General features: G+C 63.8%; 57 protein-coding genes and 1 pseudogene (1 of these 58 only partly in view). 31 read left to right on the forward strand and 27 right to left on the reverse strand.

Going from position 1 to position 54,510, the window contains the following annotated elements; all coding sequences use genetic code 11:
• Window positions 1-101 precede the first annotated feature (101 nt).
• The 4 genes and pseudogenes from FXV83_RS28035 to FXV83_RS45200 all read right to left on the reverse strand — a co-directional run.
• Window positions 102-890, reverse strand: coding sequence for a helix-turn-helix transcriptional regulator (locus tag FXV83_RS28035; RefSeq protein WP_148742820.1), 789 nt, complete (start codon window positions 888-890; stop codon window positions 102-104).
• 118 nt (window positions 891-1,008) lie between these two features.
• Window positions 1,009-1,368 (reverse strand): DUF2200 domain-containing protein, encoded by a 360-nt coding sequence (locus FXV83_RS28040; protein ID WP_148742821.1) that lies wholly within the window; start codon window positions 1,366-1,368, stop codon window positions 1,009-1,011.
• A gap of 131 nt (window positions 1,369-1,499) precedes the next feature.
• Window positions 1,500-2,492 (reverse strand): ABC transporter substrate-binding protein, encoded by a 993-nt coding sequence (locus FXV83_RS28045; protein ID WP_148742822.1) that lies wholly within the window; start codon window positions 2,490-2,492, stop codon window positions 1,500-1,502.
• Between the two features lie 209 nt (window positions 2,493-2,701).
• A pseudogene (locus FXV83_RS45200) lies at window positions 2,702-2,863 on the reverse strand (TetR/AcrR family transcriptional regulator); the annotation flags it as partial.
• Between the two features lie 172 nt (window positions 2,864-3,035).
• Here FXV83_RS45200 and FXV83_RS28055 point away from each other — a divergent pair.
• Together FXV83_RS28055 and FXV83_RS28060 are read left to right on the forward strand one after the other, a co-directional pair.
• A complete protein-coding gene (locus FXV83_RS28055; protein ID WP_235940237.1) occupies window positions 3,036-4,811 on the forward strand; it encodes an adenylate/guanylate cyclase domain-containing protein in 1,776 nt (591 codons plus the stop codon).
• An 88-nt stretch (window positions 4,812-4,899) separates the two neighbouring features.
• Entirely contained in the window at window positions 4,900-6,117 is a 1,218-nt protein-coding gene (locus tag FXV83_RS28060) for an NAD(P)/FAD-dependent oxidoreductase (RefSeq protein WP_148742823.1), read from the forward strand.
• A 149-nt stretch (window positions 6,118-6,266) separates the two neighbouring features.
• Here the strand turns inward: FXV83_RS28060 and FXV83_RS28065 are convergent, their stop codons facing one another.
• The 3 genes from FXV83_RS28065 to FXV83_RS28075 form a co-directional block, all read right to left on the reverse strand.
• Complete coding sequence (locus tag FXV83_RS28065) at window positions 6,267-6,758, reverse strand: septal ring lytic transglycosylase RlpA family protein (protein WP_148742824.1); 492 nt, start codon at window positions 6,756-6,758, stop codon at window positions 6,267-6,269.
• Window positions 6,759-7,087: 329 nt separating this feature from the next.
• Complete coding sequence (locus FXV83_RS28070; RefSeq protein ID WP_148742825.1) at window positions 7,088-8,335, reverse strand: acyltransferase family protein; 1,248 nt, start codon at window positions 8,333-8,335, stop codon at window positions 7,088-7,090.
• 88 nt (window positions 8,336-8,423) lie between these two features.
• On the reverse strand, window positions 8,424-9,551 hold the full coding sequence (locus FXV83_RS28075; protein ID WP_148742826.1) for an AraC family transcriptional regulator: 1,128 nt from the start codon (window positions 9,549-9,551) through the stop codon (window positions 8,424-8,426).
• A gap of 238 nt (window positions 9,552-9,789) precedes the next feature.
• Here FXV83_RS28075 and napE point away from each other — a divergent pair, with 238 nt between their 5' ends.
• From napE to FXV83_RS28105, 6 genes are all read left to right on the forward strand, one after another.
• The gene (napE, locus tag FXV83_RS28080; RefSeq protein WP_148742827.1) at window positions 9,790-9,972 is read left to right on the forward strand and encodes a periplasmic nitrate reductase, NapE protein; all 183 of its coding nucleotides are present in this window, start codon (window positions 9,790-9,792) and stop codon (window positions 9,970-9,972) included.
• Window positions 9,973-9,998: 26 nt separating this feature from the next.
• Window positions 9,999-10,328, forward strand: a complete 330-nt coding sequence (locus tag FXV83_RS28085; protein WP_148742828.1) for a chaperone NapD — start codon at window positions 9,999-10,001, stop codon at window positions 10,326-10,328.
• A 16-nt stretch (window positions 10,329-10,344) separates the two neighbouring features.
• Window positions 10,345-12,858 (forward strand): nitrate reductase catalytic subunit NapA, encoded by a 2,514-nt coding sequence (gene napA, locus FXV83_RS28090; protein ID WP_148742829.1) that lies wholly within the window; start codon window positions 10,345-10,347, stop codon window positions 12,856-12,858.
• Window positions 12,855-13,325 carry a nitrate reductase cytochrome c-type subunit gene (locus tag FXV83_RS28095; protein ID WP_187436213.1) on the forward strand — a complete coding sequence of 157 codons (471 nt, stop codon included), beginning with the start codon at window positions 12,855-12,857 and terminating at the stop codon, window positions 13,323-13,325. Before napA ends, FXV83_RS28095 begins: the two co-directional genes overlap by 4 nt.
• Window positions 13,322-13,975 carry a NapC/NirT family cytochrome c gene (locus tag FXV83_RS28100; protein WP_148742831.1) on the forward strand — a complete coding sequence of 218 codons (654 nt, stop codon included), beginning with the start codon at window positions 13,322-13,324 and terminating at the stop codon, window positions 13,973-13,975. Before FXV83_RS28095 ends, FXV83_RS28100 begins: the two co-directional genes overlap by 4 nt.
• 304 nt (window positions 13,976-14,279) lie before the next feature.
• On the forward strand, window positions 14,280-15,395 hold the full coding sequence (locus FXV83_RS28105; RefSeq protein WP_148742832.1) for an ATP-dependent DNA helicase: 1,116 nt from the start codon (window positions 14,280-14,282) through the stop codon (window positions 15,393-15,395).
• A 259-nt stretch (window positions 15,396-15,654) separates the two neighbouring features.
• Here the strand turns inward: FXV83_RS28105 and FXV83_RS28110 are convergent, their stop codons facing one another.
• The gene (locus FXV83_RS28110) at window positions 15,655-17,343 is read right to left on the reverse strand and encodes a caspase family protein (RefSeq protein WP_148742833.1); all 1,689 of its coding nucleotides are present in this window, start codon (window positions 17,341-17,343) and stop codon (window positions 15,655-15,657) included.
• A gap of 249 nt (window positions 17,344-17,592) precedes the next feature.
• Between FXV83_RS28110 and msrA the strand changes: the two genes are divergently transcribed.
• The 4 genes from msrA (at window position 17,593) to FXV83_RS28130 (ending at window position 19,524) form a co-directional block, all read left to right on the forward strand.
• Complete coding sequence (gene msrA / locus FXV83_RS28115) at window positions 17,593-18,297, forward strand: peptide-methionine (S)-S-oxide reductase MsrA (protein WP_148742834.1); 705 nt, start codon at window positions 17,593-17,595, stop codon at window positions 18,295-18,297.
• 29 nt (window positions 18,298-18,326) lie between these two features.
• Window positions 18,327-18,746: a peptide-methionine (R)-S-oxide reductase MsrB gene (gene msrB / locus FXV83_RS28120; RefSeq protein WP_148742835.1), complete on the forward strand. Its 420-nt coding sequence runs from the start codon at window positions 18,327-18,329 to the stop codon at window positions 18,744-18,746.
• A gap of 109 nt (window positions 18,747-18,855) precedes the next feature.
• Complete coding sequence (locus FXV83_RS28125; RefSeq protein ID WP_187436214.1) at window positions 18,856-19,020, forward strand: DUF3309 family protein; 165 nt, start codon at window positions 18,856-18,858, stop codon at window positions 19,018-19,020.
• Window positions 19,021-19,233: 213 nt separating this feature from the next.
• Window positions 19,234-19,524 (forward strand): hypothetical protein, encoded by a 291-nt coding sequence (locus FXV83_RS28130; protein ID WP_148742837.1) that lies wholly within the window; start codon window positions 19,234-19,236, stop codon window positions 19,522-19,524.
• A gap of 85 nt (window positions 19,525-19,609) precedes the next feature.
• On the opposite strand, the gene FXV83_RS28135 is transcribed toward FXV83_RS28130, so the two are convergent.
• Window positions 19,610-20,152, reverse strand: a complete 543-nt coding sequence (locus FXV83_RS28135) for a DUF4112 domain-containing protein (RefSeq protein WP_148742838.1) — start codon at window positions 20,150-20,152, stop codon at window positions 19,610-19,612.
• Window positions 20,153-20,213: 61 nt separating this feature from the next.
• Window positions 20,214-20,639 (reverse strand): DUF5413 family protein, encoded by a 426-nt coding sequence (locus FXV83_RS28140; RefSeq protein WP_148742839.1) that lies wholly within the window; start codon window positions 20,637-20,639, stop codon window positions 20,214-20,216.
• A 151-nt stretch (window positions 20,640-20,790) separates the two neighbouring features.
• Here FXV83_RS28140 and FXV83_RS28145 point away from each other — a divergent pair, with 151 nt between their 5' ends.
• From FXV83_RS28145 to FXV83_RS28155, 3 genes are all read left to right on the forward strand, one after another.
• Window positions 20,791-21,036 (forward strand): hypothetical protein, encoded by a 246-nt coding sequence (locus tag FXV83_RS28145; RefSeq protein WP_187436215.1) that lies wholly within the window; start codon window positions 20,791-20,793, stop codon window positions 21,034-21,036.
• Between the two features lie 46 nt (window positions 21,037-21,082).
• Window positions 21,083-21,304, forward strand: coding sequence for a hypothetical protein (locus FXV83_RS28150; protein ID WP_148742841.1), 222 nt, complete (start codon window positions 21,083-21,085; stop codon window positions 21,302-21,304).
• A 256-nt stretch (window positions 21,305-21,560) separates the two neighbouring features.
• Window positions 21,561-21,827 carry a hypothetical protein gene (locus FXV83_RS28155; RefSeq protein WP_235940239.1) on the forward strand — a complete coding sequence of 89 codons (267 nt, stop codon included), beginning with the start codon at window positions 21,561-21,563 and terminating at the stop codon, window positions 21,825-21,827.
• A 144-nt stretch (window positions 21,828-21,971) separates the two neighbouring features.
• Here the strand turns inward: FXV83_RS28155 and FXV83_RS28160 are convergent, their stop codons facing one another.
• Both FXV83_RS28160 and FXV83_RS28165 read right to left on the reverse strand, forming a co-directional pair.
• Entirely contained in the window at window positions 21,972-23,579 is a 1,608-nt protein-coding gene (locus FXV83_RS28160; protein ID WP_148742842.1) for a hypothetical protein, read from the reverse strand.
• A gap of 37 nt (window positions 23,580-23,616) precedes the next feature.
• Entirely contained in the window at window positions 23,617-24,909 is a 1,293-nt protein-coding gene (locus FXV83_RS28165; protein WP_148742843.1) for an adenylosuccinate synthase, read from the reverse strand.
• 369 nt (window positions 24,910-25,278) lie between these two features.
• Here FXV83_RS28165 and FXV83_RS28170 point away from each other — a divergent pair, with 369 nt between their 5' ends.
• Window positions 25,279-26,211, forward strand: a complete 933-nt coding sequence (locus FXV83_RS28170; RefSeq protein WP_148742844.1) for a DMT family transporter — start codon at window positions 25,279-25,281, stop codon at window positions 26,209-26,211.
• A gap of 119 nt (window positions 26,212-26,330) precedes the next feature.
• Here the strand turns inward: FXV83_RS28170 and FXV83_RS28175 are convergent, their stop codons facing one another.
• Together FXV83_RS28175 and FXV83_RS28180 are read right to left on the reverse strand one after the other, a co-directional pair.
• Window positions 26,331-26,735, reverse strand: coding sequence for a VOC family protein (locus FXV83_RS28175; RefSeq protein WP_148742974.1), 405 nt, complete (start codon window positions 26,733-26,735; stop codon window positions 26,331-26,333).
• Window positions 26,736-26,857: 122 nt separating this feature from the next.
• On the reverse strand, window positions 26,858-27,262 hold the full coding sequence (locus tag FXV83_RS28180) for a hypothetical protein (RefSeq protein ID WP_148742845.1): 405 nt from the start codon (window positions 27,260-27,262) through the stop codon (window positions 26,858-26,860).
• 73 nt (window positions 27,263-27,335) lie between these two features.
• Here FXV83_RS28180 and FXV83_RS28185 point away from each other — a divergent pair, with 73 nt between their 5' ends.
• Entirely contained in the window at window positions 27,336-27,968 is a 633-nt protein-coding gene (locus tag FXV83_RS28185) for a TetR/AcrR family transcriptional regulator (protein ID WP_148742846.1), read from the forward strand.
• A gap of 188 nt (window positions 27,969-28,156) precedes the next feature.
• On the opposite strand, the gene FXV83_RS28190 is transcribed toward FXV83_RS28185, so the two are convergent.
• On the reverse strand, window positions 28,157-28,546 hold the full coding sequence (locus FXV83_RS28190) for a DUF1330 domain-containing protein (RefSeq protein ID WP_148742975.1): 390 nt from the start codon (window positions 28,544-28,546) through the stop codon (window positions 28,157-28,159).
• A gap of 105 nt (window positions 28,547-28,651) precedes the next feature.
• Between FXV83_RS28190 and FXV83_RS28195 the strand changes: the two genes are divergently transcribed.
• Window positions 28,652-29,587, forward strand: coding sequence for a DMT family transporter (locus tag FXV83_RS28195; RefSeq protein ID WP_187436216.1), 936 nt, complete (start codon window positions 28,652-28,654; stop codon window positions 29,585-29,587).
• Window positions 29,588-29,684: 97 nt separating this feature from the next.
• Window positions 29,685-30,662, forward strand: coding sequence for a Bug family tripartite tricarboxylate transporter substrate binding protein (locus tag FXV83_RS28200; protein WP_148742848.1), 978 nt, complete (start codon window positions 29,685-29,687; stop codon window positions 30,660-30,662).
• A gap of 129 nt (window positions 30,663-30,791) precedes the next feature.
• Here FXV83_RS28200 and FXV83_RS28210 read toward each other — a convergent pair whose 3' ends face one another.
• Entirely contained in the window at window positions 30,792-32,477 is a 1,686-nt protein-coding gene (locus FXV83_RS28210) for a methyl-accepting chemotaxis protein (protein WP_148742849.1), read from the reverse strand.
• A 263-nt stretch (window positions 32,478-32,740) separates the two neighbouring features.
• Between FXV83_RS28210 and FXV83_RS28215 the strand changes: the two genes are divergently transcribed.
• From FXV83_RS28215 to FXV83_RS28235, 5 genes are all read left to right on the forward strand, one after another.
• Window positions 32,741-33,784 (forward strand): C-terminal binding protein, encoded by a 1,044-nt coding sequence (locus tag FXV83_RS28215; RefSeq protein ID WP_148742850.1) that lies wholly within the window; start codon window positions 32,741-32,743, stop codon window positions 33,782-33,784.
• A gap of 85 nt (window positions 33,785-33,869) precedes the next feature.
• Window positions 33,870-35,213 (forward strand): ABC transporter substrate-binding protein, encoded by a 1,344-nt coding sequence (locus FXV83_RS28220; protein WP_148742851.1) that lies wholly within the window; start codon window positions 33,870-33,872, stop codon window positions 35,211-35,213.
• A gap of 170 nt (window positions 35,214-35,383) precedes the next feature.
• Window positions 35,384-36,340: a carbohydrate ABC transporter permease gene (locus FXV83_RS28225; protein WP_148742852.1), complete on the forward strand. Its 957-nt coding sequence runs from the start codon at window positions 35,384-35,386 to the stop codon at window positions 36,338-36,340.
• Window positions 36,333-37,229 (forward strand): carbohydrate ABC transporter permease, encoded by an 897-nt coding sequence (locus FXV83_RS28230; protein ID WP_148742853.1) that lies wholly within the window; start codon window positions 36,333-36,335, stop codon window positions 37,227-37,229. The genes FXV83_RS28225 and FXV83_RS28230 overlap by 8 nt, the downstream gene beginning before the upstream one ends.
• Before the next feature lie 83 nt (window positions 37,230-37,312).
• Window positions 37,313-38,668 (forward strand): esterase-like activity of phytase family protein, encoded by a 1,356-nt coding sequence (locus FXV83_RS28235; RefSeq protein WP_148742854.1) that lies wholly within the window; start codon window positions 37,313-37,315, stop codon window positions 38,666-38,668.
• Window positions 38,669-38,904: 236 nt separating this feature from the next.
• On the opposite strand, the gene FXV83_RS28240 is transcribed toward FXV83_RS28235, so the two are convergent.
• The 7 genes from FXV83_RS28240 to FXV83_RS43110 form a co-directional block, all read right to left on the reverse strand.
• Window positions 38,905-39,735, reverse strand: coding sequence for an energy transducer TonB (locus tag FXV83_RS28240; protein ID WP_148742855.1), 831 nt, complete (start codon window positions 39,733-39,735; stop codon window positions 38,905-38,907).
• Entirely contained in the window at window positions 39,735-40,181 is a 447-nt protein-coding gene (exbD, locus tag FXV83_RS28245; RefSeq protein ID WP_148742856.1) for a TonB system transport protein ExbD, read from the reverse strand. The genes FXV83_RS28240 and exbD overlap by 1 nt, the downstream gene beginning before the upstream one ends.
• Window positions 40,182-40,184: 3 nt before the next feature.
• On the reverse strand, window positions 40,185-40,964 hold the full coding sequence (gene exbB / locus FXV83_RS28250; protein WP_148742857.1) for a tonB-system energizer ExbB: 780 nt from the start codon (window positions 40,962-40,964) through the stop codon (window positions 40,185-40,187).
• Window positions 40,965-40,990: 26 nt separating this feature from the next.
• Window positions 40,991-41,506, reverse strand: a complete 516-nt coding sequence (gene hutX, locus FXV83_RS28255; RefSeq protein WP_148742858.1) for a heme utilization cystosolic carrier protein HutX — start codon at window positions 41,504-41,506, stop codon at window positions 40,991-40,993.
• Window positions 41,507-41,537: 31 nt separating this feature from the next.
• Window positions 41,538-41,870 carry a heme-degrading protein HmuQ gene (gene hmuQ, locus FXV83_RS28260; protein WP_148742859.1) on the reverse strand — a complete coding sequence of 111 codons (333 nt, stop codon included), beginning with the start codon at window positions 41,868-41,870 and terminating at the stop codon, window positions 41,538-41,540.
• Window positions 41,871-42,005: 135 nt separating this feature from the next.
• Window positions 42,006-44,399 carry a TonB-dependent hemoglobin/transferrin/lactoferrin family receptor gene (locus FXV83_RS28265; RefSeq protein ID WP_148742860.1) on the reverse strand — a complete coding sequence of 798 codons (2,394 nt, stop codon included), beginning with the start codon at window positions 44,397-44,399 and terminating at the stop codon, window positions 42,006-42,008.
• 152 nt (window positions 44,400-44,551) lie between these two features.
• On the reverse strand, window positions 44,552-44,734 hold the full coding sequence (locus FXV83_RS43110; RefSeq protein ID WP_187436217.1) for a hypothetical protein: 183 nt from the start codon (window positions 44,732-44,734) through the stop codon (window positions 44,552-44,554).
• On the opposite strand from FXV83_RS43110, the gene FXV83_RS44325 reads away from it, so the two are divergent.
• Genes FXV83_RS44325 through FXV83_RS28285 form a run of 4 tightly spaced genes read left to right on the forward strand, consistent with a single transcriptional unit; the run spans window position 44,652 to window position 47,712 of the window.
• Complete coding sequence (locus FXV83_RS44325; protein WP_148742976.1) at window positions 44,652-44,858, forward strand: hemin uptake protein HemP; 207 nt, start codon at window positions 44,652-44,654, stop codon at window positions 44,856-44,858. The two genes, FXV83_RS43110 and FXV83_RS44325, sit on opposite strands and share 83 nt — an antisense overlap.
• Window positions 44,859-44,864: 6 nt before the next feature.
• The gene (locus tag FXV83_RS28275) at window positions 44,865-45,818 is read left to right on the forward strand and encodes a heme/hemin ABC transporter substrate-binding protein (protein ID WP_148742861.1); all 954 of its coding nucleotides are present in this window, start codon (window positions 44,865-44,867) and stop codon (window positions 45,816-45,818) included.
• A complete protein-coding gene (locus FXV83_RS28280) occupies window positions 45,815-46,912 on the forward strand; it encodes a FecCD family ABC transporter permease (RefSeq protein ID WP_148742862.1) in 1,098 nt (365 codons plus the stop codon). The genes FXV83_RS28275 and FXV83_RS28280 overlap by 4 nt, the downstream gene beginning before the upstream one ends.
• Window positions 46,909-47,712 (forward strand): heme ABC transporter ATP-binding protein, encoded by an 804-nt coding sequence (locus FXV83_RS28285; RefSeq protein ID WP_148742863.1) that lies wholly within the window; start codon window positions 46,909-46,911, stop codon window positions 47,710-47,712. Before FXV83_RS28280 ends, FXV83_RS28285 begins: the two co-directional genes overlap by 4 nt.
• 211 nt (window positions 47,713-47,923) lie before the next feature.
• Here the strand turns inward: FXV83_RS28285 and FXV83_RS28295 are convergent, their stop codons facing one another.
• On the reverse strand, window positions 47,924-49,603 hold the full coding sequence (locus FXV83_RS28295; RefSeq protein ID WP_148742866.1) for a mucoidy inhibitor MuiA family protein: 1,680 nt from the start codon (window positions 49,601-49,603) through the stop codon (window positions 47,924-47,926).
• 161 nt (window positions 49,604-49,764) lie between these two features.
• Window positions 49,765-50,976, reverse strand: coding sequence for an NnrS family protein (locus tag FXV83_RS28300; protein ID WP_148742868.1), 1,212 nt, complete (start codon window positions 50,974-50,976; stop codon window positions 49,765-49,767).
• Window positions 50,977-51,109: 133 nt separating this feature from the next.
• Between FXV83_RS28300 and FXV83_RS28305 the strand changes: the two genes are divergently transcribed.
• Complete coding sequence (locus FXV83_RS28305; protein WP_148742869.1) at window positions 51,110-51,820, forward strand: Crp/Fnr family transcriptional regulator; 711 nt, start codon at window positions 51,110-51,112, stop codon at window positions 51,818-51,820.
• Window positions 51,821-51,825: 5 nt separating this feature from the next.
• On the opposite strand, the gene FXV83_RS28310 is transcribed toward FXV83_RS28305, so the two are convergent.
• On the reverse strand, window positions 51,826-52,023 hold the full coding sequence (locus FXV83_RS28310) for a DUF1858 domain-containing protein (RefSeq protein WP_148742870.1): 198 nt from the start codon (window positions 52,021-52,023) through the stop codon (window positions 51,826-51,828).
• A gap of 191 nt (window positions 52,024-52,214) precedes the next feature.
• A complete protein-coding gene (gene hemN, locus FXV83_RS28315) occupies window positions 52,215-53,567 on the reverse strand; it encodes an oxygen-independent coproporphyrinogen III oxidase (RefSeq protein ID WP_148742871.1) in 1,353 nt (450 codons plus the stop codon).
• A gap of 172 nt (window positions 53,568-53,739) precedes the next feature.
• On the opposite strand from hemN, the gene FXV83_RS28320 reads away from it, so the two are divergent.
• Window positions 53,740-53,946 (forward strand): hypothetical protein, encoded by a 207-nt coding sequence (locus FXV83_RS28320; protein WP_148742872.1) that lies wholly within the window; start codon window positions 53,740-53,742, stop codon window positions 53,944-53,946.
• 236 nt (window positions 53,947-54,182) lie between these two features.
• A protein-coding gene (gene nirK, locus FXV83_RS28325) for a copper-containing nitrite reductase (RefSeq protein ID WP_187436219.1) crosses the window boundary here: on the forward strand, window positions 54,183-54,510 show its 5' end (the start). The gene runs 770 nt beyond the window's last position; 328 of the gene's 1,098 nt are visible here — the first part of the coding sequence; it begins with the start codon at window positions 54,183-54,185; its stop codon lies off the right edge, out of view.

Below are 54,510 nucleotides of genomic sequence, written 5' to 3' on the forward strand. Positions count from 1 at the left end.
GCGCGGCCGGACCATACATCGGGTCACAACGCGACGGTCCCGGAGCACGGACCGCGTGTCCACTTTGGTCTCGGAAGGAGATCGCGAGCTTAGAGTACACCTCAGTTAAGGTGGCCAGGTCCCGCGAGCACGCGTAGCACGATCGCAAACAGCTCGTTCTGCGAGGAGATGCCGAGCCGCTGATAGGCGCGCTTGCGATAGGTCAGCGTCGAATGCAGGCTGATACCGAGCGCGCGGGAGATCGCCTCGGAGCTGAAGCCTGTGAGGATACGGCGGCAGACCTCCTGCTCGCGCGGCGTGAGATCGGCCAGTAGCGCGGACGTGGCGAACAGCGCGGCGAGGGTCTGGTCGGCCGTCGCGGTCGAACCTTGCTGGAAATGGCGCGCCACGCTCGCGCTGATGGCCGGCGCGATGGCCCGAAGCCGCGCGCGCTGGGCATCGCTGAAGCGGCCCTGGGCGGCGATGCGGTAGAAATTGACGTAGAAGCATGTGTCGTCGACCCAGATCGCAGTCGCGCACTTGTCGACGATGCCGGAATCGACAAAGAACATCTTTCGGTAGCGCGCGCCGTACATACGCGGCGCGAAGGCGGGCAGCACGATCGGCGCAGCCCCCTTGCCTTCGAACAACGCATCGCGGTTCGGATCGGATTCGTGGAACTGCCCGGCATAGGCGGCGCCGAGATCGCCGCCGATCGGGATGTTGCCGACATCGAGCAGGCAGCGCGCCGCGCCCGCGCGGCTCAGCGCGAACACCATGCAATGGCCGACCCCGGCCTGGCACCGAAGCGTGTCGATCAGCGCATTGGGGAAATCCGGCCGGCCGATCGCGAGCACCGCGGGTGTGACATCGCCAACCGCCGCATTTCCGGGCGTCCCGTGAGGGCGCATCATTTTCTCCCTGTCGCTTTTGCCGAAAGTTATCAGCAATGGCCGCGCGGCGGAAGACGGGTGTCTCGGGACAGGCGGCGCACCGTCGCCGAGCCGAAGGGGCTGGCGGGTGGCGGGGTCAGGACTCGCTCTTTCGCAAAATCTTGTCCATTGCTTTGCCCTTGGCCAGCTCATCGATCAGCTTATCCAGATAGCGGATCTCCCGCATCGTTGGTTCTTTGATGTCCTCCACGCGGACGCCGCAAACCACGCCTGTGATCAGGGCTCGCGACGGATTGATTTTCGGAGCCTTCGCAAAGAAGGTTTCAAAGTCCGTCCGTTTTTCCAGTTCGGCTTCCAGCTCCTTCCGGCCATAGCCAGTCAACCAGGAAATGACCTGATCGACCTCGGCTTTGGTGCGTCCTTTCTTCTCTGCCTTCGCGACGTAAAGCGGGTAGACGCTGGCGAAGCTCGTTGTGTAGATCCGGTGTTTTGCCATGAGCGCTCCGGGGATCGCTGGTTACGGGACGTGAAGACTTGCGATCATACTACCCCTCCGCCGCTCGTGCAGCGCACGGCCTACATCTCGGAGCGGGGGTCGGCATGGCACCGACCAATAACGCAAATGGATTACTGCGCGGGCCGGTCTGCCCGCTTCAAAATCTCGGGCGGAATGGTGACGCCGATCGCCTGGGCCGTCTGAAGATTGAATATCAATTCTCGTCTTGTGATGACGTCCACCGGCAAGTCCGCCGGTTTCGTTCCCTTGAAAATCCTGTCCGCAAAGACAGCAAATTTCCGCCAGCTATCGGCGACGCTTGTACCGTAGGTTATCAAACCGGCCGCATCCGCGGTGCCGCCTGGAAACATTGCCGGCAGGCGGCTCTTGATCGCGAGTTCGCCAATCTGCTTCCGGGCCGCGAGTGCCACCGGCACTTCCAGGACCAGCAAGGCCTCGGCGCGCTCCGTCGCAATTGCCGCAAAAGCCGCATCCAGATCGGCCGCACTCTTGAGCTTTATTATTTGGGGTTCCAGGCCCAAGCCTCGTGCTGCGGCATCGTTGGCGCGATCGATGGGTGCGAACCCGCGCTCATCGGCGCCGGGAATAGTCTGGTCGCTCAGGATCGCGACGCGCGTGATTCCCGGAAACGTCTCTTTCAGAAGTTCGAATTGCTTGGTGGCTTGCTGGGGATCGAGACTGGTGATGCCGGTGATATTGCTTCCCGGCCTGTCCATCGACGCAACAAGCTTCAAGGCAACTGGATCGGTCACGATCGAAAAGACCACGGGGATCGTCGACGTGGCTTTCTGGGCCGCAACTGCTGCGGGCCCACCGAGCGCGAGGATCATGTCCACCTTCGCGTCTGTCAGCTCCAAGGCGAGGCCCGGAAGACGCTCAAGCTTCAGTTCGGCAAATCGCGGCTCGATAACGACGTCGCGCCCTTCAACATATCCGAATCCGGCAAAGTCGCTCAGAAGGTTTTTCTTTATCGAATTGAACAAAGGCGTATCACCGCCATTTATCAAAATGCCAACCCGCCTGGGATTCTGCTGCGCATTGGACAGGCCGCAGATCAAGCTGAGTGCGAATGCGGCGGCCGATACTCTTCCTATCGACTTCATGGCGTTCCCCCTGTCGACGTCGAGTTTACGTGCAATTACCGAAACGCTCGCCGAATTCGAGAGCGCAGCTGCAGCGCCGTCGAGGCGAGTTCTGCCAAGCTAGCACGGCGGCGAGGGCCATGCGTGGGTATTAGGGGTCGCGGTCCGGTTTGGGGCCAACGCGGATGGTGTGAACCCGGATCGATCAGATGGTTGCCGACCCGGCCCGTTTAGAACTCCCCGGGCCACGTGGAGAGCGCTTGCTCGGCCACGGCCTCCAGCATGTCGCGGCCGAAGCCGGCTTTGGCCTGCACCGTCATGCCGTGAGTGACGGCCATGACGAATGCCACCAGGGCATCGGGGTCGGCCGCCGGCGGCAGGTCGCACTTCGCGGCATGTCAGTACCAGCCTGATCGGACATCGACTTCATTCGGGTTCGCTTGATCGGCACAGGCGAGCGACGGCTGCACGGCGCGCGCCCCTAGGTCACTCACCGCGGAGGAGGGCCCAGAAGGGTGCAGTTTACGTCTACGTCTGCTAGACTGGCACCCAGATATTGGGCGTATGACCATGAGCGACCCACCTATCACCAGACGTTTGGCTGCAATTATGGCGGCGGACGTTGCCGGCTACAGCCGCTTGATGTCGACGGATGAAGAAGCGACCCTGCGGACCTTGGATGGCTATCGTCGCACGATGTCCGATCTCATATCCGAACATGCGGGCAGGATTTTTGGGACCGCCGGAGACAGCGTTATTGCGGAGTTCAGTAGCGCAGTGCAGGCGGTGCGCGCCGCCGTGGCGATCCAGCGCTCTCTCGATCGCCACAATGCCGATCTCCCTCAGGACCGCAGGATGGAATTTCGGATTGGCATCAACGTCGGCGACGTGATGGCGGATGGCGACAACCTGCTCGGCGATGGAGTGAACGTAGCTGCGCGACTCGAAGGGGTGGCTGAACCGGGCGGAATATGTATCTCGGGTGCAGTGCGCGATCAGATCGAGGGCAAGCTGAAGTTTGCACTCACGCCGATTGGACAGCGAGCACTGAAGAATATTAGCCGTCCGGTCTCGGTCTACTCTGTGGACTGGCAACCTGAGCATCCGGTCGCCAGCGGCATTTTGGGCGGTGCACTCGCCCTTCCGGACAAGCCTTCAATTGCCGTACTGCCATTCTCCAACATGAGCGGAGATCCAGAGCAGGAGTATTTCGCGGACGGGATTACAGAGGACATCATTACCGCTCTCTCTCATCACCGATGGTTCTTCGTCATCGCTCGAAATTCGACGTTTGTCTACAAGCGGCGAGCCGTCGACGTGAAACAGGTCGCTCGCGAACTAGGCGTACGATACATCCTCGAAGGCAGTGTACGACGGGCTGGGCAGCGCGTGCGGATCACGGGACAGCTAATCGAAGCAGAAACAGGCAATCACCTCTGGGCCGAGCGATTCGACCGCGATTTGGCGGATATATTCGCCATTCAGGACGAGATCACACAGAGCGTAGTCGGTGCCATCGAGCCTGAGATGCTGCTGATCGAAGGAAAACGTGCCTTTCGTAAGAGCGTCGGAAATCTCGATGCGTTCGATTGCTGCATGCGTGCGATGTGGCATTTTTCGCAGCTCGCATCTGAGGATCACAATCAGGCCGTAACCCTGATAAGGCAGGCACTGACGCTTGATCCGAACCTTGCCCAGGCGCACATGACGCTTGCCCGCACCCTGAATGCCCGCATTTGGTATGGCTGGAGCGGCGATCCTGTGAAGGATGTGTCGGAGATCTATGCCGCGGCCGCGCGTTCAGTCTCACTCGACGACCGCGACCCTTACTGCCACTACGCTTTTTGTTGGGGCAGCTTGTTAAGGCAAATGCACACGCAGGCGCTTGCGGAGGCGCAACGTTCGATTGACCTTAATCCAAATTTCGCATTGGGCTTTTTCTCACTCGGTTTGGTTCGCGTCCATATCGGGCACTTCACCGAAGCTCTCGACTCCTTATTGCGCAGCCTTCGCCTAAATCCCAACGATCCGCAGGCGGGAAGTTTCCTGAGCTTCGTCGCGTTGGCTCACTATCATCAGGAGAACTACGAGGAGGCCGTGCATTACGGCGAATTAGCGGTCCGCGCACGACGCCCCTATCTCGCCCTGAGAGTCCTCCTCGCCGGCCTGGGCCAACTTGGGCGCCTAGAGGAAGCACGGCCGTTATTGCAGGAATTCATCTCCCGACAACCGAAAGACACACAGCGGCAATTTGAAGTTACAACGCCCTATCTCGACTTGAAGTATCGCGATCACCTCGCCGAAGGTTTGCGTCGAGCGGGTGTCGCGTACTTGCGATGATCGACGGCAAGATCTCCAATTTGAGCACTAAAATTTTGGAAATGGGGGATTGTTGGATTTCGTTCTCTGACTGCTGAGGTCCATTGCGATGATCAACAAAGCGGATGTCGTTGTTATTGGTTCGGGCGGCCTTGGGGCTGCTACCGCATATTATCTCGCCAAGCGCGGCGGGCTCACCGTTGCCTTGCTCGACAAGCACGACATTGGATCGCAGACGTCCCCCCGCGCCGCAGGCATGGTGAGCTGCGTACGCAAGGGCGATCTGATGATCAAATTGATCAAGGACGCCTGCCGAAAGATCGAGAGCTTCACCGAGGAAACCGGGCAACCGCTGGATTGGGTTCACTCAGGCAGCTTGAAAATCGCTCGACGGCCCCAAGATGCCGACGTTATCGCGGCCGATCTGCAACGGGGGAAGCGCATGGGACTTGATGTCGAGCAGGTTTCGCCTGACGCCGCCTGTCGCCTCAATCCATTCCTAAAGTCATCCGGCGTCGTAGCGGCACTGCGGATCGGTGATGATCGATATTTCGATCCCGCGCAAATTGCCATTGGGTTCGCGCGCGGAGCCGAGGCCAAAGGCGCCATCTTGCTGCCGAAGACCGATGTGACCGAGGTCTCCATTGAAGGTGATAAGGTCACCGGTATCCAAACCACGAAGGGTCCGATTCAAGCACCCGTCGTTGTTGATGCCGCTGGCGCTTGGACGCGGCAGGTGGCTGAGGCAAGCGATATCCACGTTCCGCTCGTGCCCACTCGTCAGCAGCTGATCGTAACCGAAGCCTTGGAGGGCGCCAGGGCGGACCTGCCGATGGTGCGGATAATGGATGCAGCAGTCTACATCCGTCCCTGTCAGGGAGGATTCTTATGGGGCGTCTACGAGGAGGATCCTCGCTTCTTCAATATGAAGGTTCTTGGTCCGGCCTTTGACGTCAGGGATATGCCACTTGACGTCGACGTGCTGCGGCGTGCCGCAGAGGAGGTCAAGGCGCAGTTGCCTTTTCTGCTGACGGCGAAGACGCGCGAGTTCCGCGGCGGCATACCGACGATGACAGCAGATGGCCATCATATTCTAGGCCCTGCGCCAGCCGTGAAGGGTTTCTTCTTTGCCAGCGGCTGCAACGTTGCCGGTCTCTCGATTTCACCGACCATCGGCGAATCCCTAGCAGCCTGGATCGTCGATGGACAGCTACCGATAGACCTTTCGCCAATGTCACCGGCGAGATTCAGCAACAAGAACTGGTCGGATGAACAGCTTCAAAGAGACGCTGCATGGCAGTATCGCCATTTCTATGGCGCCGTATGATATCTTGGATGGCACCGGCTCAATCACGTCTGTTGACCCCTCCGGTAATGACTTCCGGTCGGCTCCCGCTCCTGACATTTCGCTGCGCCGAGCAAACTGAAGCGACGGGCCAGGATCGACATTCAGCTGGGCTCATACGCCTGCGATGTTCAACCGACCGGTCCGGGGATCCAATAGTCCCCTGAAAGCGGCTTAACTGTTACCTCCTTAATCACTCCGAGCTGCAGGCTCGGATCGAAATGGCGCATCGTCCGCTCATTGAGGTCAATGATGCGGCCAGGCGTCAGTGGCCCGACGTCATTGATCTTGACGATGACCTTCTTGCCTGCAGCCTCGACGAGGGCATATTTCGGCCTGGCGCCAAATTGGACCCCACCAAATTTCTGACGCAAGCTTGTCCTGATGGCAGCCGCCCAGACAGAGGGATCGTAGCGCTCGCCGGAGGCTGTGTTCGAGCCGCCCTCCCGCCATCCGGGCCGGAACGGATTGTACATGGATGCTGCGCCGACGATCGCATCCCCAGAAGCGGCATTGACGACGGCGCTCGAATGAGCCGCAACGATTTCACTTCGAGCAACGGTAGCTGAAATGGCAAGCATAACCATAGCGCCGCAGATTGCGGCGCTCGATCGGAACAGCATTCTAAGTCCTTGATTGGATTCTTTCGATCGTTTCGGTTCCTGATGCCGCAAACCTTGCGACGGAACCCGTGGGAACCGGGGAGGTCCCCGCACAGTGTTCTAGTTTTCGCCGACTAAGATGGAGATTGCGTCAGCAGCATGACTGAATCGAGCTTCTTCGACAGCGCGTGAGTAGGAGCAGGTGATGTGACCGATATCCGGCAAGAACCAAAGCGCAGTTTCCCTGACGTGAACAACGCATTTTCTGCTTCAGCTCCCGAAGTCAACATCTCCCATTCCATGCGTAGATGCCCTACCCCGCCGCGCGGGAGGACGATCCGCGTCTAGCACTATGACGCAACGGGTCCTGCGACTTCGGCGGCAGGCACCGCTTCGCGTGGTGCGTGGCGGCCGTTCAGCACCGCGCCGATAACGGTGAAGCGCACCAGCAGGTGATAGCTCGCCAGCATCGGAGGAAGCGCAACCACGAGAATGGTTGCGAACTTGATCGGCCAGGACCAGTCAAGCTGCGACACCGCGACCTGGAGCGCCATCACGATCGGCATGTGGATCAGATAGAGCCAGTAGGACGCATCGGCGAGATAGCGTCGCGTTGGACTGAAGCCGGACATGAAGCGCAGCGCGAGACCAAGGACCGCGAAGGTCGAAATCCATATCGCCGGTGCATACAGGATGGCGGAGACAAGCCTGAGTGTGGCGAAGCTGAACGGCAGTTTCGGCGTGCCCGGTGCGGACAACATCACACCTGATAGTACGAAGCTGATCAGGATCAGGACGACCGCAAGCAAGAGGTGCGGGAGCCAGCGTCGCTCGAGGAGCCGCAGCAGATCGACCTGACGATGCAACAGCCAGCCGACGCCGAAGGCGGTGCCGAAACCGATCCAGGCCTGCGCATTGGTGATGAGCGATTGATCCGGCGTCCTCACCCCCATCGCGTTGACCCATCGTTGGTCGAGGCTGAAAGCGATGCCGATCGGGATCGCCAGAACCAGAGGCGCCAGCGGATTGCGCATGATCCCCGCGAAGAGACGGTCAAGGAGCGTTCGCAGCGCGCCGGAGGCATCGAGCCAGACAATTACGCCCCACAGCAGCAGCATGGCGACATAGAGTTCCAGCAACACATAGAGAAACCAGAGATGGGTCAGGGGAAAATTCGGCAGCAGCGGCGGCCAATTGCGCATGCCATGGATCGGCCCGCCATTCGGCAAGTAAGATGCCCAGATCACCACCAGCGCCATCGGCGTGAACACGATCGGCCAGCCGACCGCGAGCGGCAGCACTATCCTCTGCAAGCGGTCGCTGACGAAGCCCCAGGTCCCGCGGCGATGAAAGCTCATGCGGGCGAAGAAACCCGCCATCAGGAAGAACGCGGTCATCCGGAAGACGTGGATGGTGAAGGACAGCAGGCCCAGGAGCAGGCTTGGATGGGTGTCCCGGACGAACCAGAACTGGGCCGAGGCGGGCACAAATGACAATGTCGCGTGCAGGACGATGCCAAGCAGCAACGCAAAGCCCCTGACCGCGTCGAGGGCATGCATTCGTTCCGATGCGGGGGTGACGGCGGTCAAACGGGACATGGAGGGCTCAGCTTGCTGGAGAACACCTTCTTCTTCCCGACAATTTGCCCGATCACGTCAGGGCGCTCTTGCCCGATCCGGAAATCGGCTAGCCGATTTCTCGACGCGGTTGGCTGATTCTGAGATCGCGGTTGGCATCATCCGCCGTCTCAGGCCGGCTCAAGGCCTCGCGCCGAAATTCGGTCGGGGTCACGCCGGTCTCGGCCTTGAAGGCCCGATTGAAAGGCCCGATCGACTGGAAGCCGGCATCCATGGCGATGGTCAGCACCGGGACCTCCCGTTGCGCCACGTCGGACAGCGCCAGCTTGGCATCGTCGATGCGATAGTGATTCAGGAACGCATTGAAGTTGCGATAGCCCAGCCCTTCGTTGATCGCCTGGCGCAGCCGATGCTCGGGAACGTCGAGCCGTGCCGCGAGCGCCCCGATCGCAAGACCTTCCTGCCGGTAGGTTCGCTCTACAGTCATCAGATGGTCGAGACGCCGGAGCAGGATCGGGTCGACGACGACTCGTCCCGTGGGAGCACGAGCGGCACCGCGCGCGTCGCTGGATGCGATCGCCGCCGTGGCGTCGACGGGCACCGCCGGCTGCGTGGCGAAAGCACCCAGTCCGGCGAGCATGGCCACCACGAACAGGCCAAGCGCGGTCGGGAGACTGCCGGGCGCGCCCGGGACCGCGACGGGAATTGCGGCGAAGCCGGCACCAGCGACGACCGCGATGAGCCCGACATTGATCGCAAGCATCGCCAGCCGCAGCCGGCGGCGCCGCGCGACCAGATCGGCACGCCAGGTCTTGACCGTCTGCACCGCGGCCGCGAGAGCCAGCGCCAGGGCGACCAGCGCCAGGACTCGACCGCCGGCCCCGGCCAAAGCAGGCCAGTGCGCCCAGCCCAGCGTGATCGCAAACCCGAAGGCCACGATGCTCAGCCACAGGGCGCCGTGCCATCGCCTGAGTACGAAATCGTCGTCGAACGCCGCGCGCGCCCACACCCAGAACACGGCGGATTGCGCTGACAGGATCGGCAGCACCCACCACCATGAGGATTTTGGAAAGAATGGCGCGGTCGCGATGGCGTAGAACACGCCGCCAGCAGACATGGCCATGCCCAGCAAAGCCTGCTGGCTGGTCCCGCGGCGCAGCAGCGCCACGAGAATGATCATCAGGAACACGCCGCTCGCTCCGCCGCGAAGCCCGAGATCGATGGCCGTGAGCCCCATGCCATTCACGCCTTCTAGTCTCCCCAGTCTCCGTTCGAGAACTCAACTCTCGCATCGCCTTCGCGCGTGCACAACCCAAACTTGTGCTTGCGGTCATGGCGGCAACTATCCTCACAACTTGAGCGGTTGATCCAAATCAACGCGGCCAGCCGTCAGTTTTCTATGGTGCATCAAGGCAGCGGCCCGGATGCCGCCTCGATTCCCAAATCGATTACCAAACATTTCAGCGAGACCGAATATGTCGGTGCCTGACGACACGAGCGGGCGCGTGCGCCGTAAGCGCATGGAGATTTTTGCGTTTCTGTTCCTGACCGCGGTCGTGATGCCCGTCCTCGCGGTCGGAACGGTCGGCTCCTACGGCCTCGCCGTCTGGGTCTACCAGATGATCGCGGGCCCGCCCGGCCCACCTCCCCCGCATTGATCTCCGAACAGCGAAAGACAGGCATCATGGCCCAAGGCTTACTGAGCAAAGCCACACTCAATCGCCGCGCCCTGATCACCGGCCGGGTGCTCAGTGCCGAGCGCATCGTTCCGCCGCCGGGCAACGAGATCGCCAGCATGATCGTGCAGGCGCGTCCCGAGCGCCTCGCCGAGGTCGAAGCCGAGATCGTCGCGCTTGCCGGCTGCGAGATCCACGGCCGCGACGCGCGCGGAAAGCTCATTGTCGTCACCGAAGCGCCGGACGCCGGCAGCCTCGGCACCCTGCTCAACACCATCCAATCGCTGCCGCACGTCTGTTCCGCAGCGCTGGTCTTTCACGCCATCGAAACGGCTTAAGGCCGGGAGAGCCGTCATGACATCGCCAAAACTCGACCGCCGCCAGATGCTGAAGCTCGAGGCCGCCGCGATCGCGGCTGCCGCCGCTGGGCTCCCGGCGCCGGCGCTTGCCGCCAATCTGGTCGCCGAGCGCGGGACATCCGAACTGAAATGGGACAAGGCCGCCTGCCGCTTCTGCGGCACCGGCTGCTCGGTGATGGTCGCGACCAAGGACAACCGCGTGGTCGCGACCCATGGCGACATCAAGGCCGAGGTCAATCGCGGTCTCAACTGCGTCAAGGGCTATTTCCTCTCCAAGATCATGTACGGCCATGACCGCCTGACTCAGCCGATGCTGCGCAAGAGCGGCGGCAAGTATGACAAGAACGGCGAGTTCACGCCGGTGTCGTGGACCGAAGCCTTCGACATCATGGAGGTGAAGTGGAAGGAGGCGATCAAGAAGCGCGGGCCCAACGGCGTCGCCATGTTCGGCTCCGGCCAGTGGACGATCTGGGAAGGCTATGCCGCCTCAAAACTGTTCAAGGCCGGCTTCCGCACCAACAACATCGACCCCAATGCGCGGCACTGCATGGCTTCCGCAGTCGCCGGCATGATGCGCACCTTCGGCATCGACGAGCCCCCTGGCTGCTATGACGACATCGAGGCCACCGATGCCTTCGTGCTGTGGGGCTCCAACATGGCGGAGATGCATCCCATCCTGTGGTCGCGGCTGACCGACCGCCGGCTCTCCGCACCGCATGTCCGCGTCGCCGTGCTCTCGACCTTCGAGCACCGCTCGTTCGACCTTGCCGACATCGGCATGGTGTTCAAGCCGCAGACTGACCTTTACCTGCTCAACGCCATCGCCAACCACATCATCAAGACCGGCCGCGTCAACAAGGACTTCGTCGCCGCGCACACCGTGTTCAAGCGCGGCCAGACCGACATCGGCTATGGCCTGCGGCCGGACCACCCGCTGCAGAAGAAGGCGACGGGCGCGGCGAAGGCCAATGACTCGACCGACATGGGCTACGACGAGTTCGTCAAGTTCGTCTCGGAGTACACGCTGGAGAAGGCGGCCGAGATGTCCGGCGTGCCGCTGAACCGGCTGGAGGCGCTCGCCGAGCTCTATGCCGATCCCAAGACCAAGGTGGTCTCGTTCTGGACCATGGGCTTCAACCAGCACACCCGCGGCGTCTGGTGCAACAACCTCGTCTACAACATCCACCTTTTGACCGGTAAAATCTCCTCGCCTGGCAACAGCCCGTTCTCGCTGACCGGCCAGCCCTCGGCCTGCGGCACCGCGCGCGAGGTCGGCACCTTCTCGCACCGCCTGCCGGCCGACATGGTCGTGACCAACAAGGCGCATCGCGAGCATGCCGAGCACATCTGGAAGCTTCCCGAGGGCACCATCCCCGACAAGCCCGGCGCTCATGCCGTGCTGCAAAGCCGGATGCTGAAGGACGGCCTGATCAACGCCTATTGGGTCCAGGTCAACAACAATTTGCAGGCCGGTGCCAACGCCAACGAGGAGACCTACCCGGGCTTCCGCAACCCCGACAATTTCATCGTGGTCTCGGATGCCTATCCGTCGGTGACCGCGCTCGCCGCCGATTTGATCTTGCCGACCGCGATGTGGGTGGAGAAGGAAGGCGCCTATGGCAATGCCGAGCGGCGGACGCAGTTCTGGCATCAGCTCGTCGCTGCGCCGGGCGAGGCCAAGTCCGATCTCTGGCAGCTCATGGAATTCTCCAAGCGCTTCAAGATTGAGGAGGTCTGGCCGGAGGAGCTGATCGCCAAGACGCCGGACGTTCGCGGCAAGACGCTGTTCGACGTGCTCTACAGGAACGGTCAGGTCGACAAATTTCCGGTCTCCGATATCGAGCCGGGTTACCTCAACGACGAGTCCAGTGCGTTCGGCTTCTATGTGCACAAGGGCCTGTTCGAGGAATACGCCACGTTCGGCCGCGGCCATGGCCATGACCTTGCACCGTTCGACACCTATCACCGTGAGCGCGGACTGCGCTGGCCCGTCGTCAACGGCCAGGAGACGAAGTGGCGTTTCCGCGAGGGCAGCGATCCCTACGTCAAGCAGGGCACTGAAGTGCAGTTCTACGGCCATCCCGACGGCAAGGCGCGCATCTTCGCGCTTCCCTATGAACCGCCGGCGGAATCTCCCGACAACGAATATCCATACTGGCTCTCGACCGGCCGCGTGCTGGAGCACTGGCATTCCGGCACCATGACGCGCCGCGTGCCCGAACTCTACAAGGCGTTTCCCGAAGCTGTCTGCTTCATGCACCCCGACGACGCGCAGGACATGAAGCTGCGCCGCGGCGACGAGGTGAAGGTGACGTCGCGCCGCGGCTTCGTCCGGGCCCGCGTCGAGACGCGCGGCCGCGACCGTCCGCCGCGTGGGCTGGTGTTCGTGCCCTGGTTCGATGAATCCAAACTGATCAACAAGGTGACGCTGGACGCCACCGATCCGATCTCGCTGCAGACCGATTTCAAGAAGTGCGCCGTGCGCATCGAGCGGGTGGGCCTGTCATGATGAAACGATCCGCAATCGCCCTGCTCGCCTTCGCGATCGCCGCCGGCGCGAACTCCCTGACCGCGCAGACTGTCACATCAGGCCTGCGCGGCCCGGCCCCGCTCGATGAGGAGGGTCCGGCGCCGCCGATGCTGCAGAATCGCAACACCTCCGAGCGGGAGGTGCGCAACTATCCGGAGCAGCCGCCGGTGATCCCGCACAGCATCGACGGCTACCAGGTCGATCTCAACGGCAACAAGTGCCTGTCCTGCCATGCGCGGGCGCGCATCGCGGAATCGCAGGCGCCGATGGTCTCGATCACGCATTTCATGGATCGCGACGGCCAGTTCCTGGGCTCGATCTCGCCGCGGCGCTTCTTCTGCACGGAGTGCCACGTGCCGCAGAACACCGCCACGCCGCCGGTCAGCAACGACTTCACCGACATCGACACGCTGCTCTCGCGCGCAAGCCCCGGTGGCCGCCGATGACGACGACCGCTGACGAGCCCCATGACAAGCTGAAGGCGAAGCGCCGATTCATCGCGCGAGGCTGGGATTTTGCGCGCGAGCTCTGGCTGGTGCTGATCCGGCCGAGCTCGGTGTTCGGGCTCGGCGTGCTGGTGCTGGCGGGCTTTGCAGCTGGCGTGATCTTCTGGGGCGGCTTCAACACCGCACTGGAACTGACCAACACCGAAAAATTCTGCACCGGCTGCCATGAGATGAAGGACAACGTCTACGCCGAGCTGAAATCGACCATCCATTTCAGCAACCGCTCCGGCGTGCGCGCCACCTGTCCGGATTGTCACGTGCCGCACAACTGGACCGACAAGATCGCGCGCAAGATGCAGGCTTCCAAGGAGGTCTGGGGCAAGCTGTTCGGTACGATCGACACCCGCGAGAAGTTCCTTGATCACCGGCTCGAGCTCGCGGCGCATGAATGGGCGCGCTTCAAGGCAAATGATTCGCTGGAATGCCGCAACTGCCACAGCGCCGATTCCATGGATATCACAAAGCAGTCGCCGCGGGCCTCGGTGGCGCACCAACGCTTCCTGTTCACGGGCGAGAAGACCTGCATCGACTGCCACAAGGGCATCGCCCACCATCTGCCCGACATGCGCGGCGTTCCCGGTTGGCAATAGGACAGTCTCAGCCGCTTGCATCCAGGGCTATCGCAAATCTTGGCGGGGCCTGAGCGAGCGCCCCGTCCTTCGAGACGACCGCTTTGCGGTCTCCTCAGGATGAGGCTAAGCGGCATCTTTGCCTGTGGAATTGCAGCCGCGCACTCTGTCCTCATCCTGAGGGCCCGCCAAAGGCGGGCGTCTCGAAGGATAGGCCGCAGAGAAAGGGGCTTGAATGCGATTGTCCTGCGCTTGAACCGGCGGGACGAATGGTTAGTTTGAGGGGTGACGAATCGCTTCGATTTCGCCCTTCCTCAAGATAGACATGCCGACTTTCACGCCGCATCAGGATGCCGCCCTCAAAGCCGTTGGCGATTGGCTAAAGGCCAAGCCGGGCCGGGGCGACACACCGCCGGTGTTCCGCCTGTTCGGCTATGCCGGCACCGGCAAGACCACGCTGGCGCGGCACATCGCCGACGGCGTCGACGGCGAGGTGAGGTTCGCCGCCTTCACCGGCAAAGCGGCGCTGGTGATGCGCAACAAGGGTTGCGACGACGCCTCCACCATCCATTCGCTGATCTACCGCGCCCGCGAATCCGGCGAGGAGCAGCCGAGCTTCGAGCTCTGGGACGACGCGCCGGCGTCCAAGGCCAAGCTGATCGTGATCGACGAATGCTCGATGGTCGATGCGGAGCTTGGGCGCGATCTGATGTCGTTCAACTGCCCGCTGCTGGTGCTCGGTGACCCCGCACAGCTGCCGCCGATCCAGGGCGGAGGGTTCTTCACCAACACCGAGCCCGACGCGATGCTCACGGAAGTGCATCGCCAGGCCCAGGACGATCCGATCGTGCGGATGTCGATGGACGTCCGCGAAGGCCGCGAGCTCGACATCGGCCGTTACGGCGAGAGCGAGGTGGTGTCGCGCAAGGAGCTCGATCCCGACCGCGTCATGGCCGCCGACCAGGTCCTGGTCGGCCGCAACAACACGCGACGCGCGTACAATATGCGGGTGCGGCAGCGCCAGAACATCGAGGACACCTTCCCGGTCGCCGGCGACAAGCTGGTGTGCCTGCGCAACAACCGCAAGAAGGGCCTGTTCAACGGCGGCCTGTGGCGCGTGAAGTCGCGCAACACCTCGCGCTCGAAATCGCGCATCCTCAGCATGCGGCTGTCGCCGGACGAGGACCTTGGCCACAAGGTGACCAAGGTCTCGGTGCGCGCCGATTGCTTCGAGGGCGGCGTCGAGCAGATCGCCTGGGAGCAGCGCAAACCCTATGACGAATTCGACTACGGCTACGTGCTGACCGTGCACAAATCGCAGGGCTCGCAATGGGACGACGTCGTGCTGTTCGACGAGAGCTTTGCGTTTGGGGAGAGCCGGGCGCGGTGGCTGTACACAGGCATCACGCGGGCGGCGAAAAGGCTCAGCATTGTGGTGTAGTCGGCGAGGAGAGACCCGCATATCGCTTCGCTCATGCAAGCTACGGGATTCTCTCTTGGAGGCACAATGCCTCCCCATGGTCGTCCCGGCGAAGGCCGGGACCCATACCGCGAGGTCCATATGACGTAGGCGGTGTCAGTACCACGGAGGATTTGGTCACTACGAGTCTCCGCCAAACTCCTCCCTGGGGTTATGGGTCCCGGCCTTCGCCGGGACGACAGCGGTTATGAGGCGCCGACACAGCGTCACATCGGCCCCCTCACTTCCCCCCGACAAAATAAAAATCCTCCCGACCCGGGGGCGAGCCGTAGGTGAAGGGCTGCTGGCCGTGCTTGGTCGCGGACCAGACGTCGTCGCGGACGATGTCGAACAATTTTCTGATCTCGACGCGAGGCTCCTTGATGTCACGGGCGAGCGCAATCGCGAACGGGCTGTCGGGCGCGCCGTCGCCGTCCATCGCGGTCTCGCCGTGCTTGGCGGCGTAGACCACCATGAAGCCGACACCGGGTTCGATGTTGGAGAAGCCCTTGTCGACCAGTTTCAGCGACAGCGTGCGCTGCATGGTTGGCGCGAACGGATTGTCGCGGCAGGCATCGAGGATGACGAGACGCAGCCTGCGCGCACCGCCGACCGCCGCGATCACCTGCTCGAGCGCCACCGCCTCGCTCTCGGCGTCCTTGTCGGCGGCAAGCCTGGTGTCGATCGGCACGAGATAGTTGACCCCTCCTATCTCGAAGCCATGGCCGGCATAATAGACCACGGCCCAGTCGGCCTTCTCCGCCTCCGCCGCGAACGCGCGCAGCGTCTCGAAGAACTTGTCGCGCGTCAGGTCATTGGCGACCGTCACGGTCTGGAATCCCACATCGCGCAGCACGTTCCCAACAAGCTTGGAATCACGCGGCGGATTGTCGAGTGCGTGGACGTTCTTGTAGGCACCGTTGCCGATCACCAGCGCGATGCGGCGCGCATTGGGCGCGGTCGCCGGCGCCTGCGGAGCGAGCGCGGCAAGCCGCTCCTGCGCCTTGGCACGGGCGCGGCCAATATCGAGTTCGTCGAACGGCGTCAGTGCATAGGCCGCCGAGCGATAGTCGGCGCGCGCCTGGCCGAGATCATGCTTCAGCTCGAACACCTGACCGCGGCCGGCATGAGCGCGCACATTGTTCGGATTGGCCGCCAGGACCGTGTTGTAGTCCTTCAGCGCGGAATCGAGGTCGCCTTTCATGAGATAGACATCGCCGCGATTGCTCATCGCGAATTGATTCTTCGGCTGCCTCTGGATCAGACCGTTGCAGTCGGCGAATGCCTCGTCGAACTTTCCCATCGTGCCATAGGTGACGCAGCGATTGCCGGCGATCTGCGGCGCGTTCGGATCGATCTTCTCCGCATCGGCGAAATCGGCGAGCGCGCCGTTGAAATCCTTCATTAGCGTGCGGGCACGCGCACGGTTGGTGTAGCCGAGCAGGAATTTTGGCGCGAATTTGATCGAGAAGTTGAAGTCGTCGAGCGCGCTTTGCAGCTCGCCCCTGCGCAGATGGATGGTGCCGCGGTTGTTGTAGGGAACCCCGTAGGTCGGGCGCTTCTGGATGGCAAGGTTGTAGTCGGCGAGCGCCAGGTCGTCCTGCCCCTTGCGCTCATAGGCGACACCCCGCAGGTTGAGGATCGTAACATTGTCCGGATCGAGCTCGATGGCCGGTGACAGGGCCTCGATCGCGCGGTCATAGTCACGCTTGTTGATCAGCGCATTGCCACGCACCCCGAGCGCGACTGCCTTGTCCTTGCCGCTGACGCGATCGGCGTTGAGCAAGTTGTCGCAGGCCTGCGCTCGCGCCTGGGCATCCGCCTGGCGGTCGCGGCAGGTGGCGAGATAGTCGCCGAGCTGCGGCCCGGCCGCGGCAATCGAGGCAGAGGCGGCCAGGACGATGAGTGTCAGGGGGACGACGCGCAGCATGTTGTCAGATCAGCTCCAGCCACCACATTTTTGTGTCGATCACCGATCGCGCGGGTTCATCTAGCCCGGAGATCCCGGCTTCGCCAAGCCGCGCTGGCTTGTGCGGCGCTTTTCACAGGCTCGTGTCCGTCCCGGCGTAACAATCGCCGGCTGCGCCCGTATCTCGGATGATCGAAAATGCGGCCGGGCAGGCTGTTCGCCTGGCCGCATCCGCCGTAGACTTGTCACACCTTCGAAAGAGGATCCGCCATGCGCCGACCCGCCCTCCTGACCCTGCTCGCTGCCACCACCGCACTGACGCTGGCCTTTGCCGTGCCGTCACGGGCCGCGGAGGATGCGGTCGTAATCCCAGCCCCCGCCGTGGACGCGGCGCCCGCGAGCGGGATCCAGACCGCCGTGATCGCCGGCGGCTGCTTCTGGGGCGTGCAGGGCGTGTTCCAGCACACCGCGGGCGTCGTCAATGCGGTCTCCGGCTATGCCGGCGGCACCAAGGCGACCGCGGACTACCGCAGCGTCTCGTCCGGCACGACGGGCCACGCGGAATCGGTCGAGATCAAATACGATCCGAAGAAGATCTCCTACGGCAAGATCCTCCAGATCTACTTCTCGGTGGCGCACGATCCGACCCAGCTCAACCGCCAGGGCCCCGACACCGGCACGCAGTATCGCTCGGCGATCTTCACCACCTCCGACGAGCAGAAGAAGGTCGCGGAGGCCTATATCGCCCAGCTCAACGGCGCCAAGGTCTTCAACAAGCCGATCGTGACCAAGGTCGGCGCGCTCGAGGCGTTCTATCCGGCGGAGGCCTATCACCAGAACTATCTGACGCTGCACCCGAGCCAGCCCTATATCGCCTACAATGATATCCCGAAGGTCGAGAACCTGAAAAAGCTGTTCGCGGATAACTACATCGAGAAGCCGACGCTCGTGAGCGCCAGCAAAGCCACCAACTGATCGCAAGGTCACCAACAGGCGGGAGACCCATGCCCGACACCAGGACGAAAACCACAGACGACAAGGTCATCAAGAGCGAAGAGCAATGGCGGCAGGAATTGTCTCCGATGCAGTACGCCGTGCTGCGGCAAAAGGCGACCGAGCGTCCCTTTTCGGGCGAATATGAGCACGACCACCGCGCCGGCACCTATGTCTGCGCCGGCTGCGGCAATGTGCTGTTCGAGTCCGACGCCAAGTTCGATTCCGGCTGCGGCTGGCCGAGCTTCACCCAGCCCGCGGTCGAGAGCCATGTCGACGAGGAGCGGGATATCAGCCACGGCATGATCCGCACCGAGGTTCTCTGCGCCAAGTGCAGCGGCCATCTCGGCCATGTCTTCCCCGACGGCCCCGGGCCGACCGGGCTGCGCTACTGCATCAATTCGGCGGCGCTGAAGCTCGAGCCGAAATAAATCCCTGCCAGCCGCACGGTTCCGTCATGGAACCCGGCGGCGCGATGTGCTTTTCTCTTCTGGCGGTGCGCCCGACCCTCGCAATTCGGCGGCCGCCAGGGAGGATGCCATGACCCTCGGGACCGTCCTGATCATCCTGGTGATCATTTATCTGGTCGGCGGCTTGTCGGGCCGCATCGGCGGCTACGGCTATGGGATGGGCCATTCCGGCATGGGGATCGGCGGCGTCGTGCTCGTGGTGCTGCTCGTCCTGCTGCTGCTTGGCAAGCTGTAAACCATACAAGCCATTGGAATTGCTTTGGTTATTGCAGATGCGGGGCTGCCATGCGCGGATTCATCATCTCTCATCGCAGGGGTCGCAATTTTGTCAAAACGGCCTATATTAGAGAACGAAAATGACATGTGCGGCGGGCCCACTCGATCGTGGCCTCTGCCCTCTTAACCCCACGCGCTTAAAGCCCCAGAGAAGATCACGAGGTCTTTGACCATGCGTCCACTGCGTCCGTTCAACTTCAACACCTCCGCCGAACTGTTTCCCGCCGCGATCCGCAAGAAGAAGCGCGCGGGCTTCACCTATCGGCGGTTCGGCACCGCGGCCGAAGCCGTCCAGTTCGCGATGGAGCAGTTGCCGACAGATTCGTTGAACGGCGCCTATCTGCAGGTCGAGGAAGCGCGCTTCGACCAGAACGGCATCCGCTCGCTCTACGAGAGCGAAGCTTTCCCGCTACCCCGTCACCGCAAGCCGGCAGAGACCAACGCCGACGCCGACGCGGCGTAAACTTTTCCGCAAGCCTTTCGATGTGCGCTGAAGCGCGATGGCCAAAAGGCCATCGCGCTCTTTGCGTTTTGGCGCAAGAGGCGCCTCAGATGCGCGGCTGCTTGTCGAGCCAGCGCCGAAGCAGGCGGACGTTGCGCATGTTGGCGCGGAACATGACGTCGAAGGCATCGCCCGCGAACGGGACCATGCCGACCACGCCGTCGACCGCGACGTTGCCGAGCATGCGGGCGGTGAGGTACCAGGGCGCGCCCAGCGCGCGGGCCTCGCGCACCAGCCACAGCGAGATCGCGGTGGTGATGATATCGCCGACCACCGGGATCAGCCCGATCAGGCCGTCGATGCCGTAGCGGATATTGGTGCCGGGCAGGACGAAGGCGACGTCGAGCAGCTTTGCGATAGCCTCGATCCGTGCAATCCGCTGCTCCCGCGTCAGATTGCCGAACGGGCTACCTTGGCCGAACTCGACGCGAAATTCGCGAAACCCCTGCTCCAGCGTTTCAGGACGGATTTCGCGGCCTTCCTGGTCGATGATCGGCCCGTGCGCCTCGGCGCTAGAAGAGGTCGTTCGCGAGCGGCCCCCTGAACGGGGTCGGCGCGGAGCAAGAATGTCGTCGTCGGACATGGTCATGGCCTGTAGGGAACGCGCCAGCGCGGCGGAGGTTGCTGCAGCGTGGTCGAAGGTCGCGCCCTCAGGTCGATGCTGCTGCGGGCTGCGGCTCCGGGACGTATTTGTGCACGAGCCAGGATGACGCCACCGCCGGCACGAAACCGACGAGGCCGTACAGGATGAATTGCACCGCGCCCGAGTCCGGGCCGCGCGAACTGTAAGTCAGCGACGCCAGGATGAAGGCGAACACGCCGACCAGCAGCATCCGCAGCACCGGGCCGATCCGCCTGACGTTGACCAGGATGTCGTCGACCGCACCGATCATCAGCGAAGGCAGGAAGCCGAACAGATAGCTGTATTGTAGGGTCTTGAAAAACACTGCGAACAGTTTGCCGACCTCGCCGAGACTGGTCTGGGTCCAGTAGCCGGACTGATAGGTCGTCGTCAGCAGCAGCAGGAACCCGCCCACGAACGGGCCCAGGAGCGCGAACACGAAATAGCGTTTCATCAGGCATCCTCATCCTTCGCCGTCGTTATAGCAGTGGCGCGGGAACCTTGAATAGCGGGGCGCGCCGCATTCGAGGGGAACAAGTGGCACGGCGACGAGTTCAGACAGGACTTGAAATTGAGAAATTGACCTGTCCGATTTGGAGCGACCGATGTCCCGCAAGCTGTTCCTTCTGACGACGATCACGCTGACGGCCCTGAGCGGCGTGTCGGGACCGCCCGCTCTCGCGCAAGGTCATGCCGGTACGCCGCAGGAACAGCAGGCCTGCTCGCGCGATGCCTCGCGGCTGTGCCGCAAGGAGCTCGGCGACGACAATGCGGTGCAGAGCTGCCTGCAAGCCCATCGCGGCAAGCTGTCGAGGTCTTGCAGCAAGGTGTTCGAGAGCCACGGCAGGTAAAGGTCAAGTTCCTTATCGAGTCCCTTGGAGGTCTGAGATGTCAGACATGCTGCGCGACGAACAGCTCACGATCCTGAGGGACATCAGCCAGTCTTTTGCCTTTGCCGACGACCGCCACGGCAAGATCGACGAGCTGATCGCCGGCGGCTATGTCGTGAAAGACGGCGATCTGTTCGAGCTCACGGCAAAAGGCATCACCGCCGTCGAAGAACACGCCGCAGCGCTCGGAGATCCCGACGCGGAACAAGCGAGCGCATCGTCCGTCTGACGCAGCGCGCCGCTTCGACGTGACGAAGCTGCAACAATTGCGAATTCCTTTGCGCGTCCCATTGCAGCCTCATGACAATGGCGCATACTTCGCTCGGGCGGCGCAGCACCTTCGATTCGAACATCACGAGAGATCGAGCAACCACATGCGGGATTGGGTTCCCTGCGTGACGGCTGCGACATGCGGCAGAGCAAGCTGCGTGCGGCGCCCCAAAATCAACTGGCTCAAGCCAACACAATTTGGGGATGCATTCCAAATGACACGCTACCAGACCATCGCCGCGCTCTTCGCCGTCGCCATCACCGCACTCGCATTCCAGATCTCGCCGGGCCTCGCCTTCTCATCCGAAGCGCAGCAGATGTGCTCGGGCGATGCGATGCGGCTGTGCTCGAGCGAAATCCCCGACATCTCGCGGATCACCGCCTGCATGGTGCGGAACAAGGCGCATGTCAGCCCCGGCTGCCGCGCCGTGATGAGTCGCGAGCACGCCGCCTCGCGCAAGCGGGAAGCCGCCGCGCAATAGGAATTGCGTCATTCCGGGGCGACGCGACGGGACCGCGCAAGGCGCGGCCCGGGAGCGTCGAGCCCGGAATCCATCTCCCTACGTCACGTGCGGCACAATGGATTCCGGGCTCGTGCTGCGCACGCCCCGGAACGACAGAGTGCCTCAGTCGCCCCATTGCGCGAACGCGTCATTGAAGGCGCGCTCGCCGGGGGCGCCCTTTTCGATGGCGATGATGGCGCGGCGCTGGTTGGCGTAGACCAGCGGCACGTCGAACCACGAGCGCTCCTTCAGGAGCTGGACGTTGCGGGCGCGGTCGGCGTCGACATTGGAGAGGCCGACCAGGAAGAAGCCGTCGGTGACTTTGACCGCGAGCCCCGCGAGCGGGGTCCCGCGCGCTTGCTCGTTCGACTTCATCAGGATGCCGGGCACGTTGGAGACGCTGCCGCCGGGAAAATCCTGCGGCAGGATGAAGGTCAATTCCGCGGTATGGCTCGCCGGCAGCGACGAATCGGTGTTGCGGCGGAACGACATCGTCATCTTGAACTTGCGGTCGGGGATCTCGATGTCGGCGCGCACGGCGACGTCGGCCTTCTGGTTGCCCGATGCTTTGATCGGCTCCAGCCGCCACACCACCGAGCCGACATATTGCTTGCCCTTCGGATCGGACGGATCCTCGTCATAAAGCACGACCTTCTGCGCCACCGGCGCAACCGGCTGGTCGCTGGCCGAGGGCTGGCCGACGCGGTCCGGAATCTTGGGCTTGCTCTGCGGCTGCGAGGCATCCTTCGGGGCTTCCACCACCTGGGTCGGCGAGGACTTGAACAGGCCGCTCGCAGTCTGGACCAGCTGTTTGCCCCAGAGAATGCCGGCGCCAACCAGGATCAGCACGATGCCGACGGCGATCGCGCTCTTGAACGGGAAGATCGAGCGGGAGCGGGCGCGCTTCTTGACGTCGCGGTCGGGCGCTATGCGCGGCCGCGGCGATGGCCCCTGCGGCGCATAGCGCTCGGCCTCCTCGATCGACTCGTCATAGGAATAGGGCGAATCCCCCTCGCCGACGCGGTTTTCCAGGCTCGGCTCGAGCCGGTCGAATTCCGGCGAGGGCGAGGGCACGTTGGCATAGGTGCGGCGCGCGGCGCGGTTGGCCTGTGCGGCGGCGCCGCCAAGATCGTTGGCATCTGCGGTGATGTCGCGGAAGCCGCGCACGCCGGGGGCCTGTGGCAGCGGCGGTCCGCCATCCGGCGGACGACGAGCGCCAGTGCGTCCGGCTGGCGGCGGCTCGGGCATCGGCGGTGGAGCGGGCGGACTCGGCTGGCGCGGCGCATCGAAACGCGGGGCCCGCGGTGGACGCTGGGCATCGCGATCGATCTGGTCGTCACTGCCGAAGGACGGGCGGTCCGCACGCGGCGGCGGAGGAGCCGGACGGGCGCGCGGTGGCGCACCCTGCTGGGCCGCAGCAGGCGGATTGCCCTCGGCGGCACGGGCGCTGGCCCTGCGGAAGGCGTCGCCGCTGCCGCTGCGGGCGCCGCCGCCCGGGCGCGAGGCCTCGCGGGCGCGCTGGGCGGCCTCGGATTCGACCTTGCGAACGGCCTCCTCGAGCGACAGCCGTTCGCGGGTGATCTCGGATTCGGAAAGTGGCGGCTGCACGCTGCGAAGCTGCGCGATCAGCGCCGTGCGCGCCCGTTCATAGAGCGCGCGACGGCTTTCGCCGGGAGCGTTGGGATCCAGGGCGGCAATAGCGCGGGCGATCAGCGGATAGTAATCAGCCATTTCAACTCAACTATGCGCACGTCCCGGTAAGATATCGTTAAGCCTCAAACGGATTTTGCACCAGGATAGTATCCTCGCGTTCGGGGCTGGTGGAAAGCAGCGCGACCGGGCACCCCACCAATTCCTCGATCCGGCGGACATATTTGATGGCCTGGGCCGGCAGGTCGGCCCATGACCGCGCATTGGCGGTCGGCTCCTTCCAGCCCTCAATGGTCTCGTAGATCGGCTCGACCCTGCCTTGCGCGCCCTCGCCGGCCGGGAAATGGTCGATCTCCTTGCCGTCCAGCCGGTAGCCGGTGCAGACCTCGATCGAGTCGAAGCCGTCCAGGATGTCGAGCTTCGTCAGCGCCAAACCGTTGATGCCGCCGGTGCGGACCGCCTGGCGGACCAGCACGGCGTCGAACCAGCCGCAGCGGCGCGGCCGCCCGGTATTGGTGCCGAACTCGCGGCCGCGCTCGCCGATCTTGCGGCCGATCTCATTGTCCTGCTCGGTCGGAAACGGACCCTGGCCGACGCGGGTCGTATAGGCCTTGCACAGGCCGAGCACATAGCCGACCGCGCCGGGGCCGAGGCCCGAGCCGGTCGCGGCCTGCGCCGCCACCGTGTTGGACGAGGTGACGTAAGGATAGGTGCCGTGGTCGACGTCGAGCAGCGCGCCTTGCGCGCCCTCGAACAGCATGCGCTTGCCTTCGCGCCGCTTGATGTCGAGCAGCCGCCACACCGTCTCGGCATAAGGCAGGAGCTGCGGCGCAAGCGCAGTCAATTCCTTCAGGATGTCCTTGCCGTCGAACTCCGGCAGATTGAGGCCGCGGCGCAACGCATTGTGATGGGCGAGCAGGCGGTCGATCTTGTGCGGCAGCGTGTCGAGATCGGCAAGATCCATCAGGCGGATGGCGCGGCGGCCGACCTTGTCCTCATAGGCAGGACCGATGCCGCGGCGGGTGGTGCCGATCGCGGTCGCCGCATTGGAGGACTCGCGCAAGGCGTCGAGCTCGCGGTGCAGCGGCAGGATCAAGGTGACGTTCTCGGCAACCCGCAGATTGTCCGGAGAGACCGCAACGCCCTGCGACCGCAGCTTGGTGACCTCGTCGAGGAAGGCGGCGGGATCGAACACCACGCCATTGCCGATCACCGACAGCTTCTGGTCGCGCAGCACGCCGGAGGGCAGCAATGCGAGCTTGTAGGTCTTGCCGTTGATCACCAGCGTGTGGCCGGCGTTATGACCGCCCTGGAAACGGACGACGATGTCCGCCTGCTCCGACAACCAGTCGACGATCTTGCCCTTTCCCTCGTCGCCCCACTGGGCGCCGACGACGACAACATTGGCCATTCGCGGGTAATCCTTCGAAGATTTTAGATGCGCCCAGCCCAATTCCCGGCCCAGGGCCGTTCGCACGCAAGGCAGGTCCAACCGGATAAAGGAAGCAGCCTCTCTAGGCAAGCAAGAACGGGACTTTTTCAAGGCTCGAAGGGCTATCCAAGCCTTTGATATCCCCGGAAAATCCAGAAACCTTCCGGCCCGGCGCGACAGCTACGACCAAAGCGTGAGAGGCGATGTCCGCCGCTGCATGGTCGCGATGCGTCCGCCCCATTGATGCAACCTTGATTTCCGTGTCTTTGAGCGGGGCCGGGCGACCAACCGGCCCGGACACCGCCGGGCCGGGGCCTTGGCGCATGACGCGGGGCCATAACAATCACAATGTCCGCCACCGACCAGAGCACAGGCGCCGCCACGCCCGGCCACAATTGGATCGCCAACCAGCCTTATCTGCTGCTCAGCATCACCGCGCTCTGCTGGGCCGGCAACGCCATTGTCGGACGGCTCGCCGCCGGTCACATCCCGCCGGTCACGCTCTCCTTCCTGCGCTGGTTCTTCGCCTTCCTGCTGGTGCTGCCGTTCGCCTGGAAGCATCTCTCGCAAGACTGGCCCGCGATCCGCGGAAAGCTCGGCCTGATGATCACGCTCTCGATCACCGGCATCGGCGCCTTCAACACCCTGCAATATTGGGCGCTGGAGCATACGCAGGCGCTCAACACGCTGCTGCTCCAGTCGGCGGCGCCACTGCTGGTGGCGCTGTGGTCGCTGGTCATCCTCGGTATCCGGCTCACCGCGGCGCAGGCCTTCGGCGTGCTGCTATCCATGTGCGGCGTGCTGACCATCCTGCTGCATGGCGATTTCACCACGTTGTCGAACATCGACTTCAACAAGGGCGACCTGATCTTCCTCCTCGCGCTCTTGATCTTCGCGCTCTATTCGGTGTTGACCCTGAAGCGGCCAGCCATGCATGGACTGTCGTTCCTCGCCTTCACCTTCGGCTGCGGCGCCGCCTGTCTCATTCCGCTGGAGATCTGGGAATTGTTCGCGCGTCCGGTGATGAAGCTCGACGGGCCGAACCTGTTGACCCTGTTCTATGTCGCCGTCTTCCCGTCGACGCTCGCCTATCTCTGTTTCAACCGCGGCGTCCGCCTGATCGGCGCCAACCGCGCCGCGCCATTCTTCCACGTCGTGCCGGTGTTCGGCTCGATCATGGCGATGGTGTTTCTGGGCGAACGCCCGCAGGCCTTCCACTTCATCGGCTTCGCGCTGGTGCTGTCGGGCGTGTTCGCGGCGTCGAGGAAGCAGGCGAGTTAGGCCTAGGGCCCTTGTTTGGGGCGTGTGTTGGGACTGGTTCATGGCGGAACGAGAAGACTCCGCCATGATTTGTATTTTGCTTCCGACTGCTCAGATGCGCCGGATTTCGCGGTCTCGGATCAAGCGACCGCTGCTGGATTCATCCATACTATTTCCCAGACATAGCCATCTGGATCTTCAATGTGGCGGTTATACATGAAGCCGAGATCCTGTGCCGGGTTGGGATCGGCGCGACCGCCCGCCACCACCGCGCGAGCCAGTGTTGCATCGACGGCGTCGCGGTCATCGACGGTAAGGGCGATCAAAACCTGACTGTCGCATCGCGCGTCACCGATCGGACGCTTGGTGAATTCGCGATACTGATCGTGGGTCAGCAGCATCACGCCGATCGTGTCCGCGAACATGAGCGAGGTCGAATTCTCGCCGGAAAACTGAGGGTTCACCGTACCGCCAAGCGACACATAGAATGCCGTCGATGCGGCGAGATCGCGCACTGGCAGGTTCAACAGAATCATCATGGATATCGTTTTCCTTGTCTTCAGTGGCGGGATGCCACGCCGTTGCAACGCTCTGCTTGGGAAATTGCTGGTCGGTCTCTGGCGCGTCGTGGCACTTCGGCCTAGCCTCCTATGAATGGGTCCTGACCCTAGATGTAGCGCGCCGCGCCCATGCAGAGGGCGGTGATGGCGAGCAGAACGGCGGCCACGCGCTGGGCGGTCGCGATGCGCGAATGCACGTCCGCCGCTTCGCTCGTGCCACGGCGCAAGGTCAGGACCGCGCGGGGGCCGATTGCGGCCTGAACGCCGACCGCGATCAACGCGCAGACCGCGCCAAGCGCGAGAACCTGCTCGGTCGGACCGAAGCTTTCGGCGTGGACGAGATGGCCGAGATAGGCGCCTGTCACGATCGCAATCGTCGCCGCGCCGAGTTGGGGAAAGACGAGCTGCTCGCCGCCGGCTCCGCCGGTCCGCGCCAGCGCAAAGCTTGATCCCGCCCAGAACACGGACGACAACACATGAAGCGACAGGGCGATCACGAGGGCAGTCTGCATGGCAGGCTCCAAATTGGCTTCTAAATTAGATATACAATATGTATAGTCAATACGTCAAGAGAATGGCGGGGCCATGCCGAAACGCAGTTATGTGAGCTCGGTCCGGGCCTCAGCGGCGGCGGAGACGCGCGAACGCATCATCGCTGCCGGCACCAGGCTGTTGCGGAAGGACGCGGGTAGCGCGACCTTCTCCCTCGATGTGGTGGCGAAGGCGGCCGGCGTGACGCGGCTGACTGTCTACAATCAGTTCGGATCGCGGCGCGGATTGCTTGAGGCGGTGTTCGACGACATCGCACACCGAGGCGGGCTGTTCGAACTGGCCGAGGTGATGGCGATGCCTGATCCGCGCGCCGCGCTCGACCGCGTCATCGAGACCTTCTGCACCTTCTGGAGCCACGACCCCGCCGTCGGCGGGCTCAACCAGGCGATCGCAACCGATCCCGAATTCGGCGAGGCACTGGTCGAACGCAACGAGCGGCGGCGCGAGCTGCTGATGGGGCTGGTGACGCGTATCGTGCAGAGGCGGGCGGCAAAGCCGGCCTTGCAGGATGCGGTCGATCTGATCTTCGTGCTGACGAGCTATCCGACGTTTGCTGCGCTGCGCCCGCGGCGGTCGCCGGAGGAGGTCTGCCGCTTGTTGCAGGCCGCGTGCCGCTCCGCGATCGATGCACTGAATGAGCGCGAAAACACGCAGCGCAAGACGTAAATGGCGTCGCGACCGCGACTCTTTTTCCTTCTCCCCTCGTGGGAGAAGGTGGCGCGAAGCGCCGGATGAGGGGTGCGTCTCTGCGCATTCGAATGAGAGTTGAGCTCGCGGCGATAACCCCTCACTCGTCTCGCCGCTCCGCGTCGAGCCACCCTCTCCCACAAGGGGGAGAGGGGAAGAAGAGCGCGCTACTTCGTCCTGAACTTGCTGTATGCTTCGCTGGTCGCGATGATGACGTGCTCGGCGCAGGCGTTGCGGCGGTGCGGGTCGGCTTCGTTTTCGTAAGCCTCTGACATCATCATGTCGAGGAAGGCCGCGACGGATGGGTAACAGACCAGCGCGACGAAATCCCATTGGTTGCCGTCATGTGTGCCAAGCGCGATCGCTTTGGCCTCGCCGGTCCACAGCAGCGTGCCGCCGCGCGCCTTGATCATCGGCACGGTGATCGCGCTGTAGCGCAAATAGGCGTCCCATCCGGAACCGTCGCCGTCGCGCGAACGCTCGTGGAAGCGCATCAGGTTCAGCATCACGACCGGCGCATGCCGGTCGAGCTGCTCCAGGCCCTCGATGTTCAACATATTAACCGGCAATGACGCCTCCTCAGGTTATGCGTGCATTGTAGCATTGCGACCGCGTGGCTTGTGTCATCATGGCAATCCGGCGCAAGCTTGTGTCGAACGCCGATGACGATTGCCTCGCCCGCGCCAACCGCCTCGAATCCGGCCAGTTGGCTCAATAACCAGCCCTATTTGTTGCTGAGCCTGAGCTCGCTGTTCTGGGCCGGCAACATCGTGCTCGCGCGCCATGTCGGCGCGCATGTGCCGCCGCTGACCGTGACGACGATCCGCTGGTACGGCGTGTTCCTGATCCTGTTGCCGTTCGCCTGGCCGCACCTGAAGCGCGACTGGCCGAGCATACGCAAAAGCCTGCCGCTGATGCTGTTCCTGTCGCTGGTGGGCTTTGCCTTCAACAACGCGATCTCCTATTGGGCGATGCAATATACGGAAGCGCTGAACGCGCTGCTAATCCAGTCGGCCGGGCCGTTGTTCGTGGCGCTGTGGTCGCTGGCGCTGTTCGGCGTACGGCTGACGGCTGCGCAGCTCGCCGGGATCGCGATTTCGCTTGCGGGCGTGCTGATCATCATCCTGCGCGGCGATCTCGCGGCGCTCGCGAGCATCACATTCAACCGGGGCGACATCATGTTCGCTTCTTCGCTGGTGGCGTTCGGGATCTACTCCGCCTTCATCCCGCGTCGGCCGAAGATCCACCAGCTCTCCTTTCTGTCGTTCACCACCTGCTGCGGCGCAACGATGCTGCTGCCCACGGCGATCTGGGAGGCCTCGAGCGGCCGCGTCATGCAATTCGATACGGTGACGCTGGCGACGCTGGGCTACATCCTGATTTTCCCGTCGACGCTGGCCTATCTCTTCTTCAACCGCGGCGTGGCCTTGATCGGACCGAACCGGGCCGCGCCGTTCTTCCATCTGGTGCCGGTGTTCGGCTCGGCGATGGCGATCCTGCTGCTCGGCGAAAAGCTGCAGCCGTTTCACCTGATCGGCTATGCCTTGGTCCTCGCCGGCGTCGTGATCGCGTCACGGCAGGGTTCGGCAGTGAAGTAATTCCGCACGGCGGACGCATTCGCCCATCTGCCATCTTTCGGTTTCGATTTGGGCCGGCTAGGTTCCCCGCCAACCAAAAACGAGGGAACGTTCCAACATGCTTTCAGCGCTGATCCGTAACCTGTACGCCGCCGGCGCGGCCGTGCTGTGTCTCGCCGCCGCATCCACTGCCCAGGCCGACAATTATCCCAGCCGCAATATCACGCTGGTGTTGCCGTTCGCGGCCGGCAGCGGCACCGACACCACGACGCGGCTGATCTCGCATCATTTGTCGCAGGCGCTCGGCGTCGGCATCGTGATCGAGAACAAGGCGGGCGCCAACGGCATGATCGCGGCGACCTTTGTCGCGCGCGCCGCACCCGACGGCTACACGCTGCTGGTGACGACCAACACCACGCATTCGGCCAATCCCTATCTGCTCAAGAGCCTGACCTACGATCCCGTCAAGGACTTCACCCCGATCGCGCGCACCGGCGACCTGCCGTTCATGCTGGTCGTTCATCCGGATGTGCCGGCAAAGACGGTCGGCGAGCTCATCGCCTATGGCAAGGCCAATCCGGGCAAGCTGAGCTACGCCTCGGGCTCGTCATCGGCGATCGTGTCGGGTGCGACCTTTGCGCACAATGCCGGGCTCGACCTGCTGCACGTGCCCTACAAGAGCTCGCCGCCGGCACTCAACGACGTCATGGGCGGCCGCGTCTCGATGATGTTCGTCGACATCCTGACCGGCCTGCCGCACGTCAAAGGCAACGCGCTGCGCGCGCTCGCGGTGACCACAAAGGACCGCTCGCCGCTGGTGCCGAACCTGCCCTCGATGCAGGAGGCCGGCGTGCCGGACTTCGACATTTCGTCATGGCAGGGCTATTTCGGCCCCGCAGGCGTGCCGAAGGAGATCGTGACGCGGCTCAACGCTGAGATCAGGAAGATCGTCGAGAAGCCGGAGATCAAGGCCCAGCTCGCGACGCTCGGCATGGACGCCTTCTCCGGCACGCCGGAGCAGCTCGGCACGTTCGTGGGTGAGCAGCTCGTGCTGTGGGAGAAGCTGATCACGAATGCGAAGATCGAGAAGCAGTAGCGCTGCTCCGCTCGGATGCTGTCATCCTCCGCGAAGGCGGAGGATCCAGTATTCCGAGACGGTAGTGATTGACCCGATGGGTCGCGGGGTACTGGATGCCCCGCCTTCGCGGGGCATGACAGTTACGGCCTACGCCGCGCGCACCTTGGCGAGGAAGCCGTCGACGGCGCCGCGCAACGCGCCGGACTGGTTGTCCAGTTCGCGGGCGTTGGAGAGCACGTCGGAGGCGGCTGCGCCCGTCGCTTCCGCGGCCGAGGCGACGCTGCCGATATTGGTGTTGATCTCGTTCGAGCCGGCCGCCACCGACTGGATGTTGCGCGCGATCTCGCGGGTCGCTTCGCCCTGCTGCTCGATGGACGACGAAATCCCGGCGGTGATCTCGCTCATCTCGGCAATGGTCTGGGTGATGCCGCCAATCGCCGCGACCGCATCGCTGGTCGAGGTCTGCATCGCCGCGACCTGGGCGGAGATTTCCTCGGTGGCCTTGGCTGTCTGGTTGGCGAGCGCCTTGACCTCGGAGGCAACGACAGCGAAGCCGCGGCCGGATTCACCGGCCCGCGCCGCCTCGATGGTGGCATTGAGCGCGAGCAGATTGGTCTGCGCCGCGATCGAATGAATGAGCTTGACAACCTCGCCGATCTTCTCGGCGCCGGTGGAGAGCTCCTGCACTGTGGCGTTGGTGCGCTCGGCATCGCTGACAGCCCTGCTCGCCACCTCGGTCGAGCGCGTCACCTGGCGGGAGATTTCCGCAACCGAGCTCGACAGCTCTTCGGCGGCGGCCGCGACCGTGCCGACATTGCCGGACGCCTTCTGCGAGGCCGCGCCGACGGTCGCCGCCCGCGACGAGGCGTCGCTGGCGGTCGCTGTCATCGACTGCGCCGTGGTCTGCATGCCGGCCGCGGCCGAGGAGACCGAGCGGACGATGCCGTTGACGCTGCGTTCGAAGTCGCTGGCGATGCCTTCCATCGCACTGCGGCGTTCCGCCGCGGCGCGTTCCTTGGCGGCCGCGTCGGTCTGCTCGAGGTCGCGAATGCGGATCGCGTTGTCCTTGAAGATCTGGACTGTCGAAGCCATCGCGCCGATTTCGTCGCCGCGACCGACGCCGGGAATGTCGCCTTCGAGCTTGCCGTCGGCGAGCTCCTTCATGCGGGTACCGAGCAGCCCGAGCGGACGGCTGATGCTGCGGCCGAGCAACCAGGCGACGCTGCCGGCGACGATGACGATGCCAAGCATCGCAAGACCGAGCAGCCAGTACACCGGGCCCATCTTGGCGTCGATGTCATCGAGGTAAGCGCCGGTGCCGAGATACATGTCGAAGCCGGGGACCGCGACGGCGTAGCCGAGCTTGCGGATCGGCGTTTGCTGGCCGGGCTTCATGTATTCGTAGTGCAGCAGGATCTCGCCGTTGGCCTTGACCCCATCCATGATTTCCTTGGAGAGCCTGCGGCCGTTGGTCACGACTTCCATGCGGTTCGCGCCGATCTGCTTGGGATCGGGAGCGAGCTGCGTGATGCCGTCATAGGACGTGCCGAACAGATAGCCCGCACCGTTGTCATACGTCATTGCATTGCCGTAGCGGCGAAGCTCGGCCATTGCCGCATCCTTCGTCATCTCGCCGGCGTCGATGCGCTTCTTGAGCGCAGCGGCGTAGTTGCGCCCCAACTCCACGATCGCCTTGGCCTGATCGATGCGCGCGTTCACCATCTCCTGCTTCATCAGATAGCCGGCAAGAACCCCGGAAATGCACAGGCCGAACAAGGTCACGCCGACAAGAATGCCGAGCTTGGCGGCGATCTTCAGATTGCTCAATTTCACGGGGATGGCTCCGGCAACAAAGGGATACGGGCGCGCGAGAGAATCGATCGAAATCAAATCAACCTTTAGTGGGTCACCCCTTAGCAACGTGTTACGACGACTCCGTAGAAGGCCGGATCGGAGGCGGGAAAACCGGAAAGATACATCACCTCGCACAACCGTTAGCTGTACGCGGCCGCGCGGATTTCGCGTAAAAGAGGCAAAGGCTCGCCGCAGGTGCGGGTCACAGAACAAGAACCGACAAACCAAATCGGGAGCAGAACATGCCGAAATACAGGGTGGTGACGCCGAAGGGCGCGAGCTTCACGGTCGCAGGCAGCGATTATTCCTACGAGCGCGAGGCGCTCGATCCGATCGATGCCGAGATCGTCGAGGCACCGGCGAGCGAGGCCGAGTTCATCGCCGCCGCGAAGACCGCCGACGCCATCTACGCCAAGGCCATCCCGATCACCAAGTCGATCATCGACGCGCTGGAGAACTGCAAGGTCATCACGCTCGGTTCGGTCGGCGTCGACAGCGTCGACATCAAGGCAGCCACTGCGCGCGGCATTCCCGTCACCAATATTCCGGATACGTTCATCGAGGAGGTCGCCGACCACGCCATGATGCTGCTGCTCGCCGGCTTCCGCCGCCTGGTCGAGCAGGACCGCATGGTGCGCAGCGGCCGCTGGGCCGAGGGCCGGCCAGCGCTGTTGAAGGTCCCGCGGCTGATGGGCCAGACGCTCGGCTTCGTCTCGTTCGGCCGTGTCGCGCGTGCGGTCGCGAAACGCGCCGCCCCGTTCGGCCTGCGCATGATGGCCTATGATCCCTTCATCCAGGAGACGCTGATGACCGACCACGGCGTCATCCCGGCGACGCTGAACGAGGTGCTGTCGCAATCCGATTTCGTCTCGATGCATGCCCCTGCCCGGCCCGAGGTGCATCACATGCTGACCGAGAAGCACTTTCGGCAGATGAAGAAGGGCTCGATCTTCATCAATACCGGCCGCGGTGCCACGGTGGACGAGGACAGCCTGATCAAGGCGCTGCAGGAAGGTTGGATCGCACACGCTGCCCTCGACGTGCTGGAAAAGGAACCGCCGTCGCACAACAACCCCCTGCTCGGCATGGAGAACGTGACCCTGACCGCCCATGTCGCGTCCGCCTCGGCACGGTTCGACGAGGCGCGCAAGCGCCGCGTGGGCTACGAATTGTCACTGGTGCTTCAGGGCATGTGGCCGGTAAGCTGCGTCAACCCGTCGGTGCTGCAGAGCACCGCGCTCCGCCGCTGGCAGCCCGTCAGCATGGATCGCGGGCCGAACAGCTAGGCGGCGGCGCAGAACGCGCCGCAAAACGGAACGACCCTTCATCGGCGATCAACGCCGGGAGGGGAGACATCACAGGGAGGAACTGATGAGGAACGACATCACACGTCGTGATGCCTTGGCGCTGGGCCTGTCCGCTGCGGCAATCGCGGCAACCGGTACACCGGCGAATGCCCAATCCGCGATCAAGGCCGCGGATGTCCCCGCGCCGAAACTGCCGATCGAAAAGGGCGCAACCCTGCGCATGCTGCGGCCGGTCCGTTTCGTCCAGGCCGACGAAGACGTGTTCCGCGCCAACGCGGCCAAGTTCACCAAGGAGACCGGGGTCGAGGTCAAGGTCGACTTCGTCGGCTGGGAGGACATCAACCAGCAGACCGCGGTGACCGCCAATTCCGGCGCCGGCCCCGACATCATCATCGGCTTCTCCGATGCACCGCATATCTATATCGACAAGCTGATCGAGCTGACCGACGTCGCCGACTATCTCGGCAAGCGTTATGGCGGCTGGCTGCCGCTGGCGCAACGCTACGGCAAGAGGAATAAGAGCGACGCCTGGATCGGACTGCCGTTCGGCGCGACCGCGGGTCCGCTGATCTACCGCAAATCGATCCTGCAATCGGTCGGCTTCGACAAGGTGCCGGAAGACCATGCCGGCATCGTCGACCTGTGCCAGAAGCTCCACAAGGCCGGCAAGCCGGCGGGCTTCGCGCTCGGCAATGCCAAGGGCGACGGCAACGGTTTCGCCAACTGGGCGCTGTGGTCGCACAACGCCTCCCTGCTCGATGAGGAGGGCAACATCACCATCAACAGCAAGGAGACCATTGCCGCGCTAAACTGGGTCAAGCAGCTCTACCCGACCTTCATCGCCGGCACGACGTCGTGGAACGACGTCAGCAACAATCGCGCCTACTCTTCGCAGGAGATCGCGCTGACCGCCAACGGCGTCTCGCTGTACTTCTCGCTGAAGAACGATCCGGCGACCAAGGCGATCGCCGACGACAGCGAGCATCAGCTGCTGCCAAAGGGCGTGGCCAAGATCTCTCCGATGGCAGGACTGACGCTGAACGCCATGGCGTTCAAGCATAGCCAGTACCCCAACGCCGCAAAGGCCTTCCTGCTCTACATGCTGGAGAAGGACCAATACGAGCCGTGGCTCAACGCCAACTCCGGCTACTGGGCCCAGCCGCTGGCCGCCTATGCAGAGGCCGCGGTGTGGTCGCAGGATCCCAAGGTGAAGCTGTTCAAGGACACGATGAACAGCACCTATTATGACGGCTACAAGGGTCCGATCTCGACGGCCACCGGTGCCGTCAGCGCCGACTACGTGCTGATTCAGATGTGCGCATCGGTCGCGACCGGCGCAGCCACACCGGAGGCCGCGGCCGCGGAAGCCGAGCAACGCTGCAAGCGGTATTTTAGGCGGCAGAAGTAACGCCCTACGACAAAGCGACCGTCATTGCGAGGAGCCCTTGCGACGAAGCAATCCAGACTTTCACCGCAGAGACAGACTGGATTGCTCCCGCCTTCGCCAAGGCTTCGGCGGGCAAGTCGCTTCGCTCGCAATGACGGTGTGGTGACCTTGATAGACAGGACAACAAGCTGATGTCCGTGACTGCACTTTCTTCTCCCAGCCTGGCGCGACGGCAGCCGAGCTGGCTCGTGAGGTTATTCGACTACAAGCCGTTCCTGGTCGTGATGTGCCTTGCACCCGCGATCGGCCTGCTCGCGGTCTTCCTCACCTATCCGCTCGGCCTCGGCATCTGGCTCGCTTTCACCGACACCACGATCGGCCGGCGCGGCGTCTTCGTCGGCTTCGAGAATTTCCAGTATCTGCTCACCGATCCCCTGTGGTGGAACGCAGTGTTCTACAGCGTGGTCTACACGGGAATCGCGACGTTCGGAAAGTTCGCGCTCGGCTTCTGGCTCGCGCTCCTGCTCAACAACCATTTTCCGTTCAAGAGCCTGCTGCGTGCGATCATCCTGCTGCCCTGGATCGTCCCGACGGTGCTCTCGGCGCTGGCATTCTGGTGGATCTACGATCCGCAGTTCTCGATCATCTCCTATCTGCTGGTCGACGTGCTGCATTGGCGCTCGAGCAACGTCGACTTCCTCGGTTCGCCCTGGCCGGCGCGCTTCTCGCTGATCGCCGCCAACATCTGGCGCGGCATCCCCTTCGTCGCGATCTCACTGCTCGCCGGCCTGCAGACCATCTCGCCCTCGCTCTACGAGGCGGCGATGCTCGACGGCGCCAGCGCCTGGCAGCGCTTCCGCTACATCACCTTCCCGATGATGATGCCGATCCTCGCCATCGTCATGACCTTCTCGATCATCTTCACCTTCACCGACTTCCAGCTCGTCTACGCCATCACCCGTGGCGGCCCCGGCAACTCGACCCATCTGCTGGCAACGCTGGCCTTCCAGCGCGGCATTGCCGGCGGCGAGCTCGGCGAAGGTGCCGCGATCGCGGTGTCGATGATCCCGTTCCTGGTGTTCGCGACGCTGTTCTCTTATTTCGGCCTGGCACGCCGCAAATGGCAGCAGGGAGAGGCCAATGACTGACACCGTCGCGCAGTCGGCCGCCGCCGCCAAAGCCGCACCCGATACCATGGCCTGGGATTCCGGGCTGCGGCGGCTGATGATGATCTATCTGCCGCTCGGCTGCTTCGTGCTGATCCTCCTGTTTCCGTTCTACTGGATGGCGATCACCTCGTTCAAGCCGAACGCGGAACTGATGAATTTCAAGCAACACAACCCGTTTTGGATCACCTCGCCGACGCTCGCCCACATCAAGCACCTGCTGTTCGACACGGCCTATCCACACTGGCTGTGGACGACGATGATGGTCGCGATCGGCTCGACCACGCTGTCGCTGATCGCGAGCACGCTGGCGGCCTATGCCATCGAACGGCTGCGCTTTCGCGGCAGCCCCTATGTCGGCCTCGGCATTTATCTGGCCTATCTCGTGCCGCCCTCGATCCTGTTCATCCCGCTTGCGACCGTGGTGGTGCAGTTCGGCCTGTTCGACAGTCCGCTGGCGCTGATCCTGGTCTATCCCACCTTCCTGGTGCCGTTCTGCACCTGGCTGCTGATCGGCTATTTCAAGTCGATCCCCTATGAGCTCGAGGAATGCGCGCTGGTCGACGGCGCGACGCGGCTGCAGATCCTGCGGCGGATCACGCTGCCGCTCGCGGTGCCCGGGCTGATCTCGGCCGGCATCTTCTCCTTCACGCTGTCGTGGAACGAGTTCATCTACGCGCTCGCCTTCATCCAGAGCGGCGCCAACAAGACTGTACCGGTCGCGATTCTGACCGAGCTCGTCACCGGCGACGTCTACCAGTGGGGCGCGCTGATGGCGGGCTCGCTGCTCGGCTCGCTTCCGGTCGCGATCTTCTACTCGCTCTTTGTGGATTACTACGTGTCCTCGCTGACCGGCGCGGTAAAGGAGTAGCAGATCCTGCGGCGTTCGGCCCGGCTTCACAAAACTGCAACACGCGGTCCGCATAAGACGGCCTCCGTCAACAGGAGACGCACATGCGCGCGACTTTTCTTGCCTCCGTCGCAACGATCATCCTCACCGCGGGCTCGGCGCTCGCGCAGAGCGAAGGCGAATTCCCGGCCAAGCTCGCCGGCCACGTGGTGATGCCCGCCGCGACCTTCATCGACGCCCCGGCGGATGCGCCCGCCGATCTCAAGACCTCCGGCAAGTACACCACCGGCAAGCGCGTCGACGCGCTCGGCACCGTGATGGGCAAGTCCTATGAGCGCCCGACCGGCGTGTCGCTGCCGTTCAAGGGCCAGCCGCTCCAGGGCCACTCCGGCATCAAGACCATGCCCGACGGCACTTTCTGGGTCATCACCGACAACGGCATGGGCGCGCGCGCCAACTCGCCGGATTCGATGCTGTATCTCAACCACTACAAGATGGATTGGGCCGGCGGCAAGATCGAGCGGCTCGAGACTGTCTACCTGCACGATCCCGACAAGAAGGTCCCGTTCCGCATCGTGCACGAGGACACGCAGAAGCGTTATCTCACCGGCTCGGATTTCGACACCGAGGGTTTCCAGATCATCGGCGACACCTTCTGGATCGGCGACGAGTTCGGCCCCTACATCCTCAAGGCGGACAAGACCGGCAAGATCCTTGGGCTGTTCGAAACGGTCGCCGACGGCAAGCCGGTGCGCTCGCCCGATCACTGGGCGGTGGCGACCCCGGGCGCGCCCGGCGCGACCTACACCAACGTCAATCTCCGCCGCTCCAAGGGCTATGAGGGCTTTGCGTCCTCGAAGGACGGCAAGTTCCTCTACGGCCTGCTCGAGGGCCCGTTGTGGGACGCCGACAAGAAGGACTGGGAGAAGGTCGACGGCAAGGAAGCCTCCCGCATCCTCGAATTCGACGTCGCCGCGGAAAAATTCACCGGCCGCTACTGGCAGTATGTGTTCGAGCAGAACGGCAACGCCATCGGCGACTTCAATATGATTGATCCGAGCGCCGGCCTCATCATCGAGCGCGACAACGGGGAAGGCACAGCCGACAAGGCCTGCCCGCAAGGCACCCGCGGCGAGAACTGCTTCCCCGACCTCGCCAAGTTCAAGCGCGTCTACAAGATCGAGCTCACTGAGGCCAATGTCGGCAAGCCCGTGCGCAAGATCGGCTATATCGACCTGATGAAGATAAAAGATCCCGACAAGAAGGCGAAGAAGCCGCTCAACGACGGCGTCTACACGTTCCCGTTCTTCACCATCGAGAACGTCGATCGCATCGACGACAGCCACATCATCGTCGGCAACGACAACAACCTGCCGTTCTCGTCCAGCCGCGACCCCAACAAGGCCGACGACGACGAGTTCATGCTGCTGGAGGTCGCCGACTTCCTGAAGGCGAAGTAATCGAAACTCTCTCTCCGCTTGCGGGGAGAGGGTTGGAACCCGACAGCGGCGCCTCACCCTCCGTCATTGCGAGCGCAGCGAAGCAATCCAGAATCTTTCCACGGAGATAGCCCGGATTGCTTCGCTGCGCTCGCAATGACGAGGATAGAACTCCAGTCTCGTACTCTCGATGAGTGCGCGGAGGCACCCCTCACCCTCTCCCCGTAAGAACGGGGCGAGGGAGTGAGAGAGCGTCGTCATCTCACCGTAAACTCGACCGGGATCGTAAAGCTCATCGAACCGTTGGTGATCTCGGGCGGGATCGGCGGAAACAGCTGCGCCTGGCGGATCATCGACATGGCCTGGGCGTCGAAGGCGGCAACGCCCGACGATCCGCCAAGACAGCTGGACGTCACCTGCCCGCTGCGGCTCAGCGTGAAGCTCAGCCTGGCAACGCCGCGCTGACCGCCACCACCGGATGGATATTGGTGAAAGCGCATCAGATGTGCGCGGACGCGTTGATTATAGGACGCGATCACCGAAGCCACCGCGCCTGCGCTCATTGCCGATGCCATCGGCGCCTCGCGCTCGGCGCGCGGCGGCGCGCTGGTGCGCGGCGCGGGAGCGGCCTCCGACGGCTTCCTGGCCTCGCGGCGAACCACCTTCGGCTTCGCTGGCGTTGGTCTTTCAGCAGGAATGATCTTCGCCGGCTCGAGCTTGGCCGGCGTCGGCTCCAGCTTCTGCTCCGGCGGCGCCACGACCTCCGGCTTCTCCTGCGGTGGCGTCGGCGCGATGGTGTCCTCGACGGTCTGCTGCTGCATGGGCGCCGGCGGCGAAGCGTCGGCCGCCTGCATCGGCGGCCCCGGCGCGACGTCGTCCTGGGTCGGCTGCGGCGCCGATGTCGCCGGCGCCATGTCAATCATGATCGCCGGCAGGTTGACACCCGGCTCGGGCGGACGGTTCAGCCAATTCAATGCAAATGCGATGACGCCTACATGCAACGCCACGATCACCGCGGCTGATCCGCCCCAGCGTGCGCGCTCGCGCTCGCCGAGCGGCTCATGCAAGGCAAAGGCGTTCGCGGCCATCAATTGCGTCCGTCGAGGCCGACGAGCGCGACCTTGAGATAACCGGCATTGCGCAAGGTGTTCATCACCTCCATCAGATCGCCGTAGGAGACCGCCTTGTCGGCGCGCAGATAAATCCGCTCGTCCTTGCGGCCCTTGGTGGCGGCCTCGAGCGAGGTGCCGAGCGCATCGCGGGCCACGACATCTTCACCAATCGCGATCGAGAGGTCAGGCTTCACGGTGACGAAGGTCGGCTTGTCCGGCCGCGGCGCCGGCTCGGCCGCAGTCGCCGGCAGTTCGACGCCGATATCGACGGTGGCGAGCGGCGCAGCCACCATGAAGATGATCAGCAGCACCAGCATCACGTCGATGAACGGCGTGACGTTGATCTCATGGGTGACGTCGAGATCGCTGGGGTCGCCGCGCTTGAGCGGCGATCCCGAACGTCCGCCGAGCTTCGCAGCCATGACCTACTCCGCCGCCCGCGCCAGGCGGAAATCGCGATGGTCGCGCTGGCGGCTGACCAGCAGCATGAGCTGCGCCGAGGCATCGCCAAGCAGCGCGCGGTAATTGGCGATGCCGCGAACCAGATGGTTGTAGATCACGACCGCCGGGATCGCGGCGACGAGACCGAGCGCGGTGGCGAGCAGCGCCTCTGCGATGCCGGGTGCTACCACCGCGAGGCTCGTGGTGTGACTCTCGGAGATGCCGATGAAGGAATTCATGATGCCCCAGACCGTGCCGAACAGGCCGACGAACGGGGCGGTTGCGCCGATGGTCGCGAGCACGCCGGTGCCGCGCGCGATCTGCCGCGACATCGCCGCCTCGACCCGCTCCAGCCGCAGCGCCACGCGCTCCTGGAGACCGTCGTCGAGGATGCCGCCGGAGAGCTCCGCTTCCCTGGCGCAGGACTGGACGAGCTGGGCCACCGCATCGTGCGCATCGCCGGCCCGCTCCGCCGCCTCGGCCAGCTTCAAATTGCGTTCCAGCGCGCGCGTGCGCTCCAAGGCGAGCGCGCTCTTGCGGCGCAGCTCGATGGTCTTGGCAAGCCACACCGTCCACGTCACTAGCGAGGCGATCGCAAGCCCGATCATCACCGCCTTCACGACGAAGTCGGCGCCGACGAACATACCCCAGGGCGATAAATTGCGCGGCAACAGCGCCTCGTCGATTGCGAGGGCTGGTGTCGGCGCGAGCGCCGCCAACAGGATAACCCCGATCATGTGCCGAAGCCCAAAATTGCCCTGCATCCTGATCTCCCGACAGACAGAAGAAACTACGCCGCGGGCAGCGCCGCGATCCGGTCCGCGCGCTGCCGGAACCGCGCCAGCTGGTCCGCCCGCAACGCGCGGGTCTCGTCGCGACCGACGAAGATCTTGAACATGATACCACCGTCGACATTGACAAACGCGGCGAAGGCCGAGGTCTTGCCCATGAAGGGACGCTCGACGAAAGCAACGCCTGCGCAACGCTCGTGACGAAGATGGCCGTGCAATCCCTTTGGCTGCATCAGGTTGAAATAGCCGCGGCCGATCTCGCCCGTGGGAATCGCGCCCGTGAACTCGAAGATCGCATCGTCCGTGTGCACGATCAGCGTAACCTCGCCCCACTCTGCGATGTCCTGCATGGCAGCGGCGAAATGCTCGCCGGCGCCGATCCGCACCATCGACGGCGGCAGCGCCTCGATCACTGTGCGTGGCGAGACCTTGCGCTCGCGCGCAACGTCCTCGATCACCGCGCCGGGATTGTCGGCCATGTGTGCCTTGAGATCGGCGAGATCGGTGCTCAGCATGTCCGGCTCCTTTCGTGCTGGCGGCGCCGCCTTAAGCGGCCGCAGCCTTGCGCTCGCTCTGGATCACCTCAAAGCCCTCGAACTTGGGATGGCCGAGATAAAGGCTCTCGCCGGTCCTGTTGTCGGCGCGGGCATGGGCGCGGCGGAATTCCTCCGATCGCGTCCAGGATTCGAACGCGGGCTTGTCGATCCAGCTGGTATGCGATGAATAGAGCGTGTGATCCTCGGCCTCCGGGCCCTTCAACAGATGAAACTCGACGAAGCCCGGCATGGTGCCGAGATAGGATTCGCGCGTGGCCCAGACTGTTTCGAACGCGGTCTCCGCGCCCTTCCTCACTTGGAAGCGATTCATAGCGATGAACATCAGATTTCTCCTGTCAGTCATGTGAATCGGCAAGCGCCGATCGGATTGATTCAGAACGCACCGAAGCCACGCCGGGACATCAGCGTGGCTCTGGAGGTCGATACGGCGCCCTGCACGGGTTCGCCGGTCCACTCCTCAGGTGCCGCCAAAGTGGTACTTGAGGCCTCCTTTGATCACGAGCCCTGCGCCGGCGCTGGCCCACTTCACGTCGTTTTGCGTGTCGCCGGTGCTGCCAACCGGAATGGCATAGGGGCGATAGTACTGGTTGAAAAGATTTTCGACCGAGAAGTTCAGCGTGAGATCCTGCGTCGGCAGATACTGAACATACAGATTTACGAGATCGTACGACGTCGCCGGGGTATAGGTTCGCGGGATATCGTAATTGGCGATGGCCGACGTCCACATCACCGAGAGGATCAATGTCCTATCGAGCAGGCGCACGCCCGCTGTCGTGGTGACCTTCTGCGGCGGAACGCTATAAAGACCAAACCCGGTCTGCAGGTTCTTGCCATTCTGATAGGTCCCGGACAGGCCGACAAACCAGAGGTTCGCATCGTACATCGCCTCGGCTTCGAAGCCCTGAATACGGGCAGAAGCGACGTTCTGATACTGCAGGAACGGCAGCACCGTGATGCTGGGTGCCGGCGGAGGGCCGGTGGGAACCACCAGCGGATTGCCGTAGGCGACCTGATCGATGAAGTCTGTGATGTCGTTGCGGAACACGTTGATCTTGCCGCGAAGCGTATCGCCCGGCGTGAACAGATCGTTCTTCTTGATGTTGAATCCGATCTCCTTGTTCTTGCCGACCTCGGGCCGCAAGTTTGGATTCGGCACGAAGCAGAACGTCGAATCCGCGCCAGGTCCCGGCGTGCCCGACGGACACCGGAAGAAGGAGTCGTTGACCGTGGCACCTGAATGCGGGCCGCTGACCAGCGTCTCGGTAATCGACGGCGCCCTATAGCCTTCGGCGTAGCTGACATAGGGGGTCACGACGGCGGTGGGAACAAGCGCGACCGTGATCTTCGGCGATAGGCGATCACCGCCGGACGACGAGGTTGCCGACGAAAGCTGATAGTTGTCGTAGCGGAGCGCGCTGATCACCTCGAGCATGGAGGTGTAGTCGGTCTTCCACTGCACGAAGCCGCCGGACACGGTGCGCTGTCCGCCGGGCGTCGTGACTTCGGATGTGCCGGTCGTGTCTCGGGACGATACCTTGTCCTGGAAGGCGTCCAGCCCGTAGGTCACCGCGTGACGCCAGCTTCCGGTCTCGAACCGCGTCGTGTTGTGCACGTCGACGCCGATCGTATCGAGCAGATATCCGCGATTGCTGCCAATACAGCCAGACACGGCATTGCCAGGAACGCCTCCGCAGTAGACCGATGGCGTCGTGCTGGTATGTGCGGTCTTGACCTGATCGTTCTCGGTCCGGTTCCAGTAGACCTTGGCATCCCAATCGAACCACTGGTCGTCGGGCTGCGAATATTTCCACCCGAGCGTCGTCGTGTAGTTCTTCACGTTGGACGCGTAGATCGAGGTGCCGCCCAGATTGTTGGTGCCGTTCGCGTTGGTCGAATTCGGATCGCCAGCGCGCCGCGGCGGCTGGCCCACACTGTAGATGTCTTCCTGGAAGATCGTTCCGAGCTTGACCTCATGCCCGTCCGCCGGCCGCACGGTCAGCTTGGCGATGCTGCTCGTGAGCCGGTTGCCGGTGTTGGCAACCTCGAAGCCGGTGCCGTCCCTGTAGTTCTCCTGCGTGGAGTAAGTGCCGCCCGCGAATACGTCGACATTCGGGTTGACATGAACACCGCCGAAGGCCGAGCCAAGCGCGCGGCCGTAGTTGCTGCCAAGAATGGTCTTGACGTCCACGCCCCAGCGCTCACCGGCGCGCACCACATCCTCGATATCCTTGGTGCGGAACGACGCCACGCCACCAATGGCGCCGGAGCCGTAGATGTTGGCGGTCGGACCGCGCACGATGTCGATGCCGCTGATCAGCTCGGGGTTGAGAAAGAACGAGCCGTTGGCGAAATGACCTGTGCGCTGATAGTTCTGCCGCGCTCCGTCGACGACGACGGCGACGCGACCGAAATCCTGAAGGCCGCGGATGTTGATCGAGGTCGATGGCTCATCGCCACGGTTCTGAACCCAGACACCGGGCACGTTGTAGATGAGGTCGCCGACCGTACTGGCCTGGCGGCCTTCGATCTGCCCTGACGTCACGACACTGACCGGCGCGAGCGCATCGACCGCACGCTCCTCGGTCTTTGAGGCCGCGGCCGTGATGGTATCGAGCGATTGAACAGGCGCAGCACCTGCCTGGGCGCGAGCGTTCATCGCCTCGGACGTTGCCTGCTGTGCGATTTGCGGCTTGGCCTGCTTGCGTTTGGCCTGCTTCGGCCGATCCGGCGACGCGTGTTCGACTTGCGGCTGAGCGGTTTGCGCAACACCGCTCTCCGTCGCCAATGCCGCGATTGAAACCACCGACGCGCCCAAAATCAGGGCGCGCGAATACCTAGCCCCGTCAGCCATATCACCCCAGCCTGCACTTCATGTTCGTTGGTTGGCTGGCGTGGGCTCGCGCAAGGCGAACGACTGGCTGGCTAATTTTCTCAAGACGCAGACAAGTTGCGCCGCGTCACAATTGGTTACGTGGCAACACTCAGGCGGTCAATGACAACAGGTTACAGTTTATATCGATTGTAAATTGCCGCCGTTGGAATGCGCCCGTTGCCGCCTGTACAAACAGGCTGCATCTGGAATTTGGAAAGCATCACCCCAACAATGTCAGCAGCGCCCGGAGACAAAATCGGCGGCGCGGCAGGGCCGGCAGAAAGCCCTCCTGCAACAACGAGAACCTTGACCATGCGCGGGAGCAGGATCGACAGCAGCGAGCTGTTCGCCGCCGAGCGCGAGATCACCATCGCGCATGGCGTAGACACCTATCGCCTGCGTCTGACCTCGCAGAACAAGCTGATCCTGACGAAGTAATTTGCAATGACATTTTGTCGCACTCTGACACATCTCCTGCTGACCGGCACGATCGCGCTCACCTCCGCCGCGCACGCCGCCGGCATCACCGTACACGACGCGCGCAATCGCGACGTCGCCGTCACCGATTTCGCGCGCACAGTCTCGATCGGCGGCGCCATCACCGAGATCCTCTACGCGCTCGGGCTAGAGAACCGGCTGGTCGGCGTCGACACCACGAGCCTCTATCCGGCGGCGGCGCTGCACGACAAACCCAATGTCGGCTACATGCGCCAGATTTCGGCTGAGGGCGTGCTCGGTCTCAACCCCACGCTGATCCTGGCGATCCAGGGGTCCGGCCCGCGCGAAACCATGGACCTGCTGGAGACGGCAAAGGTGCCGCTGGTGCTGGTGCCCGAGACCTTCTCCGAGCAAGGATTGATCGAGAAGATCAGGCTGGTCGGCCATGCCATGGGCGTCGATGCGCGCGCCGATTGCCTGAGCGCCGCGGTCAGCGCCGATCTTGCCCAGCTCCGTGCGCTGCGCGCCAAGGTGACGAAGCCGGTGCGGGTGATGTTCGTGATGTCGCTTCTGAACGGGCGGGCGATGGTCGCCGGTCACAGGACCGCCGCTGACGAGATCATCCAGCTTGCGGGCGCCGCCAACGCCGTTGACGATTACGACGGCTACAAGATCATCGGCGACGAGGCGATCGTGGCGGCGAAGCCCGAGTTCGTGCTCTCGATCGAGCGCGGCAAGGAGTCGCTTCAGGCCGAGGCGATCTATACGCATCCCGCCTTTGCCCTGACGCCGGTCGCAGCCAACAAGAGTTTCATCACCATGGATGGTCTCTATCTGCTTGGCTTCGGCCCGCGGACGGCGGCCGCGGCGCATGATCTCGCGGTCCGGCTCTATCCGACGCTCGCGGCACAGGCTGGCGGATTCGCCTCGACCGTGTCGATGGCGAATTGCTGGCAATGAGCGTGGCGATCGAGGCAGAGGCGCGCGATCCGCGACGACGCACAGGCGCAGGACGACGCCCCACCTCGCTCGTGATCGCCGTTCTGCTGATCGCACTGGCAGCGATTGCGACTGTCGCGCTCGCGGTCGGCGCGGCCGGCATACCGCCGTCCCGGCTGCCTGCCGCGCTTGGGTTTTTCGGCAAAACGACTGCCGATGCGATGGCTGCCCGCGACCAGCTCGTGCTGTGGTCAATCCGTATTCCCCGGATCGCGGCAACCGCGATGGTCGGAGGTCTGCTCGCGGCGGCCGGCGCCATCATGCAGGGACTGTTTCGTAACCCCCTCGCCGATCCCGCGCTCGTCGGCGTCTCCAGCGGCGGGGCGTTCGCGGCTGCAAGCGCGATCGTCTTCACCGATTCGCGCTTCGGCGAGACGCTGCGCTTCCTCCAGACTGAGCTGTTGCCGCTCGCGGCCTTCGCGGGATCATTGGCGACGACGGCGCTCCTCTACGGCATCTCGAGCCGCGCCGGGCGAACCTCGATCGCGATCTTCCTGCTTGCCGGCGTCGCCATCACCGCCATTGCCAATGCCGGCATCGGGCTTCTGGTGTTCATCGCCGACGATCGGCAATTGCGCGACATCACTTTTTGGCTCCTGGGCTCGATGAGCGGCGCGACCTGGACCAAGGCCGCGATGCTCGCGCCGATCCTCATTGTTGGGCTCGCGGCCTGCACCTTCATCGCGCGCGGCCTCGATCTTTTGGTCCTTGGCGAAGCCGACGCCTTTCACGGCGGGGTCGACGTCGAACGCCTCAAACGAATCTCGATCGTCATGGTCTCCGCCCTGACCGGCGTCGCAGTGTCGATCAGCGGCGTCATCGGTTTCGTTGGCATTGTGGTGCCGCATCTGCTCCGTCTCGTTATCGGCCCCGCGCATCGGCTGCTGCTTCCGGCTTCCGTGCTGCTTGGCGCGATCCTGATGGTCGGCGCCGACACGCTGGCGCGCACCATCGTCGCGCCCGCGGAAATGCCTATCGGCATCTTGACCGCGGCGGTCGGCGCGCCGGTGTTTCTCGCAATCCTGCTGCGGCAGCGCGGGCTCGCCTCGCTATGAGCGCCGTGATTAAAGCGCAGGCCTTGAGCAAGCGCGCCGGCAGCGCGACGCTGCTCGATGGCGTCAGCCTCACGGTTGCCGCCGGTGAGATCGTCGCCATCGTCGGTCCGAACGGCGCTGGCAAGTCGACGCTGCTGCGGTTGCTTTCCGGCGATCTCCGCCCGAGTGAGGGCGAGGTGCGGCTGAAACAGCGCGACATCCGCAGCTACAAGCCGCGCGAACTCGCCGCGCGCCGCGCGATGTTGTCCCAGCACGTCAACGTCACCTTCCCCTTCACGGTCGCAGAGATCGTGCTGATGGGCGCCGGTGACCGCAGCGCGCGCGAGGCAGGTGCGCTCGTCGATGCCGCGCTGCATGAGGTCGGCCTCGATCAATTTCGCGAACGGCAATTGCCGACGCTGTCGGGCGGCGAGCAGCAACGCACCCATTTCGCGCGCGTGCTGGTGCAGCTCGCCTGCGGCGAGGCCGCGCATGGACCCGGCCTGCTGCTGCTGGACGAGCCGACATCGAGCCTTGATCTACGTCACCAGATCGACCTGGTCGAAGCGGCGCGGCGCCGCGCGGCAGGCGGCACCGCGGTGATCGCGATCCTGCACGACCTCAATCTCGCGATCCGCTTCGCCGACCGGCTGGTGGTGCTGAACAAAGGCAAGCTCGCCGCCGACGGCCCGCGCACTGAGGTCGTCACGCGCGAGACCATCCGCGACATCTTCGAGATCGACGCCGTCGTCCACCAGGCCGACGACGGCGTGCCTTACGTGCTGCCGCAATCGATGCGCGCGGTTGAGACCGGAATTTAAACCGCCGCGAAACGAATGGCACTGCTTCTGCGAAGGCGGTGCGCTCCCTCCCACGCTTGCGGGGGAGGGCTGGGGAGAGGGTGTCTCCACAATCGAGAACCCCCAAGAGGACAGAGCCCTCACCCGGCGCCTCGCGCCGACCTCTCCCGCAAGCGGGAGAGGTTAAGGGAGACCGGGGCAAGGGCGTTCCGCCTCACAGTCAACGCAGCCCCTAGCCGGCCGGGACGATCACCATGCCCTTGTCCTTGGGCCAGCGGATGCGCCAGGCGAAGTTGATGTCCCTGATCTCGCCGGGCTTGGCATCGAACGACCATTCCTGCACGCCGCGCCGGTCGCGGATGTTGCTTGTGGTCGGCGGAGTGCTCGACGGCAGCATCTCGACCACGATGTCCTCGTTCTCGCTGATCGGCAATTGGTCCTCGATCGCGACGCGAATCGGGAAGTCGTGGCCGTTGCGAACGGTGGTCTTGAATGCGCGCTCGTCGGTCTTCGACGTCGTAACCAAAAGGCCAGCCGAGCCTTCGTTGCGCTTGAGCACGGCGCGCTCGATCCTGACCTTGTCGTCGGCGCCGAAGCCGAGTCGAACGACGTCGTCCTTGGCGGAGGCCGAGATCTTGCCGCGGCCGACGAAGACGCCGTCGCGATAGATCGCAACCTTGCCCGGCAGCAGCGCCGCATCGTCCGCCGGCTTGAAGCTGGCTTCGAGGAAGGCGGTCGGATCCATCACAGGTGCAGCACGCACCGCGAGATCGGCGGGCACGCTTATTGACGCGATGCGCAGGCTCTTGGCGCCTTCGGCGGCGCCAAGGCTGACGCGGCCGGGAATTTTGAAGGTGGCCTGGAAATCGCCGATTTCGGCGACCGCCTGCTGCTCGTCGGCGCGCTCGCGCGGCTCGGACGCCTCAGCCACCTTTGCAGAAAGATGGGGTTGCATCTGACGTACGACCGGGGCGGGACGAGCCAGGTCCGAGGCCGTGCCGAGCGCCAGAGGCTTCGCCGGCTGCGGATATTGCGCCACCAGCGAGTTCAGCTCCGGCGCGCTGCCGCCGCGACCGATACGAACGGTGGAGACACCGAGCGTGACGTTTGACCAGTCCTCGCCGGCCGACTGCGTGACCTCGGCGCGGCGGATCAACTCGATCTGCGGCTTGCGGTCTTTGGCGCCGGTATCGAGCCGGGCGTCGTAGAGCGGCAGCCAGCGCGCGTTGCGAACGGCGTAAGTCACCCGCAGCGTCGCCTTGGTCGCGGCGGCGGAGGCGACATCGATCCGCACCTCCAGCTTGCTCGGCGGCTTGGCCGAACGCTCGGCTTCGAGCTGCGCGATCTGGCGGTCGATCTCGCGCTGCCTTCGCGCCGCGTCACGGATCGTGGTGTCGGCGGTCGCGATCTCCTCGGCAACGGCGACAAAGGCCGCGCGCCATTCGGTGATCGGACGGGCCTCGCCCTTCTCGCCCAGGCCGGCTGGGGAGGCTTCGGCAAAATGCTGCGCGAATTTGCGCCGGGCGGTGGCGGAATCGATCGTGCCTTGCAGGTCGGCGCGCTGGTCCCTGAGCGCCTCGATGCGCTTGTCGAGTTCTGACAGGTTGACCGGCGGTGCCGCGCGCGGGGGCCGCGCGTCGATGGTGCCAATCGTGAGTTTTGTGCCCGCTTCGCCCTCGACGCGGAGGGAGGACGGATCGAGCGAGAGCGGAAAGTCCTTCGCAACGAGGGTGCTGTCACCGGAGGCAAGATCCAGCGCAATGACTCGGGTGACGGTGGCGCCATCGGGATAGACAGTGACGGCATCGATGGCCGATGTGGCATCCACATCGGCGGCCCACGACGGCAACGCGAGCGCCGTGGTCACCAGGACCAGGCCCGTCGTCGCCAAGCATTTTGCGGTGATGCGCATCAAACTTCCTCCCTGCCGATATCGCCGCGCCGCCAGCCGGACGCGCGATGAATGCCACGCCATCGTGGTGAGACGCGGCAGGGAAGGAACTGGTTCGATTGGGGTTTCCGTGGGGCGTGGCTGCGGCAGCACCAAGGCCGCGGAACGCATCGGCGCGCCCCTCAGCGTGCCGGAGCGGCTGCGCCGAGTGTGGCGAGTGCGCGCCACCGGCTGCCGGCAAGCAGCGGACCGAACGCAATCGCAAAGCCGAGGAACGCGAGGACCCAACCGCAGGCGGCGATGTGCAGCAGCGCATTGCTATGCGCAGGCAACACCACGGCAGCGACACGCGCCAGTGCCCCAACGATGATCGCAAGGTAGATTGCTTGCGTCGCCGGCGAGGCCGTCAGCGCCTGTCCGGTGTGGCCAAGGCTTGCGCGCGTCATCACCGCGAGCGTCATGGTTCCGGCTGCGCCCGCCATCCAGGCGTGAATGCCCGCGCTTGGCGGCAGCGCGCCGAAGCCGGCTGCGGCGTGCAGCAGGAAGCCCAGCGGCACGAAGCCATAGCCGACATGCAGGACCAGCAGCAGCCGTTCGCGCGAAGTCCGATCGCCGGCCCAGCGCGAAAGCCGCACCAGGTGCAGCACACCGACAAGTGCCATCGCGATACCGGTGACCACATTCAGCGGCGCCACGATCCAAGAGATCAGCGCAAGCGCGCTGCATCCGATCACCGCGCCGTCAAAACGTCCGAACGGCACCGGCAGACGGCCGGGATTGACCTTGACCAGCCAGTTGCGGGTGAAGCTCGGAATGATCCGACCGCCGATCAGCGAGATCAGCAGCACGACCACGCCGATGCCGACGCGGATGCTGACATCGGCCGCGCCCTCATAATGCGCCTCCAGATGAAAAGCGACATTGCCAGCGAGCAGCGCCAGCACCAGCCCCACCACCGGCAGATTGCGCCAGTTGCCGCCGGCGATGATTTCGCGGGTTGCGGCGGCAACGACCAAGGCCAGGAAGGCGGCATCGACCGCAAGCGCAAACGCCCAGCCGATATCGGCCGACAAGATCACCGCGGCACGCCCGGCAAGCCAAACCGCCACCAGCGCACCCAGCGACGTGCCGTTGATCGGCAGTCGCCCGGTCCAGTTCGGGATCGCCGTAAACAGGAATCCCGTGACCACCGCAGGCAGGAAGCCATAGAGCATCTCGTGGACGTGCCAGTCGCGCGGCGCGAAGGTCGAGGTTACCGACAGCTCGCCGTAAAACATCGGCAGCCAGACCAGAATCGACAACCCGGCCTGAATCGCGGCGAGCAGAAAGAAGGGCCGAAAGCTATTCGCAAACAGCGGCCAGCCCTCAAAATTGCGGGATCGGGCGGCAGCCATGGGGCAACTCCTGTGACATCAGACCGTTACTTGGAAAAATACTGCCGCTCAGCTAGTTCCGTTTTGCGCTATCGCAAATACCCGGACGATTGCAGGTGCGATCACACTCCAAGCGCCACGCCAAGGAGGCAGAATGGCCAGGGTCGACACATCGCTGGTGACGCATTTGCCGCTGTTTGCCGGGGTCAAGCCCGACGACCTCGAGGAGATCCTGCGCGAGGCGCGTTCGGCGCGTTACCCCAAGAACAGCGCCATCTTCGAGCAGGGTGCAGATGCGCAGTCCTTCTTCCTGCTGCTGCACGGCCACGTCCGCGCGGCCAAGACCACGCCGACCGGCGAGCAGATCGTGGTGCGCTATGTCGCACCCGGCGAGACCTTCGGGCTCGCCACGGCGATCGGGCTTACGCACTATCCTGCGACTGCGACCGCGGTCGACGACAGCGTCGTCCTGATCTGGCCGACCGCCGCCTGGCCGCGGCTGGTCGAGCGGTTTCCATCGCTCGCCGCCAATACGTTGCAGACGGTCGGCGCGCGGCTTCAGGAGAGCCACACCCGCATCCTCGAGATGTCGACCCAGCAGGTCGAGCAGCGCGTCGCGCATGCGTTGCTGCGCCTCGCCAAGCAATCCGGTAAGAAGCTCGATCAGGGCATCGAGATCGACTTCCCGATCAGCCGCCAGGACATCGCGCAGATGACCGGCACCACGCTGCATACCGTGAGCCGCATTCTGTCCGGCTGGGAGAGCCAAGGCCTCGTCGAGAGCGGTCGCCAGCGCATCATTCTGCGCGAGCCGCACAGGATCGTCGTGCTGGCGGAGCGCAGCGCGGACAGCGGCGCGGCGTGAAGAACTCACGCCGGCACGCAATCGCACAGCGCGGCGAGGAATTTTTCGCGGTCGATGCCATGCTCGCGGCAGGCGTCGTCCACCGTGTGGAATGTCGCGATCGGGCAACCGACACAGGCCATCCTGAAAGCGAGAAACACAGGGATCGTGTACGGCGCCGAGCGCATGATGTCGTCGACCAGATCGTCGGATCGGAAGGGCATGGACAGTCTCCGTTCCGACCGGACGATAGCGGAGCTGGTGGCGATCTCTTTGTCGAAACGCAAGCTCCACTCGTCATTCCGGGGCGCGCCCTCTTTGGCGCGAGCCCGGAATGCATTTCTCCACGTCGCGTGCTGCACGATGGATCCCGGGTTCGCGCTTCGCGCGCCCCGGAATGACGGAGAGAGAGACTTCAAACCGCCCGGCTGTGCAGTTGCTTCGCGCTGTCGAGATGCGCATCGAACGCGGCGGCGACGCTGCGCACCAGGAAGCGCGAGTCGTTCGCAACCGCGAGACGGGCACCGTCAAGCCGGACGACCCCGTCCGAAATCAGCGGCGCCAGCCGCGGCGCCGATTTCAGCATCGCCTCCGGCATCGCGCCGTGGCGCGCGCAGATCGCACCGAGATCGGCACTGAACTCGCACATGATGCGCTCGATAATGTCGGCGCGCAGCCGGTCGTCGTCGGTAAGTTCATAGCCTTTCGCGCTGGCCAGACGTCCGGCGGAAATGGCCTCCGAATAGGCGCCGATCTGCACCTCGTTCTGGACATAGCCCTGCGGCAGATGTCCGATTGCGCTCGCGCCGAAACCAAGCAGGACTTCGCCTTTATCGGTGGTGTAACCCTGGAAATTGCGCCGTAGCGTCCGCTCCTCACACGCCTTGGCCATGGCATCGTCGGGACGCGCGAAATGATCGAGCCCGACCTGCACATAGCCCGCCTCCTTGAGCGCGTTGGCGATCGCGCAGGCCTGGTCGTGACGTGCAATTCCGTCCGGCAAAACGCCTTCGTTGATCATGCGCTGGTGTTTCTTGAAAGCCGGCACATGCGCATAGCCGAACACCGAGAAACGGTCGGGCGCGAGCGCGAGAGCGTGTCGCACGGTGTCGAGACAGGAGGCGACGGTCTGGTGCGGCAGCCCGTAGATCAGATCGAAATTGATTCCCGCAATGCCGGCACGCCTGAGCATGTCGACGACGGACGCCGTCTGCTCATAACTCTGTACGCGGTTGATCGCACGCTGCACGACGGGATCGAAGCTCTGCACTCCCAGGCTCGCACGGTTGACGCCGGACAGCCGCATCGCCTCCACCATGTCGGCAGTCAGCGTTCGCGGATCGATCTCGACCGCGATCTCCGCCGAGGGCAGCACGAAGAATGCCTGGCGCATCGCCGACATCAGTTCGGCGAACGCGTCCGGCGCCATGATCGTCGGCGTACCGCCGCCGAAATGGATATGCTCGACCTTGATACGGCGGCCGATGATTTCGGCGACCAGCCCAACCTCGCTGCGGAGCGTGCGCTGATAGGCCGCGACAAGCTCGTCGCGGCGGACAATCTGGGTATGGCAGCCGCAATACCAGCACATCTCACGGCAGAACGGCACGTGCAGATACAGTGACGCGCTGGCTCCGGCAGGGAGTTCGGCCAACCACCGGGCGTAACGGTCTGCGCCGATCGCAGGCGAAAAATGCGGTGCAGTCGGATAGCTCGTGTAGCGCGGTAGACGTTCCTCGCCGTAGCTCGCCGCGAGATCAACCCTCATGTCTTACCCATTGGTAAATTCATGCCGCGCGGGATCGCAGCACATCCGAATGGCGTTGAAATTACTCCCTTTCGGGCGGGCTGCTTTTGCGCTCGCTCAAAGTATCGGCGCAGGATTGGAGCCATTGTGACATCAGTGCCTTCTGGAGAAAGGCCGTTTCTGGAGATAGACCATGGCGTCGCTCGCGCTCGATCTCGTTCTCTGGCTTATCCATGTTCGCGGCCACATCCCCCGCTTCGACGACTTTCGTCCCGTCCCCGCCGCCTCCTCAACCGGCGCCGGCTATCTGGTACGCGTCCTGACCATCATGGCCTCTGTGTTCGCGGCGCTGTCGCTCGCGGTCTGGGGAACGGTCTGGCTTGCGATACAGCTTCTCTAGTCGATCTCCATAGATCGACGATCGAACGCCACCGGCAGCGAACGAGTTGCTGCTGGCGCGACTGATGTCGCGCGGTGCGCCTGGTCGTATCCTTGCCGACGTTACCCGCCAAACCTCTTAAGGATCTTCACGGAAGGCGAATCCGGCGAAAGGTTGTTGCAGCGCAAATCAACTTGCCGCGATCGGCGCAGACTGCATCCCGTCATCAAAACCATTTCAGATGAAGGATGCTTCCGATGTTCACCCGCAGAGCCGCATTGATCAGCGCCGCCGCGACCGCACTGATGCTGGCAACACCCGCATTCGCCGTCAACGAACTCAAGCTGCCGCGACAAAAGGTCGAACTGGTCGCCCCGCCCTTCGTGCATGCGCATGAGCAGGCGACGACCCAAGCGCCCAAGATCATGGAGTTCAGGCTTACGATCGAGGAAAAGAAAGTCGTTATCGACGAGAAGGGCACCACGTTCCAGGCCATGACTTTCAATGGCTCGATGCCAGGCCCGCTGATGGTCGTGCATGAGGGCGACTATGTCGAGGTGACGCTGGTCAACCCCGCCACCAACT

The sequence above is a fragment of the Bradyrhizobium hipponense genome (genome assembly GCF_008123965.1).
Classification (GTDB): domain Bacteria; phylum Pseudomonadota; class Alphaproteobacteria; order Rhizobiales; family Xanthobacteraceae; genus Bradyrhizobium; species Bradyrhizobium hipponense.

What these genes read in the sequence shown, in the direction of transcription:
- FXV83_RS28035 (WP_148742820.1), bottom strand. Translation starts at nt 890, where the DNA reads ATGCGCCCTCACGGGACGCCCGGAAATGCGGCGGTTGGCGATGTCACA.
- FXV83_RS28040 (WP_148742821.1), bottom strand. Translation starts at nt 1,368, where the DNA reads ATGGCAAAACACCGGATCTACACAACGAGCTTCGCCAGCGTCTACCCG.
- FXV83_RS28045 (WP_148742822.1), bottom strand. Translation starts at nt 2,492, where the DNA reads ATGAAGTCGATAGGAAGAGTATCGGCCGCCGCATTCGCACTCAGCTTG.
- FXV83_RS28055 (WP_235940237.1), top strand. Translation starts at nt 3,036, where the DNA reads ATGACCATGAGCGACCCACCTATCACCAGACGTTTGGCTGCAATTATG.
- FXV83_RS28060 (WP_148742823.1), top strand. Translation starts at nt 4,900, where the DNA reads ATGATCAACAAAGCGGATGTCGTTGTTATTGGTTCGGGCGGCCTTGGG.
- FXV83_RS28065 (WP_148742824.1), bottom strand. Translation starts at nt 6,758, where the DNA reads ATGCTGTTCCGATCGAGCGCCGCAATCTGCGGCGCTATGGTTATGCTT.
- FXV83_RS28070 (WP_148742825.1), bottom strand. Translation starts at nt 8,335, where the DNA reads ATGTCCCGTTTGACCGCCGTCACCCCCGCATCGGAACGAATGCATGCC.
- FXV83_RS28075 (WP_148742826.1), bottom strand. Translation starts at nt 9,551, where the DNA reads ATGGGGCTCACGGCCATCGATCTCGGGCTTCGCGGCGGAGCGAGCGGC.
- napE (WP_148742827.1), top strand. Translation starts at nt 9,790, where the DNA reads ATGTCGGTGCCTGACGACACGAGCGGGCGCGTGCGCCGTAAGCGCATG.
- FXV83_RS28085 (WP_148742828.1), top strand. Translation starts at nt 9,999, where the DNA reads ATGGCCCAAGGCTTACTGAGCAAAGCCACACTCAATCGCCGCGCCCTG.
- napA (WP_148742829.1), top strand. Translation starts at nt 10,345, where the DNA reads ATGACATCGCCAAAACTCGACCGCCGCCAGATGCTGAAGCTCGAGGCC.
- FXV83_RS28095 (WP_187436213.1), top strand. Translation starts at nt 12,855, where the DNA reads ATGATGAAACGATCCGCAATCGCCCTGCTCGCCTTCGCGATCGCCGCC.
- FXV83_RS28100 (WP_148742831.1), top strand. Translation starts at nt 13,322, where the DNA reads ATGACGACGACCGCTGACGAGCCCCATGACAAGCTGAAGGCGAAGCGC.
- FXV83_RS28105 (WP_148742832.1), top strand. Translation starts at nt 14,280, where the DNA reads ATGCCGACTTTCACGCCGCATCAGGATGCCGCCCTCAAAGCCGTTGGC.
- FXV83_RS28110 (WP_148742833.1), bottom strand. Translation starts at nt 17,343, where the DNA reads ATGCTGCGCGTCGTCCCCCTGACACTCATCGTCCTGGCCGCCTCTGCC.
- msrA (WP_148742834.1), top strand. Translation starts at nt 17,593, where the DNA reads ATGCGCCGACCCGCCCTCCTGACCCTGCTCGCTGCCACCACCGCACTG.
- msrB (WP_148742835.1), top strand. Translation starts at nt 18,327, where the DNA reads ATGCCCGACACCAGGACGAAAACCACAGACGACAAGGTCATCAAGAGC.
- FXV83_RS28125 (WP_187436214.1), top strand. Translation starts at nt 18,856, where the DNA reads ATGACCCTCGGGACCGTCCTGATCATCCTGGTGATCATTTATCTGGTC.
- FXV83_RS28130 (WP_148742837.1), top strand. Translation starts at nt 19,234, where the DNA reads ATGCGTCCACTGCGTCCGTTCAACTTCAACACCTCCGCCGAACTGTTT.
- FXV83_RS28135 (WP_148742838.1), bottom strand. Translation starts at nt 20,152, where the DNA reads ATGACCATGTCCGACGACGACATTCTTGCTCCGCGCCGACCCCGTTCA.
- FXV83_RS28140 (WP_148742839.1), bottom strand. Translation starts at nt 20,639, where the DNA reads ATGAAACGCTATTTCGTGTTCGCGCTCCTGGGCCCGTTCGTGGGCGGG.
- FXV83_RS28145 (WP_187436215.1), top strand. Translation starts at nt 20,791, where the DNA reads ATGTCCCGCAAGCTGTTCCTTCTGACGACGATCACGCTGACGGCCCTG.
- FXV83_RS28150 (WP_148742841.1), top strand. Translation starts at nt 21,083, where the DNA reads ATGCTGCGCGACGAACAGCTCACGATCCTGAGGGACATCAGCCAGTCT.
- FXV83_RS28155 (WP_235940239.1), top strand. Translation starts at nt 21,561, where the DNA reads ATGACACGCTACCAGACCATCGCCGCGCTCTTCGCCGTCGCCATCACC.
- FXV83_RS28160 (WP_148742842.1), bottom strand. Translation starts at nt 23,579, where the DNA reads ATGGCTGATTACTATCCGCTGATCGCCCGCGCTATTGCCGCCCTGGAT.
- FXV83_RS28165 (WP_148742843.1), bottom strand. Translation starts at nt 24,909, where the DNA reads ATGGCCAATGTTGTCGTCGTCGGCGCCCAGTGGGGCGACGAGGGAAAG.
- FXV83_RS28170 (WP_148742844.1), top strand. Translation starts at nt 25,279, where the DNA reads ATGTCCGCCACCGACCAGAGCACAGGCGCCGCCACGCCCGGCCACAAT.
- FXV83_RS28180 (WP_148742845.1), bottom strand. Translation starts at nt 27,262, where the DNA reads ATGCAGACTGCCCTCGTGATCGCCCTGTCGCTTCATGTGTTGTCGTCC.
- FXV83_RS28185 (WP_148742846.1), top strand. Translation starts at nt 27,336, where the DNA reads ATGCCGAAACGCAGTTATGTGAGCTCGGTCCGGGCCTCAGCGGCGGCG.
- FXV83_RS28190 (WP_148742975.1), bottom strand. Translation starts at nt 28,546, where the DNA reads ATGTTGAACATCGAGGGCCTGGAGCAGCTCGACCGGCATGCGCCGGTC.
- FXV83_RS28195 (WP_187436216.1), top strand. Translation starts at nt 28,652, where the DNA reads ATGACGATTGCCTCGCCCGCGCCAACCGCCTCGAATCCGGCCAGTTGG.
- FXV83_RS28200 (WP_148742848.1), top strand. Translation starts at nt 29,685, where the DNA reads ATGCTTTCAGCGCTGATCCGTAACCTGTACGCCGCCGGCGCGGCCGTG.
- FXV83_RS28215 (WP_148742850.1), top strand. Translation starts at nt 32,741, where the DNA reads ATGCCGAAATACAGGGTGGTGACGCCGAAGGGCGCGAGCTTCACGGTC.
- FXV83_RS28220 (WP_148742851.1), top strand. Translation starts at nt 33,870, where the DNA reads ATGAGGAACGACATCACACGTCGTGATGCCTTGGCGCTGGGCCTGTCC.
- FXV83_RS28225 (WP_148742852.1), top strand. Translation starts at nt 35,384, where the DNA reads ATGTCCGTGACTGCACTTTCTTCTCCCAGCCTGGCGCGACGGCAGCCG.
- FXV83_RS28230 (WP_148742853.1), top strand. Translation starts at nt 36,333, where the DNA reads ATGACTGACACCGTCGCGCAGTCGGCCGCCGCCGCCAAAGCCGCACCC.
- FXV83_RS28235 (WP_148742854.1), top strand. Translation starts at nt 37,313, where the DNA reads ATGCGCGCGACTTTTCTTGCCTCCGTCGCAACGATCATCCTCACCGCG.
- FXV83_RS28240 (WP_148742855.1), bottom strand. Translation starts at nt 39,735, where the DNA reads ATGGCCGCGAACGCCTTTGCCTTGCATGAGCCGCTCGGCGAGCGCGAG.
- exbD (WP_148742856.1), bottom strand. Translation starts at nt 40,181, where the DNA reads ATGGCTGCGAAGCTCGGCGGACGTTCGGGATCGCCGCTCAAGCGCGGC.
- exbB (WP_148742857.1), bottom strand. Translation starts at nt 40,964, where the DNA reads ATGCAGGGCAATTTTGGGCTTCGGCACATGATCGGGGTTATCCTGTTG.
- hutX (WP_148742858.1), bottom strand. Translation starts at nt 41,506, where the DNA reads ATGCTGAGCACCGATCTCGCCGATCTCAAGGCACACATGGCCGACAAT.
- hmuQ (WP_148742859.1), bottom strand. Translation starts at nt 41,870, where the DNA reads ATGTTCATCGCTATGAATCGCTTCCAAGTGAGGAAGGGCGCGGAGACC.
- FXV83_RS28265 (WP_148742860.1), bottom strand. Translation starts at nt 44,399, where the DNA reads ATGGCTGACGGGGCTAGGTATTCGCGCGCCCTGATTTTGGGCGCGTCG.
- FXV83_RS44325 (WP_148742976.1), top strand. Translation starts at nt 44,652, where the DNA reads ATGTCAGCAGCGCCCGGAGACAAAATCGGCGGCGCGGCAGGGCCGGCA.
- FXV83_RS43110 (WP_187436217.1), bottom strand. Translation starts at nt 44,734, where the DNA reads ATGGTCAAGGTTCTCGTTGTTGCAGGAGGGCTTTCTGCCGGCCCTGCC.
- FXV83_RS28275 (WP_148742861.1), top strand. Translation starts at nt 44,865, where the DNA reads ATGACATTTTGTCGCACTCTGACACATCTCCTGCTGACCGGCACGATC.
- FXV83_RS28280 (WP_148742862.1), top strand. Translation starts at nt 45,815, where the DNA reads ATGAGCGTGGCGATCGAGGCAGAGGCGCGCGATCCGCGACGACGCACA.
- FXV83_RS28285 (WP_148742863.1), top strand. Translation starts at nt 46,909, where the DNA reads ATGAGCGCCGTGATTAAAGCGCAGGCCTTGAGCAAGCGCGCCGGCAGC.
- FXV83_RS28295 (WP_148742866.1), bottom strand. Translation starts at nt 49,603, where the DNA reads ATGCGCATCACCGCAAAATGCTTGGCGACGACGGGCCTGGTCCTGGTG.
- FXV83_RS28300 (WP_148742868.1), bottom strand. Translation starts at nt 50,976, where the DNA reads ATGGCTGCCGCCCGATCCCGCAATTTTGAGGGCTGGCCGCTGTTTGCG.
- FXV83_RS28305 (WP_148742869.1), top strand. Translation starts at nt 51,110, where the DNA reads ATGGCCAGGGTCGACACATCGCTGGTGACGCATTTGCCGCTGTTTGCC.
- FXV83_RS28310 (WP_148742870.1), bottom strand. Translation starts at nt 52,023, where the DNA reads ATGCCCTTCCGATCCGACGATCTGGTCGACGACATCATGCGCTCGGCG.
- hemN (WP_148742871.1), bottom strand. Translation starts at nt 53,567, where the DNA reads ATGAGGGTTGATCTCGCGGCGAGCTACGGCGAGGAACGTCTACCGCGC.
- FXV83_RS28320 (WP_148742872.1), top strand. Translation starts at nt 53,740, where the DNA reads ATGGCGTCGCTCGCGCTCGATCTCGTTCTCTGGCTTATCCATGTTCGC.